53 protein-coding genes (2 of these 53 only partly in view) are annotated in these 55,948 nt (G+C 71.0%); 25 read left to right on the top strand and 28 right to left on the bottom strand.

Translation table 11 applies throughout. The features are described from left to right. On the bottom strand, window positions 1-267 hold the 5' portion of the coding sequence (locus BLU79_RS07195) for a VOC family protein (RefSeq protein ID WP_093904746.1). Its footprint begins 102 nt before the window's first position; the window shows 267 of its 369 coding nt (coding positions 1-267); it begins with the start codon at window positions 265-267; its stop codon lies beyond the left edge, outside the window. Then, complete coding sequence (locus BLU79_RS07190) at window positions 267-1,073, bottom strand: trans-aconitate 2-methyltransferase (protein WP_093904745.1); 807 nt, start codon at window positions 1,071-1,073, stop codon at window positions 267-269. The genes BLU79_RS07195 and BLU79_RS07190 overlap by 1 nt, the downstream gene beginning before the upstream one ends. Before the next feature lie 95 nt (window positions 1,074-1,168). Here BLU79_RS07190 and tamR point away from each other — a divergent pair, with 95 nt between their 5' ends. Next, complete coding sequence (gene tamR / locus BLU79_RS07185; RefSeq protein WP_093904744.1) at window positions 1,169-1,666, top strand: MarR family transcriptional regulator TamR; 498 nt, start codon at window positions 1,169-1,171, stop codon at window positions 1,664-1,666. A 124-nt stretch (window positions 1,667-1,790) separates the two neighbouring features. Here tamR and BLU79_RS07180 read toward each other — a convergent pair whose 3' ends face one another. Next, window positions 1,791-2,564 (bottom strand): LuxR C-terminal-related transcriptional regulator, encoded by a 774-nt coding sequence (locus BLU79_RS07180; protein WP_093904743.1) that lies wholly within the window; start codon window positions 2,562-2,564, stop codon window positions 1,791-1,793. A gap of 271 nt (window positions 2,565-2,835) precedes the next feature. Here BLU79_RS07180 and BLU79_RS07175 point away from each other — a divergent pair, with 271 nt between their 5' ends. Further along, complete coding sequence (locus BLU79_RS07175; RefSeq protein ID WP_093904742.1) at window positions 2,836-3,291, top strand: GNAT family N-acetyltransferase; 456 nt, start codon at window positions 2,836-2,838, stop codon at window positions 3,289-3,291. On the opposite strand, the gene BLU79_RS07170 is transcribed toward BLU79_RS07175, so the two are convergent. Continuing rightward, the gene (locus BLU79_RS07170; RefSeq protein ID WP_093904926.1) at window positions 3,272-4,441 is read right to left on the bottom strand and encodes an FAD-dependent monooxygenase; all 1,170 of its coding nucleotides are present in this window, start codon (window positions 4,439-4,441) and stop codon (window positions 3,272-3,274) included. The genes BLU79_RS07175 and BLU79_RS07170 overlap by 20 nt on opposite strands. A gap of 82 nt (window positions 4,442-4,523) precedes the next feature. Here BLU79_RS07170 and BLU79_RS07165 point away from each other — a divergent pair, with 82 nt between their 5' ends. After that, complete coding sequence (locus tag BLU79_RS07165; protein ID WP_093904741.1) at window positions 4,524-5,096, top strand: TetR/AcrR family transcriptional regulator; 573 nt, start codon at window positions 4,524-4,526, stop codon at window positions 5,094-5,096. 94 nt (window positions 5,097-5,190) lie between these two features. Then, window positions 5,191-7,320 (top strand): NACHT domain-containing protein, encoded by a 2,130-nt coding sequence (locus tag BLU79_RS07160; protein WP_177000902.1) that lies wholly within the window; start codon window positions 5,191-5,193, stop codon window positions 7,318-7,320. Here the strand turns inward: BLU79_RS07160 and BLU79_RS07155 are convergent. Then, complete coding sequence (locus BLU79_RS07155) at window positions 7,294-8,127, bottom strand: hypothetical protein (protein WP_143052465.1); 834 nt, start codon at window positions 8,125-8,127, stop codon at window positions 7,294-7,296. The genes BLU79_RS07160 and BLU79_RS07155 overlap by 27 nt on opposite strands. Before the next feature lie 148 nt (window positions 8,128-8,275). Between BLU79_RS07155 and BLU79_RS07150 the strand changes: the two genes are divergently transcribed. Beyond that, the gene (locus BLU79_RS07150; RefSeq protein WP_143052464.1) at window positions 8,276-9,307 is read left to right on the top strand and encodes a hypothetical protein; all 1,032 of its coding nucleotides are present in this window, start codon (window positions 8,276-8,278) and stop codon (window positions 9,305-9,307) included. On the opposite strand, the gene galK is transcribed toward BLU79_RS07150, so the two are convergent. The 3 genes from galK to galT are packed head-to-tail and all read right to left on the bottom strand — an operon-like array spanning window position 9,249 to window position 12,460. Beyond that, window positions 9,249-10,412: a galactokinase gene (gene galK, locus BLU79_RS07145; protein WP_093904737.1), complete on the bottom strand. Its 1,164-nt coding sequence runs from the start codon at window positions 10,410-10,412 to the stop codon at window positions 9,249-9,251. The two genes, BLU79_RS07150 and galK, sit on opposite strands and share 59 nt — an antisense overlap. A 27-nt stretch (window positions 10,413-10,439) precedes the next feature. Then, window positions 10,440-11,402 carry a UDP-glucose 4-epimerase GalE gene (gene galE, locus BLU79_RS07140; protein WP_093904736.1) on the bottom strand — a complete coding sequence of 321 codons (963 nt, stop codon included), beginning with the start codon at window positions 11,400-11,402 and terminating at the stop codon, window positions 10,440-10,442. Further along, a complete protein-coding gene (gene galT, locus BLU79_RS07135; protein ID WP_093904925.1) occupies window positions 11,399-12,460 on the bottom strand; it encodes a galactose-1-phosphate uridylyltransferase in 1,062 nt (353 codons plus the stop codon). The genes galE and galT overlap by 4 nt, the downstream gene beginning before the upstream one ends. A 191-nt stretch (window positions 12,461-12,651) precedes the next feature. On the opposite strand from galT, the gene BLU79_RS07130 reads away from it, so the two are divergent. From BLU79_RS07130 to BLU79_RS07120, 3 genes are all read left to right on the top strand, one after another. Next, entirely contained in the window at window positions 12,652-14,355 is a 1,704-nt protein-coding gene (locus BLU79_RS07130) for a sodium:solute symporter family protein (protein ID WP_093904735.1), read from the top strand. A 20-nt stretch (window positions 14,356-14,375) separates the two neighbouring features. Beyond that, window positions 14,376-14,744: a hypothetical protein gene (locus BLU79_RS07125; RefSeq protein ID WP_093904734.1), complete on the top strand. Its 369-nt coding sequence runs from the start codon at window positions 14,376-14,378 to the stop codon at window positions 14,742-14,744. Window positions 14,745-14,845: 101 nt separating this feature from the next. After that, on the top strand, window positions 14,846-16,315 hold the full coding sequence (locus tag BLU79_RS07120) for a hypothetical protein (protein ID WP_177000901.1): 1,470 nt from the start codon (window positions 14,846-14,848) through the stop codon (window positions 16,313-16,315). Between the two features lie 59 nt (window positions 16,316-16,374). On the opposite strand, the gene BLU79_RS07115 is transcribed toward BLU79_RS07120, so the two are convergent. From BLU79_RS07115 to BLU79_RS07105, 3 genes are all read right to left on the bottom strand, one after another. Beyond that, window positions 16,375-17,082, bottom strand: a complete 708-nt coding sequence (locus BLU79_RS07115; protein ID WP_093904733.1) for a helix-turn-helix transcriptional regulator — start codon at window positions 17,080-17,082, stop codon at window positions 16,375-16,377. Window positions 17,083-17,334: 252 nt separating this feature from the next. Beyond that, the gene (locus tag BLU79_RS07110) at window positions 17,335-18,966 is read right to left on the bottom strand and encodes an outer membrane protein assembly factor BamB family protein (RefSeq protein WP_093904732.1); all 1,632 of its coding nucleotides are present in this window, start codon (window positions 18,964-18,966) and stop codon (window positions 17,335-17,337) included. A gap of 136 nt (window positions 18,967-19,102) precedes the next feature. Then, window positions 19,103-20,911 carry an ABC-F family ATP-binding cassette domain-containing protein gene (locus tag BLU79_RS07105; protein WP_093904731.1) on the bottom strand — a complete coding sequence of 603 codons (1,809 nt, stop codon included), beginning with the start codon at window positions 20,909-20,911 and terminating at the stop codon, window positions 19,103-19,105. A 280-nt stretch (window positions 20,912-21,191) separates the two neighbouring features. Between BLU79_RS07105 and BLU79_RS07100 the strand changes: the two genes are divergently transcribed. Beyond that, window positions 21,192-22,790 (top strand): S8 family peptidase, encoded by a 1,599-nt coding sequence (locus BLU79_RS07100; protein ID WP_093904730.1) that lies wholly within the window; start codon window positions 21,192-21,194, stop codon window positions 22,788-22,790. A gap of 68 nt (window positions 22,791-22,858) precedes the next feature. On the opposite strand, the gene BLU79_RS07095 is transcribed toward BLU79_RS07100, so the two are convergent. The 9 genes from BLU79_RS07095 to rsmI form a co-directional block, all read right to left on the bottom strand. Continuing rightward, window positions 22,859-23,980 (bottom strand): peptidoglycan recognition protein family protein, encoded by a 1,122-nt coding sequence (locus BLU79_RS07095; RefSeq protein WP_371131828.1) that lies wholly within the window; start codon window positions 23,978-23,980, stop codon window positions 22,859-22,861. A gap of 166 nt (window positions 23,981-24,146) precedes the next feature. Then, a complete protein-coding gene (locus BLU79_RS07090) occupies window positions 24,147-26,141 on the bottom strand; it encodes a sensor histidine kinase (protein ID WP_093904729.1) in 1,995 nt (664 codons plus the stop codon). Window positions 26,142-26,322: 181 nt separating this feature from the next. Further along, complete coding sequence (locus BLU79_RS07085; RefSeq protein ID WP_093904728.1) at window positions 26,323-27,102, bottom strand: MHYT domain-containing protein; 780 nt, start codon at window positions 27,100-27,102, stop codon at window positions 26,323-26,325. Window positions 27,103-27,305: 203 nt separating this feature from the next. Further along, a complete protein-coding gene (locus BLU79_RS07080) occupies window positions 27,306-28,214 on the bottom strand; it encodes a 4-(cytidine 5'-diphospho)-2-C-methyl-D-erythritol kinase (protein WP_093904727.1) in 909 nt (302 codons plus the stop codon). Beyond that, window positions 28,215-29,102, bottom strand: coding sequence for a 16S rRNA (adenine(1518)-N(6)/adenine(1519)-N(6))-dimethyltransferase RsmA (gene rsmA / locus BLU79_RS07075; protein WP_093904726.1), 888 nt, complete (start codon window positions 29,100-29,102; stop codon window positions 28,215-28,217). 107 nt (window positions 29,103-29,209) lie between these two features. Then, window positions 29,210-30,643: a resuscitation-promoting factor gene (locus tag BLU79_RS07070; RefSeq protein ID WP_093904725.1), complete on the bottom strand. Its 1,434-nt coding sequence runs from the start codon at window positions 30,641-30,643 to the stop codon at window positions 29,210-29,212. A gap of 142 nt (window positions 30,644-30,785) precedes the next feature. Beyond that, window positions 30,786-31,667, bottom strand: coding sequence for a TatD family hydrolase (locus BLU79_RS07065; RefSeq protein ID WP_093904724.1), 882 nt, complete (start codon window positions 31,665-31,667; stop codon window positions 30,786-30,788). Between the two features lie 70 nt (window positions 31,668-31,737). Continuing rightward, a complete protein-coding gene (locus BLU79_RS07060; RefSeq protein ID WP_093904723.1) occupies window positions 31,738-32,145 on the bottom strand; it encodes a hypothetical protein in 408 nt (135 codons plus the stop codon). A gap of 191 nt (window positions 32,146-32,336) precedes the next feature. Continuing rightward, the gene (gene rsmI / locus BLU79_RS07055; RefSeq protein ID WP_177000900.1) at window positions 32,337-33,185 is read right to left on the bottom strand and encodes a 16S rRNA (cytidine(1402)-2'-O)-methyltransferase; all 849 of its coding nucleotides are present in this window, start codon (window positions 33,183-33,185) and stop codon (window positions 32,337-32,339) included. A gap of 62 nt (window positions 33,186-33,247) precedes the next feature. On the opposite strand from rsmI, the gene BLU79_RS07050 reads away from it, so the two are divergent. The 4 genes from BLU79_RS07050 to BLU79_RS07035 all read left to right on the top strand — a co-directional run bounded on the left by BLU79_RS07050 (window position 33,248) and on the right by BLU79_RS07035 (window position 39,487). Further along, window positions 33,248-34,999: a dolichyl-phosphate-mannose--protein mannosyltransferase gene (locus BLU79_RS07050; RefSeq protein ID WP_093904721.1), complete on the top strand. Its 1,752-nt coding sequence runs from the start codon at window positions 33,248-33,250 to the stop codon at window positions 34,997-34,999. 704 nt (window positions 35,000-35,703) lie between these two features. Then, on the top strand, window positions 35,704-35,922 hold the full coding sequence (locus tag BLU79_RS07045; RefSeq protein ID WP_143052463.1) for a hypothetical protein: 219 nt from the start codon (window positions 35,704-35,706) through the stop codon (window positions 35,920-35,922). A 140-nt stretch (window positions 35,923-36,062) separates the two neighbouring features. Further along, a complete protein-coding gene (locus tag BLU79_RS07040; protein WP_093904719.1) occupies window positions 36,063-37,703 on the top strand; it encodes a penicillin-binding transpeptidase domain-containing protein in 1,641 nt (546 codons plus the stop codon). A gap of 104 nt (window positions 37,704-37,807) precedes the next feature. Further along, window positions 37,808-39,487 carry a penicillin-binding transpeptidase domain-containing protein gene (locus tag BLU79_RS07035; protein ID WP_093904718.1) on the top strand — a complete coding sequence of 560 codons (1,680 nt, stop codon included), beginning with the start codon at window positions 37,808-37,810 and terminating at the stop codon, window positions 39,485-39,487. 43 nt (window positions 39,488-39,530) lie between these two features. On the opposite strand, the gene BLU79_RS07030 is transcribed toward BLU79_RS07035, so the two are convergent. Further along, window positions 39,531-39,914, bottom strand: a complete 384-nt coding sequence (locus tag BLU79_RS07030) for an SsgA family sporulation/cell division regulator (RefSeq protein ID WP_093904717.1) — start codon at window positions 39,912-39,914, stop codon at window positions 39,531-39,533. Window positions 39,915-40,082: 168 nt separating this feature from the next. Between BLU79_RS07030 and BLU79_RS07025 the strand changes: the two genes are divergently transcribed. From BLU79_RS07025 to BLU79_RS07000, 6 genes are all read left to right on the top strand, one after another. After that, window positions 40,083-41,138: an energy-coupling factor ABC transporter permease gene (locus BLU79_RS07025; protein ID WP_093904716.1), complete on the top strand. Its 1,056-nt coding sequence runs from the start codon at window positions 40,083-40,085 to the stop codon at window positions 41,136-41,138. Between the two features lies 1 nt (window position 41,139). After that, on the top strand, window positions 41,140-41,904 hold the full coding sequence (cbiQ, locus tag BLU79_RS07020) for a cobalt ECF transporter T component CbiQ (RefSeq protein ID WP_093904715.1): 765 nt from the start codon (window positions 41,140-41,142) through the stop codon (window positions 41,902-41,904). A gap of 5 nt (window positions 41,905-41,909) precedes the next feature. Beyond that, window positions 41,910-42,665, top strand: a complete 756-nt coding sequence (locus BLU79_RS07015) for an energy-coupling factor ABC transporter ATP-binding protein (protein ID WP_093904714.1) — start codon at window positions 41,910-41,912, stop codon at window positions 42,663-42,665. Further along, window positions 42,662-43,129, top strand: coding sequence for a MarR family winged helix-turn-helix transcriptional regulator (locus BLU79_RS07010; RefSeq protein WP_093904713.1), 468 nt, complete (start codon window positions 42,662-42,664; stop codon window positions 43,127-43,129). Before BLU79_RS07015 ends, BLU79_RS07010 begins: the two co-directional genes overlap by 4 nt. Window positions 43,130-43,263: 134 nt before the next feature. Beyond that, window positions 43,264-43,713, top strand: a complete 450-nt coding sequence (locus BLU79_RS07005; RefSeq protein WP_093904712.1) for an organic hydroperoxide resistance protein — start codon at window positions 43,264-43,266, stop codon at window positions 43,711-43,713. Between the two features lie 103 nt (window positions 43,714-43,816). After that, the gene (locus BLU79_RS07000) at window positions 43,817-44,974 is read left to right on the top strand and encodes a serine hydrolase domain-containing protein (RefSeq protein WP_093904711.1); all 1,158 of its coding nucleotides are present in this window, start codon (window positions 43,817-43,819) and stop codon (window positions 44,972-44,974) included. 452 nt (window positions 44,975-45,426) lie between these two features. Here the strand turns inward: BLU79_RS07000 and BLU79_RS06995 are convergent, their stop codons facing one another. Continuing rightward, on the bottom strand, window positions 45,427-45,702 hold the full coding sequence (locus BLU79_RS06995; protein WP_093904923.1) for a DUF1876 domain-containing protein: 276 nt from the start codon (window positions 45,700-45,702) through the stop codon (window positions 45,427-45,429). A 144-nt stretch (window positions 45,703-45,846) separates the two neighbouring features. Between BLU79_RS06995 and BLU79_RS06990 the strand changes: the two genes are divergently transcribed. Next, window positions 45,847-46,356, top strand: a complete 510-nt coding sequence (locus BLU79_RS06990) for an HIT family protein (protein WP_093904710.1) — start codon at window positions 45,847-45,849, stop codon at window positions 46,354-46,356. Here the strand turns inward: BLU79_RS06990 and BLU79_RS06985 are convergent. After that, window positions 46,305-46,766: a hypothetical protein gene (locus tag BLU79_RS06985; protein WP_093904709.1), complete on the bottom strand. Its 462-nt coding sequence runs from the start codon at window positions 46,764-46,766 to the stop codon at window positions 46,305-46,307. The genes BLU79_RS06990 and BLU79_RS06985 overlap by 52 nt on opposite strands. A 224-nt stretch (window positions 46,767-46,990) precedes the next feature. On the opposite strand from BLU79_RS06985, the gene BLU79_RS06980 reads away from it, so the two are divergent. The 3 genes from BLU79_RS06980 to BLU79_RS06970 all read left to right on the top strand — a co-directional run bounded on the left by BLU79_RS06980 (window position 46,991) and on the right by BLU79_RS06970 (window position 49,714). Next, window positions 46,991-48,490: a purple acid phosphatase family protein gene (locus tag BLU79_RS06980; protein WP_093904708.1), complete on the top strand. Its 1,500-nt coding sequence runs from the start codon at window positions 46,991-46,993 to the stop codon at window positions 48,488-48,490. 36 nt (window positions 48,491-48,526) lie between these two features. After that, window positions 48,527-49,270: a class I SAM-dependent methyltransferase gene (locus BLU79_RS06975; protein ID WP_093904707.1), complete on the top strand. Its 744-nt coding sequence runs from the start codon at window positions 48,527-48,529 to the stop codon at window positions 49,268-49,270. Between the two features lie 147 nt (window positions 49,271-49,417). Then, complete coding sequence (locus tag BLU79_RS06970; RefSeq protein WP_093904706.1) at window positions 49,418-49,714, top strand: hypothetical protein; 297 nt, start codon at window positions 49,418-49,420, stop codon at window positions 49,712-49,714. 44 nt (window positions 49,715-49,758) lie between these two features. Here the strand turns inward: BLU79_RS06970 and BLU79_RS06965 are convergent, their stop codons facing one another. Both BLU79_RS06965 and BLU79_RS06960 read right to left on the bottom strand, forming a co-directional pair. Beyond that, window positions 49,759-50,604, bottom strand: coding sequence for a DMT family transporter (locus BLU79_RS06965; RefSeq protein WP_093904705.1), 846 nt, complete (start codon window positions 50,602-50,604; stop codon window positions 49,759-49,761). Next, window positions 50,601-51,089, bottom strand: coding sequence for a YbaK/EbsC family protein (locus BLU79_RS06960; RefSeq protein ID WP_093904704.1), 489 nt, complete (start codon window positions 51,087-51,089; stop codon window positions 50,601-50,603). Before BLU79_RS06960 ends, BLU79_RS06965 begins: the two co-directional genes overlap by 4 nt. A 408-nt stretch (window positions 51,090-51,497) precedes the next feature. Here BLU79_RS06960 and BLU79_RS06950 point away from each other — a divergent pair, with 408 nt between their 5' ends. Then, window positions 51,498-52,292: a methyltransferase gene (locus tag BLU79_RS06950; RefSeq protein ID WP_093904702.1), complete on the top strand. Its 795-nt coding sequence runs from the start codon at window positions 51,498-51,500 to the stop codon at window positions 52,290-52,292. Here the strand turns inward: BLU79_RS06950 and BLU79_RS06945 are convergent. After that, window positions 52,261-52,449 (bottom strand): DUF397 domain-containing protein, encoded by a 189-nt coding sequence (locus tag BLU79_RS06945; RefSeq protein ID WP_093904701.1) that lies wholly within the window; start codon window positions 52,447-52,449, stop codon window positions 52,261-52,263. The two genes, BLU79_RS06950 and BLU79_RS06945, sit on opposite strands and share 32 nt — an antisense overlap. After that, window positions 52,446-53,291, bottom strand: coding sequence for a helix-turn-helix domain-containing protein (locus tag BLU79_RS06940; protein ID WP_371131827.1), 846 nt, complete (start codon window positions 53,289-53,291; stop codon window positions 52,446-52,448). The genes BLU79_RS06945 and BLU79_RS06940 overlap by 4 nt, the downstream gene beginning before the upstream one ends. A gap of 152 nt (window positions 53,292-53,443) precedes the next feature. Between BLU79_RS06940 and BLU79_RS06935 the strand changes: the two genes are divergently transcribed. Beyond that, entirely contained in the window at window positions 53,444-53,848 is a 405-nt protein-coding gene (locus BLU79_RS06935) for an ATP-binding protein (protein WP_371131826.1), read from the top strand. A 55-nt stretch (window positions 53,849-53,903) separates the two neighbouring features. On the opposite strand, the gene BLU79_RS06930 is transcribed toward BLU79_RS06935, so the two are convergent. After that, window positions 53,904-55,948, bottom strand: partial view of an MMPL family transporter gene (locus tag BLU79_RS06930; RefSeq protein ID WP_093904699.1) — the 3' portion only. The gene runs 184 nt beyond the window's last position; the window shows 2,045 of its 2,229 coding nt (coding positions 185-2,229); its start codon lies beyond the right edge, outside the window — the gene reads right to left on this strand; it ends in the stop codon at window positions 53,904-53,906.

Genomic DNA, 55,948 nt, shown 5'->3' with positions numbered 1-55,948 from the left:
TGCTCCCCGCGCCGCCAGCCGCGCGGCGTACCCCTCGATCCCGGTGACCCGCAGCCCGGGATGCGCCTTCGTCGCGGGCCGGAAGTCGCCCTCGACGCCGAGATGCAACTGCACGCTCCCCGCCTGGAACCAGCAGCCCCCGCGCGCCGCGAGCACGGGCGGCTTGGGGATCTCGGTCATGCCCAGGACACCCACGTAGTACGTCCGCAGCCGCTCCTCCGATCCCGGCGGGGCTGCGAGCTGGACATGGTCGACGGCAGTGATCATCACGCCTCCTTCCGGGCCACGGCGAAGATCCGGCGGAACGGGAAGGGTGTGCCGTGCGGGCCGGCCGGATAGGCCTCGCGCAGGGCGTTCCGGTAGTCGTGCAGGAAGGCCTCCCGCTGGTCCGGGGCGTCGGCGAGGGCTGTCAGGACCGGCCGCAGTCCCGTCCCCTTCACCCAGTCCAGCACCGGATCCTCGCCGGTCAGGAGATGGATGTACGTCGCCTCCCACACGTCCGCCGCGCAGTCCAGATCGGTGAGCTTCCCCAGATAGGCCTCCGGGGCGAGCACGGCGTCGTCGTGGCGCAGGGTGTCGGTGAGGTCGTGGCGGTGGGCGAGGTCGCGCATCAGGCGGTGGCTGGGGGCGTCGAAGTTGCCGGGGACCTGGAAGGCGAAGGTGCCGCCGGGGCGCAGGCCCCGTACCCAGTCCGCGAACAGGTCCGCGTGCCCGGGCAGCCACTGGAGCGTGGCATTGCTGATGATCAGGTCGTACGGCTCCTCGGGCGTCCATGTCCGTACGTCGGCGTGGGCGAAGTCGAGGCGCCCGCCGCCCGGCGTCGGCCCTTCGTGCTCGGCGTGGGCCTTGTCGAGCATCTCGGCGGAGTTGTCGTAGCCGGTGATGTGCGCGGTGGGCCAGCGTCCGGCGAGCAGGGCGGTGACGTTGCCGGGGCCGCAGCCGAGGTCGGCGATGCGGGGGCGGTCGCCCGGCAGGTCGGGGACGCGGGCGAGGAGGTCGGTGAAGGCGCGGGCGCGGTGGTCGGCGTGGCGCAGGTACTGGGCGGGGTCCCAGGTGGGGGCGGCAGCGGACATGGCAGAGGCCTCCTGTCTCTCGCTCTCCAGCCTGCCCCCAAAGATATCTTGACGTCAAGAGACTTCACGTCGACACAACCACTACACTGATCGTCATGGAGGACGAGGTCGATCGGCTGGTCGCAGCGTGGCGCCGGGAGCGCCCGGACCTCGACGTGGAACCGCTCGAGGTGCTCAGCCGGGTGAGCAGACTGGCCCGGCATCTGGATCGCGCACGCCGGCTGGCCTTCTCCGAGCACAGCCTGGAGCCCTGGGAGTTCGACGTGCTGACCGCGCTCAGGCGCGCGGGAACGCCGTACCAACTCTCCCCGGGCCAGCTGCTGACGCAGACTCTGGTGACCTCGGGCACGATGACCAACCGCATCGACCGGCTGGCCAAGAAGGGCCTGGTGGAGCGCCTCCCCGACCCCAGCGACCGGCGCGGAGTGCTGGTGCGCCTCACCGACGAGGGCCGCGACCGCGCGGACCAGGCGCTCGCCGGTCTGCTGGACCAGGAGCGCGCGATTCTCTCCGAGCTCTCCCGGGCGCAACGGGGCGAACTGGCAGGTCTGCTGCGCCAGTTGACGGCGCCGTTCGACAACATCCCTGGGTAGGCACTCCACTGAGGGGGCCGTCGATCGTCTGCGGCGCCGTCGTGGCTGGTCGCGCCCACGCGGCGGAGCCGCAAATCGATACAGCCCCGCGCCCCTAACGGGGCGCTGCCGCTCAGGGCGTTGATCAGGCGCTGCTGCTTTCCTCCGGCAAGATCCGTGCGGTCGGCCCCAGATCCACCGGCCCCACCCCGGCCCGCCTCGCAAGGGCGACCGCGGCCAGTGTCGAGTGGACTCCCAGCTTGCCCAGGACGTTCTGCATATGGGTGCGGACGGTGTGCGGGGAGAGATACAGGCGCTCGGCGACTGCCTTGCGCCCCAGTCCCGCCACCATGCACCGCAGGACCTCCCGCTCCCTCGGCGTCAGCGACTCCACCAGCCGTTCGCTCTCGGTGCGGTGCTTGCGCGCGGCCGTCAGCTCCCGCAGGACGCCCGTGAGCAGGGCCGGCGGCAGATGGGTCTCGTCGCGCAGGACGCCGCGGATGACGGTGAGCAGCCGGGACAGCGAGCAGTCCTTGGCCACCCAGCCGGACGCCCCGGCCTGCAGGGCGAGCGCGGCCCGGCGCGGATCGTCCTTCTCGGCGAGGACGACGATCCGTACGGCGGGCTGCCCGGAACGGACCCCGGCGACCAGCGAGATGCCGTCGACGAGCCCGTCCTCGCCCACCTCCTGAACGGGTACGGCCGGCCGGACGCCCGGCACACTGCCGCCCAGGTCGGCGTCGACGAGCAGCACGTCGTACCGGCGCCCCTCCGCCGCCGCGCGCTCCAGACTGCGCAGCGCGGCCGGACCGCTGCCCGCGGCGGAGACGTCGACATCGGGCTCGGCCGCCAGGGCGGCGGCGAGCGACTCGGCGAAGATGCGATGGTCGTCGACGACCAGGACTCGGATGCGAAGCACGAAACCCCCTTCCCCAAGCTCTCGAAGAGCAGGGGATACCCCATCGTCAAAGGACGACACCGGGAGACGAACACCTTCGCGGGCACGATGCCCGAAGCGCGGATGGCCGCACGGCCGCCGCCGTGCAAGAACTGCTACCCCCACTTCGGGCGTCGTACCCGACCTGTCTCGCCCCCTGATCAGCACCGGCCCCCACCGGTGCTGCTCATCAGAGTACGGGCGGGGGGCAGGAGCGGAAGGTAATTTGCAGAACTGGTTGGCCGACGCGTTTATGGTGAGCCGCATGTTTCGTCTGGAGACAGAAGTCGACAAGTCCCGGCAGGATCTGCTCCGGCGGCGGCTGCGGGACACCAATACCGCGGCCTCCCCGATCCTGCGCGCCCTGCGCGGAACCCCAGGTGAACGTGAACTTCCGCTCCAGGTATGGGCATTGGACGACTCCGGCGACGTGGCCGGCGGGCTGGTCGGTCACACCTGGACCACCTGGCTCCATGTGACGTACCTCTGGGTCGACGAACGCCATCGCGGCGCCCGTCTCGGTTCGCATTTGCTCGCACGCGCGGAGCGCATGGCCCGCCTGGAACGGGGCTGCACCTCCGCACGCGTGGAGACGTGGGACTTCCAGGCGCCGGAGTTCTACAAGAAGCGCGGGTACGACGTGGTGTGCGTGATCCCGGACTATCCCCCCGGGATCACGGAGTACACGCTCACCAAGCGGCTGGGGTGAGCCGCGGCGGCGTCCAGGCGTGGTGCCGTAGGACGCCGTGTCTGGCGAGGCGGAACGGGGTCAGGCGGACGGCCGTGTTGCGTACGGCGACGGCGAGCGGGTTGGTGAGCTGGTGCCCCATGCGCCCGGCCTGGCGGGCGGCGCGTGCGACCGCCTGGCTGCGCGGGCGGCGCTCGGCGTCGTAGCGGGCGAGGGCCGCCTCGGGCGTGGACTCGGCCGCGAGCGCGGCGGCCAGGACGACCGCGTCCTCAAGGGCCTGGCAGGCGCCCTGCCCGAGGTTCGGGGTCATGGCATGGGCGGCGTCACCGAGCAGGGCGACGCGTCCGGCCGTGTACGACGGCAGGGGGACGGCGAGTTCGTGGACGTCGTGGTGGAGGACGTCGGCGGGGCGGGTGGCCGCGAGCAGGGCGGGAACCGGGTCGTGCCAGTCGCCGAAGCGGCGGCGTACGGCGCCGAGTGGATCGGAATGCCGTACACCCGCCGCCGTTTTGACGACCGCGTGCCACTCGGCCCGTCCGTCGGCGAAGGCGATGTGCCCGAACTCGACGCCTCTTCCCCAGCTCAGCTCGAAGTCGGTGCGCAGTTCGACGGGGTGCTCGGTGATGGCGCGCAGCACCGTGGAGCCGGAGTAGGCGGGGCCGGGGTGGTGGGGGAAGAGGGCGGTGCGCAGACGGCTGTCGACTCCGTCGGCGGCGATCACGAGGTCGGCGTCGCGCGGTGCTCCCTCGCAGGTGACGCGGGGTCGGGTGGGGTCGGAGAGGTCGAGGCCGGTCGCCTCGGTGCCGATCACGAGGGACTCGGGCGGGAGAGCCGAGCGCAGCGCCCGGTGCAGGGCCGCCCGCGGAATGCCGACGATGGGCGTCCCCACGACGCGCTCGACGGCGGCCCCGTCCATCCGCGCGAGCCAGTGCCCGCCCGGGGTGCGGGTACCGCCGGTGTACTGCCCCCGGCCCGCGGCCCGCACGGCGTCGCCCACGCCGAGAGCGTCCAGGGCGTGGATGCCGTTGGCAGCGAGGGAGATCCCGGCGCCGACGTCGGCGAGGGCGGGCGCCTGCTCGACGACGGTCACGTCCCAGCCGACCAGCCGCAGTCCGAGGGCCGCGGCGAGCCCTCCGATGCCTCCGCCTACGACTACAGCACTGCGCCCCATGACCATCCCCCTTCATCCACCATTTCTACATCTGTAGAAATTCGAGCATAGGCCAGGCCTTCTACTGCTGTAGAAAGGGGGCGTGGCAACCGAACGACGCACCGCCCTCGCCGACGCCGCCGTCACCGTGCTCGCCGAGGAGGGGATGCGGGGCCTGACCCACCGAGCCGTGGACCGCGCGGCGGGCCTGCCGCCGGGGACGACATCGGCGTACCACCGCACCCGCCAGGCCCTGCTCACAGCCCTGGTCCGCCGCCTGGTCGAACTGGACCAGGCCGAACTCCAGGCGGCCGGCGAGGCCCTGCCGATGCCCCGCACCCCCGGCGAACTCACCGACGCGCTGACCGATTTCATCGCCCAGCGCCTGACCGGCCCCGCCCGCACCCGCACCCTGGCCCGCTACATCTGCACGGTGGAGAGCGTCCGCCACCCCGAACTCCGCGCGATCCTCACCCCGCACGACAACGCGGCCCACACCGCCGTCCGCACCTTCCTGTCCGACCACGGCGTCCCGGACCCGGCGGGCCGCACTCTCACGCTGCTGTACTGCGTCGACGGGTTGGTCTTCAGCGGGCTGGCGACGGGGCGGAGGGTGGCGCGGGAGGAGGTCGAAGGGCTGGTGGTGGCGGCGCTGCGGGGGGCCGACCCGGTCTGATCCGGACCGTCCTCGCCCATGCCCTCGCCGGAATCGCAAGGCGATGATCCGTCACCCTATGGACGGCCATGTCGAGTTGGGATTTCATGACTGCATGACGAGCAGAGAGCGGTGGACCCTGGCTCTCTGGTTGGCCGGGATCGCAGTGGCCGTCTGGGCGGTGATCCGGTTCGGGCTGGAGCCGGTGACGGCGGCGCTGGGGATCGGTGGGACGCTGCTCATCGCCTCGCCCGCCAGGTCTCTCTTCCAGCGCACCTGGGCGTGGAGCGCCGAGCGCAGCGAGGGGGCGCAACTCGACGCCGCCGCAGCCGCGTTGAACCACGCGATCGAGCGGCACTGGACCACCGAGGCGGGCCGTCGCAAGCAGCATCTCGCGGTGGACCGGATCCCCGTCCTGTGGGACACCGTCCGCGAACCGCCCTCCCGTACGACGCCCGCCGGGGACGCCGGCCCGCTGACCCGGCACGGCACCCTCGACGCGCTGATCGACGACTACCTCGCCCACCCCTCCCGGCTGGTCATCGTCGGCGACGCGGGATCCGGCAAGACGGGCCTGTGCGTCGATCTGACCCTCGCCCTGTGCCGCCGGGGCGACCTGGGCCGCATCCCCGTACTGCTCCAGCTGTCCGCCTGGGACCCGGAGACGAGCTTCCAGGACTGGATCGTCCGGCGTCTCACCGAGGACTACCGGTTTCTCGGCGACACCGTGAAGTACGGCTCCGGTGCGGCCAGGGAGCTGCTGGTCCACCGCAGGCTGCTCCCGGTCCTCGACGGGCTCGACGAACTGCCTCCCGAGGCGCGGGGGCAGGTGCTGCGTGCCCTGCGGGAGAACACGCACCTGCCGACGGACACCGTGCTGACCTGCCGCACCGAGGAGTTCCACGCGACGACGGCCGAGGAGCCGCTGCCGGACAGCCGCACCGTGCGTCTGCTGCCCGTCGCCATCGAGGACTCCCTCACCTATCTGGAGTCCCACTTCCCCGACGACCTGGACCGCTGGGCACCCGTCCTGCACAGTCTGCGGACCGACCCGACGGGACCGTTGGCCGCCGCCCTGTCCCGGCCGCTGCTGCTCTTCCTGACCCGTGCCACCTACCAGCCCCGGGGCAGCTCACCGCGTGACCTCCTCGACGACGGCCGGTTCCCCACCAGCGAGGCGATCGAGGCCTATCTGCTCGACATGTTCGTCCCCGTCGTCTTCGACTCGCCGCCCGTGGGCGCCGACGACGGCAATCCGGGCCGCCCCGCACGCCACTGGCCGGCGCCCGCGGCACTGCGGTATCTGCGGTTCCTCGCCTCCCGGCTGGACTCCCGCCGCCGCGCCGGGGAACACGGCACCACCGATCTGCGCTGGTGGGAGCTGCGCGAGCTGGCAGGTGTGCCGGGTTACGCCTTCGTCGTGATACCCGGCGTGATCGGGACGGTCGCCTGCTGTCTGCTCGGTCTGCTCCTGTTCGGCCTCTTCGGGCGGCCCGCGTTCGGCGCCCTCTTCGGCGGCTCGGTCGGCCTGGTCTTCAGCCCGCTCCTCGGGCTCGTACGCACGGAGCCGCCGCGGCGATTCGCGCCACGCCGCTCCGCACAGCACCGGCGTCTGGTCCTGCGGCCCCTGCTCCTCGACCTCGGGTTCGGCCTGATCGGGGCGGTCACCGGAGGGCTCATCGCGGGGCTGCTGTACTCCGTGACATACGGGATCGCGGCCGGTCTGGCCTACGGTGTGGTCTTTTCCACCGCTCGCCGGTTCACCCGCCCCACCGAGCCGAAGCAGGCGATCACACCGCTGAGGTCACTGCGGGACGACCGTGACGCGGTGCTGTACGCCTGGCTGTTCGGCTCCGCGGCGGGCGCGGGCGTGGGCGGCCTGCTGGCCACCGCCGGCATCCACAAGGCGCGCTACGACCTGGTCTTCTCGGCGTCCCCCACGCTGACGGGCATCGCCGGCGCCCTGGTCGGCGCGCTGCTCGCCGGAGCCGGACTCGGCATGGTCGTCCTGTCGACGAGCGCCTGGGGTCACTTCAACACGACCCGGTGGTGGCTGGCCTGGCACGGCCGTACCCCCTGGCACCTGGTCACCTTCCTCGACGACGCCTACCGGCTGGGCGTGCTGCGCTCCACGGGGGCGCAGTACCAGTTCCGGCACGCGAGCCTCCAGCACCACTTGGCTTCGGTGGGCCCGGCCGTCTCCCCCGCGCCGACGGGCTCAGCCGATCAGACGGCCGCCGGCTGACGAGTCGGCCGGTGCGGCGGGGAACCCGTCGGGTGACGCCGTGAAGAGCAGGGGTGTGCCCAGGGCCCAGAACGTGGTGCGGCTCGGCCAGTACCTCCCCTGCCGGGTCCGGGACGTCTCGGCGTGGTAGGCGGCCTCGGGGAAACGGACGCGCCCGGAGCGCAGCCGCCCCGCGGTGACGACCGTCTGGATGTCCGTGAGGTCCGCGTAGACCGCGCCGAGGGCCGCGTACTGCCGGCCGGCCAGCGGAAACGTGAACTCGACGGTGATCCTTGAGATCGGCCCGGACTCCCGCTCCGACGCCTGTCTGTCCAGCAGGTCCCGCACCTCGTCGGAGCGTGCCAGTTCGTAGCTCGCCTCGTCCCGGCGATCGAGCCCGGGCCCCTGGCGCCCCTGAACCGTGCAGCGCACGACCTCGAACCAGGTGTCGCGCAGGGCCGCACTCTGCGCCGCCAGCCACCGCTGCTCGTAGTGGCGCTGCCGCCTCTCCGTCCTGCCCAGCGCGAACACCCGGGCCAGCAGCCACAGCGCCAGTGCCGCGACGACCCACCTCAGATACGGCCGCGCCTCGGGGGTCACCGCGAACTGCACGGCGACCAGAAGCACCACGATCAGCGCGAAGCCCCGACGATTCGCCCGCTGCGCCTCGGCGAAGCGGGGAGCGTTCAGCCGTACGAGAAGAACCCTGGCCAGGGCCGCGGGTCGCGAATCCGGCGGATACAGCGGCACTTGCAGATCGGGCCGCAGCATGACGCCCCGTCGGCCCGGCTGGCCCGACGACTCGACTGCTCCTGGTGAAGTGTCCACATCGACCGTCCATTCCGGACCGGTTGTACCCCCGTTTAGACCGTACCCGAACGCCGCGCCGCGTCACCCCCTCTTGGGTGCGCGAGGGGCGCACGGGCGGTGCGACGGTATGGACTACGCGCGACGGCCCACGGTAAGGCTTCACCGCATGGGGGAGGCCAGGAGCGACAGACGACGTGATGCGGCGGCGGTCTTACGGTGTGCGGTCTCGGCGCGGGGATGGGGGTCGCTCGCCCGGTTCCTGTGCGCCGACTCCCGGCAGGTGGTCCGTGCCTTCGACCGGACCGTGCTCCCCCTGGTCGAGCGCACGGTGCCCGACCCCGCCCAGCGCCGCACGATCCACGCGACGTTGCTCGGCACCGGCATGAAGGTGGGGTTCGCCCTGTGGGGGTACGCGTCCATGGCGCGCGTACCCTTCGACGCCGAACTGACCGTCCTGGGCAGCTCGTTCACCCGCCTCTACGACGATCTCGTCGACCACGGCGACCGGGAGGGCCTGGACACCGACCTGGCGTCCCTGTTCGCCGACGAACCCCGTGAGCCCTTCCACCCCCGCAGTCACCTGGAGGAACTGCTGCTCCTGCTGTACGACGCCCTGGCCGTACGGCTGCCCCACCCGCCCGACGACCCGATCCATCCCCTCCTGCGCGAACTCCACGCGTTCCAACTGCGTTCCCGCGCCCAGCGGGACCCCCGGATCGCCCTGCCGGAAGTCCTGGAGATCACGCGCGGAAAGGGCGGGCTGGGCATGGTCGCCCTGCTCTCCCTGCTCCGCCCCGGGATGTCCGAGCCGGAGCAGGAGCTGCTCGGCGAGCTGGGGTACGTCTTCCAACTCCTCGACGACCTGCACGATCTCACCCTCGACCGGGCCGACGGCCTCACGACCAGCGCGACGCTGAACGCCTTCTCCCTGGCCGAACTGGCCGCCCGCGTCGAGGGCCTGCGCTCCCGCTTCACCGCCCACTACGGGAGCGCCCGCCCCTTGACCGTCCACCTCGCCCTGACCCTCATCGGGGTCCCGCTGGCGACTCGTCGACGAGCCGGGCACCACGCTCGGCCGCGGCTGAGGACCGGCTCGTGGGCTCTGTTGTTCTCCCGAGCCGGAAACATCAGGCTTGAGGTCAGCCCACCCGCCGAGCCCCCGCCGCCGGCACCGCCTCGAACACCCGGGGCGCGGTGAACCCGGCGGCGCCGAAGGCCTCTTCGACCGCCTTGGTGATGGTCGCGACGTCGGCCTCCTCCGCCAGCACGATCGCCGAGCCGCCGAAGCCGCCGCCCGTCATGCGGGCGCCCAGGGCGCCGCCGGCCAGGGCGGTGTCCACGACCAGGTCCAGCTCGGGGCAGGAGATGCGGAAGTCGTCCCGCAGCGAGGCGTGCCCCTCCGTCAGGACCGGGCCGATGGCGCGGGTCTCGCCCGACTCCAGCAGGGCGACGACGCGCTCGACGCGCTGGTCCTCGGTAACGACGTGGCGCACCAGGCGCCGTACCTCCTCGTCGTCGCCGAGCCGGTCGAGCGCCGCGGACAGGTCGTCGTAGGCGACATCCCGGAGCGCGTCGACGCCCAGCAGTGCGGCACCCTTCTCGCAGCCCGCGCGGCGCTTGCCGTACTCGCCCTCGCTGTGGGAGTGCTTGACCTGGGTGTCGACGACCAGCAGGCGCATGCCCTCGGCGGCCAGGTCGAAGGGGATCTGCTTCTGGGAGAGGTCGCGGGTGTCGAGGAACAGGGCGTGGCCGGACTCGCAGCAGGCGGACGCCGTCTGGTCCATGATCCCGACCGGGGCGCCGACGTACACGTTCTCCGCGCGCTGGCAGAGGCGGGCCAGCTGCCAGCCCTTCTGACCCAGGCTGTAGAGGTCGTTCAGGGCGAGTGCGACCACGACCTCCAGTGCCGCCGACGACGACAGGCCCGCGCCCGCCGGGACCGTCGAGGCCAGGTGGATGTCGGCGCCGGTCACCGGGTGGCCGGCCTCACGCAGGGCCCAGAGCACGCCCGACGGGTACGCCGTCCAGTTCCGGTCCGACTCGGGGGCCAGATCGTCGAGCCGCAGCTCCACCACACCGCCCTCGACGTCCGCCGAGTGCAGCCGCAGGACGCCGTCCGCACGCCGTGAGACCGCCGCGATCGCGGTGTGCGGCAGCGCGAACGGCATGACGAAGCCGTCGTTGTAGTCGGTGTGCTCGCCGATCAGGTTGACCCGGCCCGGCGCGGCCCACACCCCTTCCGGCTCGGCCCCGTACAGCTCCTTGAACCGCTGGGCGACCCCGGCTGCCGTGTCGACGCTCATCCCCTGCCCCTGACCTTTCCGTACGTTCTACTTGCCGCGCTGCTGCGCGAACTCCCACGCGTCCGCGACGATCCCGGCGAGGTCCGCGCGGGACGGGTTCCAGCCGAGCCGCTCGCGGGCGGCGTCGGCGGAGGCGACCAGGACCGCCGGGTCGCCGCCCCGGCGCGGGGCCACGACCTCGGGGATCGGGTGCCCGGTGACCTGGCGGACGGTCTCGATGACCTCGCGGACGGAGAAGCCGTTGCCGTTGCCGAGGTTGCAGATGAGGTGCTCGCCCGGCCGGGCGGCCTCGAGCGCGAGCAGGTGGGCGTCGGCCAGGTCGGCGACGTGGATGTAGTCGCGCACGCAGGTGCCGTCCGGCGTCGGGTAGTCGTCACCGAAGACGGAGATCGCGTCGCGCCTGCCCTGGGCGACCTGGAGGACGAGCGGGATGAGGTGCGACTCGGGGTCGTGGCGCTCGCCGCAGTCGCCGTAGGCGCCCGCGACGTTGAAGTAGCGGAGGCTGACCGCGCCCAGCCCGTGGGCCGCCGCCTCGCCGGTGATCATGTGGTCGACGGCGAGCTTGGAGGCGCCGTACGGGTTGGTGGGCTGCGTCGGCGCCGACTCGACGATCGGCACCTCCTTCGGCTCGCCGTACGTGGCCGCCGTGGAGGAGAAGACGAGCTTGCGCACACCGGCCTCGCGCATGGCGCCGAGCAGGGCCATGGTGCCGCCGACGTTGTTGTCCCAGTACTTCTCGGGCTTCACGACCGACTCGCCGACCTGCGAGAACGCGGCGAAGTGGAGCACCGCGTCGAAGGAGGAGTCCAGCCACTTGGCGGCGTCGCGGATGTCGCCCTCGACGAAGGACGCCCCGGACGGCACACCCTCACGGAAGCCGGTGGAGAGGTTGTCGAGTACGACGACCTCCTCGCCCGCCTCGATCAGGTGCTGCGCGACCACGCTGCCCACGTAGCCCGCGCCACCGGTGACCAGAAACTTCCCGCTCATGTACTCGCTACCTCTCGCAGTCGCTCGGCCGCGCGCTCCGGCGGCACGTCGTTGATGAACACGCTCATGCCGGATTCGGAACCCGCGAGAAACTTCAGCTTGCCGGAAGTGCGGCGGATGGTGAAAAGCTCGAGGTGAAGCGCGAAGTCCTCACGGACGACGCCCTCGAAATCCTCCAGCATGCCGAACGGCGCCTGGTGCCAGGCGGCGATGTACGGCGTCGGAGGCTCCCCTTCCCCGAAGATCCGGTCGAAGCGCCTCAAGAGTTCCAGATAAACCTGGGGAAACTCTGAGCGTGCCTCCTCGTCGAGGGCGAGCAGATCGGGCACCCGGCGCTTCGGGTACAGGTGGACCTCGTACGGCCAGTGCGCGGCGTACGGCACGAAGGCCACCCAGTGTTCACTCTCCAGGACGACCCGCTCGTCGGCGAGTTCACGCTCCAGGACGGCGTCGAAGAGGTTCTCCCCGCCGGTCGCGTCCTTGTGCGCCGCGACCGAGCGCAGCATCAGGGCGGTGCGCGGGGTGGTGAAGGGGTAGGCGTAGATCTGCCCGTGCGGGTGGCCGAGGGTGACACCGATCTCGGCGCCGCGGTTCTCGAAGCAGAAGACCTGCTCGACGGAGGGCAGCGAGGACAGCTCCGAGGTGCGGTCGGTCCATGCGTCGAGCACGAGCCGCGCCTGCTCCTCGGTCAGGTCGGCGAAGGACGCGTTGTGGTCGGAGGTGAAGCAGACGACCTCGCAGCGGCCGGAGTCCCCGGCGAGCGAGGGAAAGCGGTTCTCGAACACGGCGGCGTCGTACGACGAGTCCGGGATCTCGCTCAGGCGGTCGCCCTCGGAGGGGCACAGCGGGCACTCGTCGGCCGGCGGGTGGTACGTCCGCCCCTGCCGGTGCGAGGCGATGGCGACCGCGTCACCGAGCAGCACGTCGTGACGGACCTCGGACGTGGTGACGGTCCGGTCCAGGGGACGGCGGTCGACCGCGTCCCGCACCGTGTCGTCACGCAGGTCGTAGTAGATGAGCTCACGACCGTCGGCCAGTCGGGTCGAGGTCTTCTTCACGCCGGACTCCATTTCGAGCCACTCAGGTCTTCCGAGACTCTCCATCAAACAGAACTAAACACAGAGAAACACAACTCACCAGGGCAGTCAACATCACAATCAAACAAAGAGCGTCACGGGGCGTGTTCAATTACTGAACGCAGGGGCGTAGGTTCCGCGCTGTATCGGTTCGCCAAACGAAGCGAGTACATATGCACACCCCCACACAAACCCCCACATACTCCCCCACCCCTCTCGCCGCCGAGCTACGGCTCCCCACGAACTGGCTCGACTACACGCTGCTCGGCATCTACTTCGTCGTCGTGCTGGGCATCGGCTTCGCGGCCCGCCGCTCGGTGAAGACCACCCTCGACTTCTTCCTCTCGGGCCGCTCCCTGCCCGCCTGGGTCACGGGCCTCGCCTTCATCTCCGCCAACCTGGCCGCCACCGAGATCCTCGGGATGGCCGCCAACAGCGCGCAGTACGGTGCGTACACCGTCCACTGGTACTGGATCGGCGCCATCCCGGCCATGGTCTTCCTCGGCCTGGTGATGATGCCCTTCTACTACGGCAGCAAGGTCCGCTCGGTCCCCGAGTTCCTGCTGCTGCGCTTCGACAAGTGGGCGCACCTGCTCAGCTCGATCCTGTTCGCCTGCGCCGCGATCCTGATCGCCGGTGTGAACCTCTACGCCCTGGCGATCGTGGTGGAGGCCCTGCTCGGCTGGCCCCAGTGGGTCGCGATCGTCGTAGCGGGCTTCTTCGTGCTCGCGTACATCACCCTCGGCGGGCTGTCCTCCGCGATCTACAACGAGGTCCTGCAGTTCTTCGTGATCCTGGCGGCCCTCATCCCCATCACGGTGCTGTCCCTGAAGAAGGTGGGCGGCTGGGACGGCCTGAGCGACAAACTGACCCAGACCCACGGCGACGACTTCGTCACCGCCTGGGGCGGCACCGGCATCGGCGACGCGAACCCGCTGGGCGCGAACTGGCTGACGATCGTGCTCGGCCTCGGCTTCGTACTGTCCTTCGGCTACTGGACGACGAACTTCGCCGAGGTCCAGCGCGCGCTCTCCGCGAAGAACCTCTCCGCGGCCCAGCGCACCCCGCTGATCGCGGCGTTCCCGAAGATCTTCATCGTGTTCCTGGTGATGATCCCGGGACTGGCCGCCGCCGCCCTGATCCCCGGCTTCGGCACCGAGGAGTCGGGCTACCAGTACAACGACGCCATCCCGTACCTGATGGAGGGCCTGCTGCCGAACGGCGTGCTGGGCATCGCGGTGACCGGCCTGCTGGCCGCCTTCATGGCGGGCATGGCGGCGAACGTGTCGTCCTTCAACACGGTGTTCACCACGGACATCTGGGCCAAGTACGTGGTGACGGACCGCGAGGACTCCTACTACGTCCGCTTCGGCCGCCTGATCACGGCGATCGGTGTGCTGGCGTCGATCGGCACGGCGTTCCTCGCCTCCTCCTTCTCCAACATCATGAGCTACCTCCAGGCCCTGTTCTCCTTCTTCAACGTGCCGATGTTCGTGGTCTTCATCATCGGCATGTTCTGGAAGCGGGCGTCGATGAAGTCGGGCTTCTGGGGTCTGCTGGCCGGCACGACGGCGGCGATGGTGAACTACTTCGTCCTCTACAAGCAGGACATCATCTCCATCCCCTCCGACCAGGGCGCCAACTTCGTCTCCGCGATCGCGGGCTTCGTGGCCGGCGGGGTCGTCATGGTGGCCGTCTCCCTCTTCACGGCACCGAAACCGACGGAGGAACTCCAAGGGCTGGTCTACGGCACCCGCTCCCCCGGCATGGCCGAGCCGCCGGCACCGGGCGACGAGGCCTGGTACCGGAAGCCTGCGCTGCTGGGGTGGGGAGCGATCGTGCTGGCGGCCGCCTGCTACATCCCGTTCTCCTTCTGACGACCGGAGGTTGAGAGACCATGACCGAGAACTCCGACCACTCCGAGCACCCGGACCACCTCGACCACTCCGCGCGCCACGGGTACTCCGAGCAGGACCTCCAGCGGGAATTCGCCGAGCTGGAGGGGAAGTCCGAGACAGCCGCCCGCCTCTTCGACATCCGGCGCATCATCGGCGGCCTCTTCGTGCTCTACGGCGTCATCGTCACGATCGTCGGCCTCACCGACGACGACGCCGCGATCGAGAAGGCCGAGGGCATCAACATCAATCTCTGGACCGGCCTGGGGATGCTGCTCCTCGGCCTGTTCTTCCTGGGGTGGCTGAAGTTGAGGCCTACGGCTCCGCCGCCGCCGGACGTGCAGGAGCCGTCGGACGTGCAGAAACAGTGAGGGAGATCCAGCTCGACGTCTGCCGCGACGCCACCGACAGTAAAGTTTTGGGCAAGCGCGGCTGATCTGCGCGCGGCCAAGAGTTTCTGTGGAGCGTTCGGGTGAGCAGTGGGTGGACCGTGGACGAGGCCCGGAACGGCACCGGCGAGATGACCGGTGCCCAACTCCTCTTCCTCAGCGGGAGATTCGTCGCCGCGGCCACCCCGCTCGCCCTCGTGGCGCTGACCGCCGCGTGGCTCCTGCTGGGGGCCACGCCGGTGCGCGACGCGATCATGTGTGGCTCCCTGGCGCTGCTCACCGCATGCCTGGTGATCCTGGCCGTGGCGGTGGTACGCGGAGGCGGCCGGTCCCGTGGGGACACCTACCGGCTGGCCGCACGGGCTGCGTCGGCGACCCCCGGCCACGGCGAAGGCACCGTGCCGCTTCGGCTGGGCGGTGCGCGCGGGCAGTCGATCCGCATGGTGTGCGTGCTGGTCGCCGTTCCCACGCTGCTGGCGCTCTGGGGAACGCTGGGCGCCGCCGACACGCGGGGTACGGGCACGAGTGCCGCGCTGGCCGAGGCGGATGCGGTGATCGAGCCGCTGCCGATCGTGAAGATCGAGAACGAGGTGGCGGAGGGCAGCAGCCGCCGCGCCGATGCCACCGCCGACTTCACCGTCCTGCTTCCTTCGACGGCCGGGCGGGACGGTGTGCGCGCGACCTTCGAGGCGACCACCAATCAGCGCCGGGCCGTCGGCAGCGATCTGTATGTGGCGTACGTTCCGGACCGGCCCGAGCTGGGTGCCATCGGTGACGACCAACGCGAGGACGTGGAGCGCCAGCTCGCCGGGCGGGCCGTGGAGGTCGGCACCGCCTGGCTGATCGCCGGGCTGTGGGTCCTGGTGACCCTCGCCCTGGCCGTCGGCTGGTGGGTGACGGACAGCACGCGGCGCCGCGCGCGCACCGTCGGCTCCGACTGGCAGGCCCTGCGGGTCACCGTCACCGGGGCCGGCGAGCACGTCGACGCGCCGCCGCCCGGCGGTACTTCGCCGGCCGACGAGCGCAAGCAGCGGGAGAACACCCGCCGCCTGAAGGGCCTGGTCCTCCAGGGCAGCGGCGGGGACATCCCCTTCCACTCCCAGATGTCCAGCGAGGCCGCCGGTCACGCGCTGTCCGGTACACACGGCTGGCTGCTGTGGAATCCGCGACGCCGCCGGGGCCGGGACGTCCTGGCCGACCTGGTGGGTGACGACGGCTGGCAGCTGCCCGGCGCGGTGCCGGTCCCGGTGGCCGAGCAGACCACGAAGGCAGGCCACACCGTCCCCACCCCTCCCGACCCGCAGCGGCACGTCCGGCCCCTGGACCTCGGCGCGGGCTGGCTCGCGACGGCCTCCGTACCGGTGCTCGCGGGCTGGGCGGTGGCATACGGCTGCCTGGCCGCCCTGCTGCTGATCCCGGACGACGGCACGTGGCGGCCGTGGACCGCCGCGGCGGGAGTGCTGATCCCGGCCCTCGGTTTCGCCTGGCAGGGCACGGCAGACGAAGAGGGCCACGCGGATCGGGCCCCGCACACGAGCGAGCGGGATGGCTGACCAGCCAGCTGACCGGCTGGCCGAGCAAGGCCCAACAGCCCCTGAGTGAACCGGAGTTCTCAGGACTCCGGCCCCACCGCCGTCTCCGGGGACGAGTGCGGCACGGGCCCCGCCCGGTCCAGCAACCCCGTCCGCGCCGCCAACGCCGCCGCCTCCAGCCTCGAACCGACCCCCAGCTTCATCAGCACCCGCTGGACATGGGTCCGAGCGGTGGACGGCGCGATGCCCATGCCGGCCGCGATCAGCCGGGTGTCCTCGCCGTCGGCGACCCTGACCAGGACCTCGACCTCCCTGGGGGTGAGCATCTGCAGCAGCCTCTGCCCCTCGTCGTCCGGTTGGGCGGCCGGGTTGAGGAGCTCACTGAACGCGCCCTGGAGCAACTGCGGTGCCACCGCCGCCTCTCCCGAGCGCGCTTTCATGATCGCCCGCTCGACACCCTCTATGCGCTCGTCGTGCCGTACATAACCGGAGGCGCCCGCCGCGAAGGCCGCCGCTATGCCGCGCGGGCTCGGTACCGGGCCCAGCACGAGAACCGCCACCTGCGGGCGCTCCCGCTTGATCTTCACCACCGGGTCGAATATGCCCGGTTCCGCCGGTGTCGCCGTCCCCAGCAGGCACACCTCCGGCGCCCGTGTGATCACCAGCTCCGCCGCCCCCGCGGCGGGCGCCGCGGCGGCCAGCACACGGTGTCCTCGCAGTTTCAGTGCCGAGGCCAGCGCCTCGGCGAGCAATCGGTGGTCGTCGACCACCATGAGCCGCACTCCCATCGAGCAACCCCCCAGTCCCCCCAATGGATCTCCATCAATACCCAGGACGGGCCAGGCCAGTCCGGATACCCCACTCTGGATGCCCACTGGTCCGCGCGGGCAGAAGCCCCCTCCCGGCTCCCCCGCCTTTCATGCCCCCGGAAGCTACACGCTTGTTCGACGTTGCGCTCCCCCTACCGGTGAGAAGTGCCCCGGAACGGCGGAATTTCTGGCTTTCCGCGCATTCGAGGACGACGGGCAGCACGCCCCTCATCAGTCACCCGCGCCGAACGCGATCACCAGGTACCTCCGCTCGCCCGGGCGGGCCGACCCGGCCGCGGACGTCGCCGAGATGTACAGATGCCCCTGCGTGTAGAGGTACTCGGCGCTCTCCGGAAGCAGGCCGGCCTCGGCGTCCCGCACGGCCTGCGTGGCCGGGTTCTGGAGCAGCAGGGTCTGCTCGAACGTGCGGCCGTCGATGCTGACGACCTGCCCGCCCCGGGCGGCGTCCGTCGACCGCTTGTAGGCGAGGAGATTGCAGTCGTCCATCCGCAGCGGCGCGATCACATGGCCGTCCCCCGCGACCGCACGCTGCCCGGTCCGCCTGCCGGTGGTCAGGTCGAAGGCGACGATCTCGTTGGTCTGGCCGGAATCGGCGCTGCCCGCCCGCGCCTTCGTCGGCAGGTACAGCCGGTCCTTGCCGACCGCCACCTGTGAGCACTGCTCGATCCTGCTGATGACGTCGCACACCGCCGCGTACTGCTCGCTCGGCGCCGAGATCCGCGTACGCAGCCTGCCGGTCCTGTTGTCGAGGGAGAAGTAGTCCGAAACGCCGCTGCCGTCACCCCCGCCCGCGCTGACGTCCGCCGCGACGACCAGCGGGTCGGTCGACACGATGCCGACGTGTTCGATGCCGTCGGCCATCCGGTACGCCGAGATCACCTGCCCGGACTGCGGGTCGATGGTCTGGATGTGTAGTTGGAGCCCACCCTGCGAACGGCACTTGCGCAGCGCCACCAGCTTGGGACCGCCGCCGTATCCGGCGTCGTGGCAGGTGTCGTTGGCCTTCGGTGTCCAGAGCGAAGCGCCGGAGGTGACGTCGAACGCGGCGCCACCGCCGGCACCCCCGACGGCGACCGTGCGCCCGCTGATGGTGATGTTGTCGAACCGGATCAGTGCTTTGCCGCGCGGGACGGAGCCGGTCCACAGCTTCCGGCCGGCGTCGAGGTCGATGGCCGAGACCTGGGTGCAGCCGTGCGTCGGCTTCGCCTTGGTCGGCATCGCGGGCTCGTGGACGATCGCCGTCAGGTCGTCCTTGGTGGTGTGGCCGGTGACCGTGCACACCGGGCCGGGCAGCGGGATCGTCCACAGCTTGGTGCCCTTGTCCGGGTCGTAGCCGACGATCTCGGCGACGCCGGTCTTGACGTACGCCTTCCCGGTCAGCCATGAGCCGGGCACGGCGCCGCTGCCGGCGTCCACGGCCTTGGGCGACGGGATCTGGAAGAGGACCTTGGAGGCGGTCCGGGCGGGCACCTTCTCGCTGCCCTGGGACGTCGTACCGTCGCCTCCCTCGACCTGGCCGCCGGTGCCGCCGTCGGCACCGGCCGTGGCGTCCTTGGCGCCCCCGTCACCGGAGTTGGCGTACAGGACACCGCCGCCGATGATCAGCGCGATCGCCACGACCGCCGCGACGACGACGGCCGACCAGCCCTTGGCCCTGCGCCCGCCGCCACCGGGCCCGGCGGGCGGGGTGGGCGGGGGCGGGGCGCCGTAGCCGGCGTTCCAGTCGTACGGATCCTGCAGCAGGCCGTACGGGCCGGGGGGCTGAGGCGGTACGGGCGGCCGGGGAGGCCGTGGCGGCGTGGGGGGCGCGCCGTAGCCACCCGGTTGCGGTGGCTGGGTCATACACGGCTCTCCCCTCGCGCACTGATGTGGTGCCGCCGCTGCGCGGTCGCGTTCTCGCCACACCCGCAGCTTTCAGGCTGTTCTCCGGCGGACCTTTTTATCACCCGTCACCGGCGGCGCACCGGGCCCGGAGGGACTACGCGTCCTCGGCGAGCTCCAGCCAGCGCAGCTCCAGTTCGTCCCGCTGACCGGCCAGGTCGCGCAGTTCGGCGTCGAGTTCGGCGACCTTCCCGAAGTCGGTGGCGTGCTCGGCGATCTGGGCGTGCAGCTTGGTCTCCCGCTCGGAGAGCTTGTCGAGCTGCCGCTCGATCTTCTGCAGCTCCTTCTTGGCGGCGCGCAGATCGGCGGCGCTCTTCTCCGGTACGGCCTTGCCGGCGGCCGGGGCGGGGGCCGCGGCGGCGACCTGGGCCTCCATGCGGTGGCGGCGCTCCAGGTACTCGTCGATGCCGCGCGGGAGCATCCGCAGGGTGGCGTCGCCGAGCAGGGCGAAGACGCGGTCCGTGGTCCGCTCGACGAAGAACCGGTCGTGGGAGATGACGATCATCGAGCCGGGCCAGCCGTCGAGGAGGTCCTCCAGCTGGGTGAGGGTCTCGATGTCGAGGTCGTTGGTGGGCTCGTCGAGGAAGAGGACGTTGGGCTCGTCCATGAGCAATCGCAGCAGCTGGAGGCGGCGGCGCTCACCACCCGACAGGTCCCCGACGGGCGTCCACTGCTTCTCCTTGCTGAAGCCGAACGTCTCGCACAGCTGCCCGGCGGTCATCTCGCGCCCCTTGCCGAGGTCGACGCGCTCGCGGACCTGCTGTACGGCTTCCAGGACCCGCGTGGCCGGGTTCAGCTCGGCGACCTCCTGGGACAGATAAGCGAGCTTGACGGTCTTGCCGACGGCGATCCGCCCGCCGGCCGGCTGCGTCTCGCCCTCGGTGCGCGCCGCCTGTTCCATGGCGCGCAGCAGCGACGTCTTCCCGGCGCCGTTGACCCCGACGAGGCCGATGCGGTCGCCGGGCCCGAGCTGCCAGGTCACGTGCTTGAGCAGCAGCTTGGGACCGGCCTGGACGGTCACGTCCTCCAGGTCGAAGACCGTCTTGCCGAGCCGGGACGAGGCGAACTTCATCAGCTCGCTGGTGTCCCGGGGCGGCGGTACGTCCTTGATGAGCTCGTTGGCCGCCTCGACCCGGAAGCGCGGCTTGGACGTGCGCGCGGGGGCACCGCGGCGCAGCCAGGCCAGCTCCTTGCGGACGAGGTTCTGCCGCTTGACCTCCTCGGTCGCGGCGATGCGCTCGCGCTCGGCGCGGGCGAAGACGTAGTCGGAGTAGCCGCCCTCGTACTCGAAGACGTCGCCCTTCTGCACGTCCCACATGCGCGTGCAGACCTGGTCGAGGAACCAGCGGTCGTGGGTGACGCACACGAGCGCCGAGCGGCGTTCGCGCAGGTGCTGGGCCAGCCAGGAGATGCCCTCGACGTCGAGGTGGTTGGTGGGCTCGTCGAGGACGATCAGGTCCTGGTCCTCGATGAGCAGCTTGGCGAGCGCGATCCGCCGCCGCTCACCGCCGGAGAGCGGGGCGATGACGGTGTCGAGGCCCTGCGGGAAGCCGGGCAGGTCGAGCCCGCCGAACAGTCCGGTGAGCACATCGCGGATCTTGGCGTTGCCGGCCCATTCGTGGTCGGCCATGTCCCGGATGACCTCGTGCCGGACGGTCGCCTCGGGGTCGAGCGAGTCGTGCTGGGTGAGCACGCCGAGGCGCAGCCCGCCGGAGTGGGTGACCCGGCCGGTGTCGGCCTCCTCCACCTTGGCCAGCATGCGGATCAAGGTCGTCTTGCCGTCGCCGTTGCGGCCCACGACGCCGATGCGATCGCCCTCGGAGACGCCGAGCGAGACACCGTCGAGCAGGGCACGGGTGCCGTACACCTTGCTGACGTTCTCGACATTGACCAGATTGACGGCCATTTATCTCCTGCCCAGGGGCTGTGGCTACATGCGGCTCCGCCGCGTGGGATCAGCCTCCCAGCGTAGTCGTGCGCACCGACAGCTCCTCGCCCCGCGTCCGCCCGGCCCCTGCACCCGCTCCGAGCTCGCACCGAACACGCCCCGTACCCGCCCCCTTACCCGGACGTAGGGATTCCCCTAATTGACGTGGCCACCTCAAGAACGTCACCGTATCCGCACAGGACAGGCCACCCCCCACCGCCCCGTCCGCGCACGTCTCCCGAGAAGGGGTTCCACCCCCATGTCGTTCGTGCAGCACGCCCCCATGTCCCGCCGCAGACGCGCCGGCCTCGCCGCGCTCGTCTCGGCAGCGGCCCTGTTCGCCGTGGGCGCCGCCACCACCGCCCCCGCCTCGGCCGCCCCCGCCGAGGGCGTCGTCCAGGGCGCCGACGCCCCCGGCGTCATCAAGGACAGCTACATCGTCACCCTCAAGGACAACGCCGGCTTCCCCGCCGCCTCCGCCAAGGGCAAGGCGCTCGCGAACCGGTACGGCGCCGAGGTCGAGCGCACGTACAAGAGCGCGCTCAACGGCTACGCGACCGAGATGAGCGAGGCCGAGGCCAAGCGGCTGGCCGCCGACCCGGCCGTCGAGCGGGTCGTCCAGAACAAGACGGTCCACATCAACGGCACCCAGACCAACCCGACCTGGGGCCTGGACCGCATCGACCAGGCCGACCTGCCGCTGTCCTCGTCGTACACCTACCCGGACAGCGCGGGCAGCGGTGTGACGGCGTACATCATCGACACCGGCGTCCGCATCACCCACAGCGACTTCGGCGGCCGGGCCTCCTACGGCTACGACGCCGTGGACGGCGACTCCACCGCCCAGGACGGCAACGGGCACGGCACGCACGTGGCGGGCACCGTCGCGGGATCGACGTACGGCGTCGCCAAGGACGCGGACATCGTCGCCGTGCGGGTCCTCGACGACGACGGTTCCGGCACGACCGACGGCGTGGTCGCGGGCATCGACTGGGTGACCGAGAACGCACAGTTCCCGGCCGTCGCCAACATGTCGCTGGGCGGCGACGCCGACTCGGTGCTCGACGAGGCGGTCGAGAACTCCATCGCGGCCGGCATCACCTACGCGGTCGCGGCGGGCAACGACAACACCAACGCCTCCTCCAACTCCCCGGCCCGCGTCTCGGCCGCGCTCACCGTGGGCGCCTCGACCAGCGCCGACGCACGGTCGTCGTTCTCCAACTACGGCTCCGTACTGGACCTGTTCGCGCCCGGATCGAGCATCACGTCGGCGTCCAACGCCTCCGACTCCGGCACCGCGACCTACTCGGGTACGTCGATGGCGTCCCCGCACGTCGCCGGCGCCGCGGCCGTCTACCTCGGCGAGAACCCGAGCGCCTCGCCCTCAGCGGTCGCCTCGGCGCTGACCTCGGCGGCGTCGTCCGGCACGCTGACCAGCGTCGGCACCGGCAGCCCCAACCTGCTGCTCCAGGTCACCCCGGCCGGGGACGACGACGGCGGCGACACGGGCAGCAGCTTCGAGTCGGCCACCGACGTCTCCATCCCGGACGCGGGCTCGGCCGTCTACTCGCCGGTCACCGTCAGCGGCCTCACCGGCAGCGCGCCCAGCGACCTCTCGGTGTACGTCAACATCGTCCACACCTACCGCGGCGACCTGGTGATCGACCTGGTCGCGCCGGACGGCTCGACCTACCGCCTGAAGAGCAGCAGCTCCTCCGACTCGACGGACAACGTCGACGCCACGTACACGGTGGACGCGTCCAGCGAGACGACCGTCAACGGCACCTGGCAGCTGAAGGTCCAGGACGTCTACAGCGCGGACACGGGCTACATCAACAGCTGGAAGCTGACCTTCTGACCAAGGGTCCGCAGAGCACTGCGCCCCGGGGAGCGGATCCCCGGGGCGCATCGCCGTGTTCGCTCGGGTCAGCGGCGGGCGGCCGCCGCGCGGACCTCGGCGAGGAGGTCGTACATGACCTGGCCGGGGCACTCGGTGGCGAAGTAGTCGCGGTGACCGCCGACCACGTTCGTGTCCTTCTTCGTGCCGTTGACGGGGTTGGTGTACGTGACCTTCGCCTGCGGGTCCAGGCCCTTGAACCGGGAGATCACCTTGATCAGCCGGATCAGGGAGGCCTTGGCGGCCTCGGTGGGGCCCTGCGCGTCGAGGTTGCCGATCAGGGCTATGCCGAGGGCGCCGGAGTTGTAGCCCACGGAGTGGAAGCCGGTGACGAGGTCGCCGTCCGGGTTGAAGGCGGGGATGCCGTCGTCGCCGGAGTAGCGGCCCTCGTAGACGTTGCCGGCCTCGTCGATGAGGAAGTGGTAGCCGATGTCGCCCCAGTCGTTGGTGATCGCGTGGTACTCGTAGATCGCGCGCACCGTCGCGGCCGGGTCGGGGTCGGCGTTCGGCGTCGCCGTGTGGTGGACCGTGATGATCTGCAGCGGGTAGTACGTCTCGGGCGAGTTGACCGAGCCGTCCGCCTTGAACCGCTTGGACTCGTCGGCGCCCCAGGCCGGCCGCGAGAGGTAACGCACGCCACGCACGCGCGTGGGCTCGCTCGGCACCTTGAAGGTGCGGTCGGGGCCGTCGGTGGTGTCGATCGCCAGCGAGTGCACGCCGTCGAGGTCGGTCGGGGCCTTCACCTCGTACGCGGTGGCGTTCTGGGCGGCGACCAGGGCCGTGCCGCCGTCCTCGACGGTCGCGCAGCCGCTCGCGAGGGTCTGCCAGTTGCCGTCCGCGAGGCGGATGGCGGCGCCCTCCTTCGCACCGGACCAGCGCACACCGACGTAGGAGGCGGCGAAGGCGGTGGTGGCCTCGCCGGTGCCGGTGGCGGCCTCGGTGCGGGTGGCGGGGAACTTCTCCGCCGTCGTACCGGAATCGCCGGAGCCGGCGGCCGAGTTGTCCGTTTCGCCGGAGTCGGTCGCCGCGAACACCATCGGCGTCACCGCGGCACCGGCGGCCACCGCACCACCGGCGGCGATCACGCCGCGCCGGGAGAGCGAGCGCTTTCTACGGTGGGACGGCTGGGCGGGGGTGGGGGTTTCGGACACGGGGAAGTACGCCTTCCAGAAGTGCAGATGACAGCGTCGAGCGGGGGGGGAGCCCGACGCTTGAAACGTCAAGCGACCCTAGCCTCCCCACCCGCCCCACGCGTACTCCGATCGCAGTACATTCGTGTGAAGATCGGGCAAAGAAGCCCTACTTGTGAGTACGGCGTCAGGCTCCGGCCCCGTCCACCCGCTGCTGCGGGATCAGCGCCGACGCCGGGGCCAGACCGCGCCCGTGCACCGCTTCCTCGCCCACCGGCATGTCGTCACGCAGCAGGCCCTCGGGGACCAGGAGGGCGGCCGTGACCCCGCCGTTCGGCGACGCCCGCAGCTCGACGCGCAGCCCCTGCCGCTCGCGCAGCCGGTTCACCACGAACAGGCCGATCTGCTTGGCGTCGAGGAGGTCGACCTTCTCGGACTGGATCTTGCGGTTGGCCTCGGCGAGGGCCTCCTCGTTCATGCCGAAACCGCTGTCCTCGACCTCGACGAGGAGCCCCTCCCGCATCCGGGCCGCGCGCAGCTGCACCTGGGTGCTCGGCGGGGAGAACGCCGTGGCGTTCTCGACCAGTTCGGCGAGGAGATGGATGACGTCGGCGACCGAGCCGCCCACCAGCGACACCCTCGGCACCGCCCAGATCTGCACCCGCTGCCCGCTCTCGATCTCGGCGACGGCCGCACGCAGCACGTCCGCCAGCGGAATCGGGTCGCGCCAGCCACGGCCCGGCGCGATGCCGGACAGGATCAGCAGGCTCTCGGAGTGCCGGCGCATCCGGGTCGCCAGGTAGTCGACGCGGTACAGGTCCTGCAGCTCCGCCGGGTCCTGCCGGCGCCGCTGCATCCCCTCCAGCAGGTCCAGCTGACGGTGCAGCAGCACCTGGCTGCGGCGCGCCAGGCTGACGTACACCCCGGAGATCCCGCTCAGCAGCTCGGCCCGCTCGCTCGCGGCCTTCAGCGCCGCGCGCTGCACCGCGGTGAGCGCCGTGCCGACCTGGGCCAGTTCGTCGCCGACCAGGCGTCGCATGGGCGCCTCGGCGTCGATGTCGACGCCCTGACCGGCATGCAGCTTGCGCATGGCCTGCGGGAGGCGGCGGCCGGCCACCTCCAGGGCGTCGTTGCGCAGGTCGAGCAGCTCGACGATGAGCCCGCGCCCGACCAGCACGGAGACCAGCAGCGACAGCAGCACACCGACCAGGCCGAGCACCACCGCCACGCCCGAGGCGCCGAGGGTGTCCCAGCCGAACGGGTCGGCCTGCGCGGTGGCCCCCGTACCGGCCCCCGTCTCGGCCTCGGTCAGCCCCGCCAGCACACCGGACGCCGCCGTGTCCCAGCCCCCGAGCGCCGTGCCCGTCACGGCCGCCGCACCGGGACCGGCAGCGCGCACCCGGTTCTCAACGGCCTGCACGCGCGCGTACTCGTCGCCGTTCAGGACCTCCTCGTACGCCGTCCGGTGCCCGGCCTTCAGGTCGGCGACCGCGGACTTCAGCAGCTCGCGCCGGGTGGCGACGGCGCCCACGAACAGCGCGTACTCACCCCGGCTCAGCGTCCCGCGCGCGTCGGCGGCGCCCAGGAGCGCCTGCTCGCGGGCCAGCGCCTCCCGCGCGCGGGCGAGTTCGAGCACCACGCGCGCCTCCGAGGCGGCGTCGGTGCCACGGTCGTCGGTGAGCGCGCCGGTGACGGCGAAGGCGTGCTCGACGATCGCCGAGTAGGCGGTGTACGCGGCCGAGGGCGCCGCCGCCTTCTTCGCGGTGGCCTCGGTACGCAGCCGCGCCAGGCTTCCGGCGTCGCTCTCCAGCCGCTCGATGCGCCCGGGCAGGCTCGCGTCGAGGAGGGCGGCGTCCGAGCTGGAGGCGTTGATGCCGTTCAGCAGGGCGGTGGCGGCCTTGTCCGTGGCCTTCCGGGCCTCGGTGAAGTCCTCGGGGGCGGTCGCGTACCGCATAGCGGCGGCCCGCTCGGCCTGCAGCGCGGTGACGAAGTCGCCGACGGGGGCGAGGAGTTCGGAGTTGACGTCCTTGGCACGCTCGGAGTCGCCGATACCGGCCACGGTCGTCACAGCGGCGAAGCCCCACAGCGCCATGAGGGACACGATGGGCAGCATCAGCAGGGAGACGATCTTCGCCCGGACGGATCTGGGGCGCAGTCGGGCGGAGGTGCGGGGAAGGCGCATGGGAGGGAGACCTCGTTCAGGGGGGAACGTATCTGCGGCGGGCTTAGGCCGATCGGTGTTCCGAAGGGGCAAGCGAGTCGAGCCAATCCACTGCGGTTCGACAACGCCGTAAGGGGCGCGGGGAACTGCGCGACCAGCCACGACGGGTCCGCAGACGGGCGACAACCGACAGCGGCAGGACCTACGCCGTCGTCAGCTCAACCTCGCGGAGCAACTCCGCCGCAGCGGCGGACTCGTGCCGCTTACCCGTCGGCGACAGCGCAACGTACGCCGCGGCCAGGAACAGGAACGACCCGAGCAGCACCGCCAACGGAAAGATGAACTCCGTGGCGGTGGCCCCCGGCAACTCCGCGCTGCTGGGCGCGAGGGAGATGCTCACGGCGTACATCGCGGTGTAGTGCATGCTGCTCACCGCGAGCCCCATGACCAGCGCGGCGACGGCGGCCAGCACGGATCCGCGCACCACCAGCGTGAGCGTCAGCGCGGCGGTGGCGGCGACGACGGCGATCGCGACGGAGGCGATGACGAGCATCGGGTCGTAGTCGACCTCGCCGTGCAGGTTGAGCGCGGCCATGCCGGTGTAGTGCATGGCGGCGACGCCGAGGCCGGTGCCGAGTCCGCCGAGCACGACCGACATCACGCGCGAGCGGCCGTATCCGGCGGTGAAGACGCCGGCCGCGACCACGGCGACGGCCATCAGCAGGCTCAGGACGGTGATCGGGACGTCGAAGCGGATCGGGGTGCCGTCGACGCTGAAGCCCATCATGGCGACGAAGTGCATGGTCCAGATGCCGGAGCCGATGGCGAGGGAGGCGAGCAGCAGCCAGTTCCGCTTGGAGGCGCCGTCCGCCTCAAGTGCCCTGACGGTGCAGCGCAGTCCGAGGGCCGAGCCGACGCAGGCCATCGCGTAGGAGAGGACGGGAGTGACCCATCCGGCGCTGAAGTGGTCCATGTGCCCCATGGGGACTCCTCAGAGGTACCACCGGTAACGGAGGACCGGGGAGGGCCGATCATGCCAGCCGATTCCATGACGCAGAGTGGCGTGAAAGGGACCATGAAGGGTGATGTCGAACAATCAACTACCGTGAACTAGCTAACACTTGCCCCGCATATCTATGCAGATCTGGGAGTTGCATTGCCCCTGGTGGAGATACTGTGGGGGTTTTATGCAGACAGTACGGTGGCACCCGGAACGGGCCCCGACGCCGTACGCACCGCCCGACAAGTGCCCGACAACCGTAGGGTTTCGGCCACCTTCTCCGCGGACTCGGGATCACGGGCGAGGAACGCCGTGGTCGGTCCCGAGCCGGAGACGAGTGCCGCGAGCGCGCCCGCGCCACGGCCTGCGGCGAGCGTGTCGGCGAGCTCCGGGAAGAGGGAGAGCGCGGCGGGCTGGAGGTCGTTGGAGACGGCCGCGGCGAGCGCGTCGGGGTCGCCCTTCGCGAGGGCGTCCAGCAGCGGCCGGGAGGCGACGGGCTCGGGGATGTCCGTGCCCTCGGCGAGCCGGTCGAACTCCCGGAAGACGGCGGGCGTGGACAGCCCCCGGCCGGCCATCGCGAACACCCAGTGGAAGGCACCGCCCACGTCGAGCGTACGGAGCTGCTCGCCCCGCCCAGTGCCGAGCGCGGCGCCCCCGACCAGGCTGAACGGCACGTCACTGCCCAACTCGGCGCAGATGTCGAGGAGTTCCGCACGGGAGGCCCGGGTGCCCCACAGCGCGTCGCACGCGAGCAGCGCCCCCGCACCGTCCGCACTGCCGCCCGCCATGCCGCCGGCGACCGGGATGTCCTTGGCGATGTGCAGATGCACGTCGGGCGTACGCCCGTAGTGCGCGGCGAGCGCCTCGGCCGCGCGGGCGGCGAGGTTCGTACGGTCGAGGGGCACCTGATCGGCGTCCGGGCCGTCACAGGTGACGCGCAGGCCGTCGGGCGAGGGGGTCACGGTGACCTCGTCGTACAGGCCGACGGCGAGGAAGACGTTGGCCAGGTCGTGAAAGCCGTCGGGGCGGGCGGCGCCGACCGCGAGCTGGACGTTGACCTTGGCGGGGACCCGGACGGTGACGCTCGCGCTCACTTACTCGGACTCCTTGTGCTGGGCGGCGGCTGCCTTGTGCTCCGCGATGCGGGCGAACTCCTCGACCGTCAGCGCCTCTCCGCGGGCCTGCGGGGAGACGCCCGCCGCGACGAGGGCCGTCTCGGCGGCAGCCGCCGAACCCGCCCAGCCGGCGAGTGCGGCGCGCAGTGTCTTGCGGCGCTGGGCGAAGGCGGCGTCGATGACGGCGAAGACCTCGCGCCTGGAGGCGGTGGTCTTGAGCGGCTCGGTGCGGCGGGTCAGGGCGACCAGGCCGCTGTCGACGTTCGGGGCGGGCCAGAAGACGTTGCGCCCGATGGCGCCGGCCCGCTTGACCTCGGCGTACCAGTTGGCCTTCACGGACGGCACGCCGTACACCTTGGAACCGGGCGCGGCGGCCAGGCGGTCCGCGACCTCCGACTGCACCATGACGAGGGTGCGTTCGATGCTCGGGAAGGCTTCGAGCATGTGGAGGAGGACCGGGACGGCCACGTTGTAGGGGAGGTTGGCGACCAGCGCGGTGGGCGGCGGGCCCGGCAGCTCCGCGACATGCATCGCGTCGGAGTGCACCAGCGCGAAACGGTCGGCGCGCTCCGGCATGCGGGCCGCGATGGTGGCGGGAAGCGCGCCGGCCAGTACGTCGTCGATCTCCACGGCGGTGACGCGGTCGGCCACCTCCAGCAGGGCGAGCGTGAGGGAGCCGAGCCCCGGTCCCACCTCGACCACCACGTCGTCGGGGCGGACATCCGCAGTGCGGACGATACGGCGGACCGTGTTCGCGTCGATCACGAAGTTCTGGCCGCGCTGCTTGGTGGGGCGCACACCGAGGGCTGCCGCCAGCTCACGGATGTCGGCGGGGCCAAGGAGGGCGTCGGGGGTGGGGCTACTCACCCGACAAGGGTACGGGGGTCAGGGACGGGGCCTGTCCAGCCGGGCTCGGGCGGGCGTCGCCCGACCGGACCGGCGGCACGAAGGGCACGCAGGCCCGCGGCCGGACCTCACCCCTGCAACCGTCCCCCGCAATGCGGCCAGGGACTCGCCCCCTGCCGCACATACAGCTTCTTCGCCCGAGCCGTCTGCTCCGCCGCCGGTGCGTCCTGCGGCCGTCCCGTCCCTCCGAGGCTCCGCCAGGTCTCGGTGTCGAACTGGTACAGCCCGCCGTACGTCCCCGACGAGTCCACCGCGTCCGGCCGCCCGCCGGATTCGCACGCCGCGAGCCCCTGCCAGTTCAGCCGGTCCGCACCGCGCACGGACGTCGGCAGCGGCTTCGTCCCCACCTTCACGATCTGCGTCTGAGGCTCCCGCACCACCTCGGACCGGATCCGCCGTGGCTTCTGCCGGACGCCGTTGACCATCCGGAGCGAGTACGTGATCCGCCTCAGCCCCGGCACCCCCGCCCGCTCGACGACCTCCGTGCCCTTGAAGACCGCGGGATCCTCGACCCGCTCCACGGCGAAGTCGATCGCCTCGTCGCGGATCTCCTTCCTGCCGGTGATCCTGAGGACCGTGACCGCCTGCCCGTCGCGCGGGAAGGTGTCGAGCGGGACGGACGTGGTGTCCTGCCCGCGCAGCGTGATGCCGGCCTGCTCCACGACCTCGCCGACGGTCGCCGCGTTGGTGCGGATGGTGCGCGCCAGCCCGTCCGCCATGATCGTCACCGTGCGCTCGGTACGGACGTCCAGCGCGAGCCCCTCGCGCCCGATGCGCCGGGAGCGCGACGTCGACAGATACGCCCCCTCCGCACGCACCCCCAGCTGCCTGAGCGCCGCCTCCACCGTGTGCGCCGTCGTCCACACCTGGCGCCGCTGACCGTCGAGCGTGAGCCGCACGGGCCGCCCGTAGCGCACCGCGACCTCGTCACCGCTGGCGAGCGGCTCGTCGGGAGCGGGCGCCACCACATCGTGCGCGCCCACGTCCACGCCCTCCTCGCTGAGCAGTTCGGTGACGTCGTCCGCGAAGGTGTGCAGGGTGCGCGGCTTGCCGTCGACCCTCAGCTCGATCGCCTTGTCCTTGGCGACGAAGGCCGACGTCCCGCCCGCGAGGAACGCGACGACCAGCGCCTGCGGTACGAGCCGGCGCATGGACCCGTCCCCCCGCTCTGCGGTCCGCGCCCGGCGCCGATGCGCGGCCCGCCGACCACGCCCCGGGCGCACAACCGGCTCGGGCTCCGGCTCGGGGGCCTCATAGGCGGGTTCGTACGTGTCCTCGTTCGCCTCGTACGCGTCGTACGCCTCGTACGCCCCGTGCATCCCGTGCATCTCGTACGCGGGACGGTAACTGTCCGTACGCATCCCGTACGGACCATGGGCCCCCTGCACCCCCTGGACCCCGTACGCCAGCGTCTGGGCGCTGTACGGGTCGAAGCCGCCGTACGCCCGCGGCTCATGGCCGGCCGGGCTCGGGCCATACGTCTCGAACTGCGCGTTGCTCACGAGGACACGCTCCAGCGGAGGACTCCGGATCGGGCCACCAGAACCTAGCGGAGGGGTGGTGACTCTCCAAAGCGACTCGACTACGCACAGTCGCGAGGGGACCCGGCGTAAATCCGTACGAGCGTTGCCCGGCCGTGATCGGTCAGTAACCGAAGGCGCGTGCCGTGTTCGAGCCGAGGGCCGCCGCCAGCGCGTCCTCCTCGATGCCCCGAACGGCGGCCATGGCACGCACCGTGATCGGAATGAGATACGGCGCGTTGGGCCGTCCGCGGTACGGGGCCGGGGTGAGGAAGGGCGCGTCGGTCTCCACGAGGAGCAGCTCCAGCGGGGCCACGGCCACCGCGTCCCGCAGGTTCTGGGCGTTCTTGAAGGTGACGTTGCCGGCGAAGGACATGAAGTAGCCGGCGCCGGCGCACACCTCCGCCATCTCGGCGTCCCCGGAGTAGCAGTGGAAGACGGTGCGCTCGGGCGCGCCCTCCTCCTTGAGCACCCGCAGCACGTCCGCGTGCGCCTCGCGGTCATGGATGACCAGGGCCTTGCCGTGCCGCTTGGCGATCTCGATGTGGGCGCGGAAGGACGCCTCCTGCGCCTCCTTGCCCTCGGGCCCGGTGCGGAAGTAGTCGAGGCCGGTCTCGCCGACGCCCTTCACCTGAGGGAGTGCGGCGAGGCGGTCGATCTCCGCGAGCGCCTCGTCGAGCGCCGGCGCACCTCCGGGCTCGCGCGCCCCCTGCCGTGACCAGCCGTCGGGGTCCCCGTGCACGATGCGCGGAGCCTCGTTCGGGTGCAGGGCCACGGTGGCGTGCACGGCGTCGTACCGCGCCGCCGTCTCGGCCGCCCACTGCGAGCCGCGTACGTCACAGCCCACCTGCACGACCGTCGTCACCCCGACCGACGCCGCCTTCGCCAGGCCCTCCTCCACCGTGCCGGACTGCATGTCGAGGTGGGTGTGGGAGTCGGCGACCGGCACCCGGAGCGGTTCCGGGAGGGGCGGGGCGGCGTGCTTGTCGGCGGCGTTCGAAGGCATGCCCCGATCCTACGAAAGGGACATGCCCTCGCCGTCGGCGCGGCCTCCCGGCCGGCGCCCGCCTCTCGCCTCAGCTCGCCTTGCGGTGGAAGACGTGCAGGAGATCGGACAGATGCCAGTGGTGCTCCGCCTTCGCCGCGTCCGCCGAGGGGTCCGCCGTGGCGGAGTCCGACTGCCGGGGTACCGCGCGGGGGCGGTGCAGGGAGTTCTGCACGGAGGACACCTGGCCGGGCCGCATGATGCGCACGACGTGGCCGTCGCAGTTCTGGCACGTGGGCCGGCTCAGCGGCGACGGCACGACCTGGCCGTTCGCGACGTACATCACGAACTCGCGGCCGTCACCGTCTATGTGGTGCTCTATCTCGTACGACTGCTCCCAGCCGTGCCCGCAGCGCATGCAGGCGAACGAATACGACTCGTGGACGACGGCGGTCGCGGCGCTGCGAAGGCCCGTGGTCTGCTGTGCGATCTCACTCATGCCAGCTCCTGTGGTCCGCTGGGTGGGACGGGTCGCGTCCCACAACCCAGTGGACTCCCCCGCATGAGCGAACGCACGCCATCTGTCCAGTGTTGGCGTCGACTTGGAGGTTCCTTGCCGAAAGGCCCGGGTCCCTTTACCCCCGCATGGGGCGCACGCTCAGCCGAGATACGCCCTGCTCACACGGCGTTTCACGCCCCCGCGTTCTTGGCGGCCACCACAGCGTCGAAAACCTCCCGCTTCGGCACTCCGGCCTCCGTGGCCACCGCCGCGATGGCCTCCTTGCGCCGCTCCCCCGCCTCTTCACGGACGCGAACACGCCGCACGAGCTCCGCGGCGTCGACCTCCTCGGCGCCCTTCTCCGGAGCCCCCTCGACCACGACGGTGATCTCGCCGCGCACGCCCTCGGCGGCCCACGCCGCCAGCTCCCCCAGCCCGCCGCGCTTGACCTCCTCGTACGTCTTGGTCAGCTCCCGGCACACGGCGGCCCGCCGCTCGGCGCCGAACACCTCGGCCATCGCGGCGAGCGTGTCGTCGAGCCGGTGCGGTGCCTCGAAGTAGACGAGCGTGCGCCGCTCCTCGGCCACCTCCCGCAGCCGCCCCAGCCGCTCCCCCGCCTTGCGCGGCAGGAACCCCTCGAAGCAGAACCGGTCGACGGGCAGCCCGGACAGGGCGAGCGCGGTGAGCACGGCGGACGGCCCCGGTACGGCGGTGACGCGGATGTCCTTCTCCACGGCCGCCGCGACCAGCCGGTACCCGGGGTCGGACACGGACGGCATCCCCGCGTCGGTCACCAGCAGCACCCGCGAGCCCTCCAAGAGGGCCTCGACCAGCTCGGGCGTCCGGGCCGACTCGTTGCCCTCGAAGTACGACACGACCCGCCCGGCCGGCTGCACGCCCAGCGCCTGGGTGAGGCGCCGCAGCCGCCGGGTGTCCTCGGCGGCGACCACGTCCGCGCCGGCCAGCTCCTCGGCGAGCCGGGGCGGGGCGTCCTTGACGTCGCCGATGGGAGTGCCTGCCAAAACAAGGGTTCCTGTCACGTTTCCATCCTCCCAGGGCGCATCCACGGGACTCCCACAGACCTGTTCCCTACGATGGCGCGGTGACCAGTACAGCGTCGTCCATGGACTCCACGGACACCCGGCAGGCCCAGGAACCGCACGAGCAGCGACCGTCGTGGCGGCAGCGGCTGCGCCGATTCGGCTACACGGCGGCGGCCGGAGGCGACGTACGCGACCGGCTGGTGCCGCCGTATGTGCAGCCCAGCCCGCGGATGTGGGAGTTCCTCGGCGTCTCGCGCCCGCTCGCCGAGCGGATGGTGCGCTGGTCGGCCTGGGGCGGTCCGCTGCTGGTCGCGCTGCTGGCCGGGGTGCTGCGGTTCTGGAACCTGGGCAGCCCCAGGAAGGTGATATTCGACGAGACGTACTACGCCAAGGACGCGTGGGCGATCGTCCACCGCGGCTTCGAGGTCGGCTGGGACAAGAACGCCAACGACCTGATCCTGTCGACCAACGGCGCCGTGCCCATCCCCACGGACGCGGCCTACGTCGTACATCCGCCGGTCGGCAAGTACGTCATCGGGCTCGGCGAGCTGATGTTCGGGTTCAACCCGTTCGGCTGGCGCTTCATGACGGCGCTGCTGGGCACGCTCGCCGTGCTGATGCTGTGCCGCATCGGCCGCCGTATCTTCCGCTCCACGTTCCTCGGCTGCCTCGCGGGCACGCTGATGGCGGTGGACGGACTGGCCTTCGTGATGGCGCGCACCTCGCTGCTCGACGGCGTGCTGATGTTCTTCGTGCTGGCGGCGTTCGGCTGCCTGGTCATCGACCGCGACCGGGCACGCGCGAGACTCGCCGCCGCGCTACCGGTCGACGCGGACGGCCGGGTCCGCCCCGACGCCCACCTCGCCCAGACCCTGAGCCTCGGCTGGCGCCCGTACCGCTGGCTGGCCGGCCTGATGCTGGGCCTGGCCATCGGCACCAAGTGGAACGGCCTGTACTTCCTGGTCGCGTTCGGCCTGATGACGGTCCTCTGGGACGTCGGCGCCCGCAAGGTCGCCGGTGCTCATGCCCCGTACACGGCGGTCGTCAAGCACGACCTGGGCCTGGCCTTCCTGGCGACGGTCCCGGTGGCGATCGTCACGTACATCGTGTCGTGGACGGGCTGGATCCTCTCCCCGACCGACGGCAGCGGCGGCTACTACCGCGACTGGGCGACCGCGAACGGCCGCAGCAGCGACTGGTCCTGGCTGTTCCCCGACTGGTGGCTCAGCCTGTGGCACTACGAGCACCAGGTGTACGAGTTCCACGTCGGCCTGTCGTCCCCGCACACCTACCAGTCCAACCCGTGGAGCTGGATCGTCGACGGCCGCCCCGTGTCGTACTTCTACGAGTCCCCGCTCCCCGGCAAGGACGGCTGCCCCGTCGACGCGGGCGAGAAGTGCGCCCGCGAGGTCCTGGCCATCGGCACCCCCCTCCTGTGGTGGGTGGCCGCCTTCGCGATCCTGTACATCCTGTGGCGCTGGGCCTTCCGCCGCGACTGGCGGGCCGGCGCGATCGCCTGCGGCGTGGTGGCGGGCTACCTCCCCTGGTTCCTCTACCAGGAACGCACGATCTTCTTCTTCTACGCCATCGTCTTCCTCCCCTTCCTCTGCCTGGCCGTAGCCATGCTCCTCGGCGCGATCATCGGCCCACCGGGCTCCAGCGACACCCGGCGGGTGGCGGGAGCGACGGGCGCCGGTGTGCTGGTGCTGCTGATCGCGTGGAACTTCATCTATTTCTGGCCGATCCACACGGGCACGGCGATCCCGGTGGACGACTGGCGGTCGCGGATGTGGCTGGATACGTGGGTCTAGCTGTTGGCCGTCAGTGGCTGTCGGACAACGCCGCTCGCATCGTCGTTCGGCTATCGCCTGGAGCCGCAAGATCGATGGGGGTGACGCTGCTCCCGGGGCTGCCCTCCGTACCCGGAGCACACAACCTGCTCTCGCCTGCGCGCAGTCTGTTTCGTGGTGATCACTGCCGCGACGCCGCTGAGGAGGCCGCCGACACCTGACACACCGGAGATCACAACAGGCCAGACATTGAACGGGGGCAGTGCGCTCTCATCCTGGGGCGACGCACCCGAATCAACGTCCCCGCCCCTACCCGCATCCGGGCCCCCGTCCGCGCCCCCACCAGTGCCCTCGTCGGGCTCGCCCTGATCCTCTGATGGTGCGCTCTCATCAGTGGCGCTGGTGGGAGTGGTGATGGCGGTGCGACCGTCGGAAACCCAGACGCAGAGGGAGGCCACGCAGATCGCGAACGAAACGATGGCAATGATCAGCCACGGCTTTGAGGCACGAACGACAATTGGTTCAGGACGGCTCAGCATCTGGCGTACTCCGAATCTCAGTGGGTGCCACACCACAAACGTGTGAACGCATGCCTCAATTGCGCCTCAGCGGTCGATGCACGTCACGGCACTGAAATTCGGGGCTTGACAAAGGAGGCAGCCGGCTCGGCGGGCGACTGGGTCCAGCCTGCGTAACAGGAGGCGGCGATGATCGTTCACCTGGGCATGAACGTAACCAAACGGACAATTGCCGTCATCGCCCTCGCCGGTGCGGCCGTCATGTCGGCCGCCGCCCTCGCCGGCGCCGACACCCCCAGCACGCAGCCCGCGAGCACGAACCTGGTGTACCCGTACTCGGCCACCTACCCGCCGGGCGTCCTCCCCCTGGCGGCCGCTGTTCCCGCGGTCGCCCTCCTCGGCATCAATCCCCTGGGCGCCCTCTGAGGATCGCCTCCCGCTCTGAGCGCTGCAGTCGGCCGGTCGGTCCGACTGCAGCGCTCAGCCATATCCGCCAACAAAGGAAAACACCGCCACAGGTTTCCCTCACACCACTTACAGTTCGGGTGACTAACGGGGAGGGGACCATGTCCAAGGGGGTCAAAGTCGCCGTAATAGGCGGCGTGTTCGCCGTGATGGTGGGCGGTGCCGGGTACGGCGCGTACAACATCATGTCCGCGTTGAACGGGGGTGGGGCGACGGGGGCCGCGGGGCCGGCGCCCGTGCAGTCCGGGCCGCCCAGTGCGGACGAGGTCGAGGAGACCACGAAGAAGTTCTTCGCGGCCTGGGAGAAGGGGCAGGCGGCGCAGGCGGCGGCGTTCACGAACAATGACACCGCTGCCGAGCGGGTGCTGACGTCGTACGGCGAGGGCGCCCACATCACCGGCGTGAAGATCACGCCGGGGAGCGCGAGCGGCGCCACCGTGCCGTTCAGCGTGAAGGCGAAGGTGTCCTACGGCGGGAAGTCCAAGGCGCTCGACTACCGGAGCGAGCTCACCGTCGTCCGCGGGCTCACCACCGGCAAGGCCCTGGTCGACTGGGAACCCACCGTGATCCACCCGGAGTTGAAGCGGGACGACACCCTGGTCACCGGCGAGGCGGCGAGCCCGCCCATCGAGGCCGTCGACCGCAACGGCACCGTGCTGACGAAGGAGAAGTACCCCTCCCTCGGCCCGATCCTGGACTCCCTGCGCGACAAGTACGGCGACAAGGCCGGCGGCGAGGCCGGTGTCGAGCTGGCGATACGGCACGCCGACGAGTCGCCGGACACCTCGCTGCTGACTCTCGCCAAGGGCAAGCCCGGCAAGCTGGAGACGACGCTCAGCGCGAGCGTGCAGGCGGCCGCCGAGAAGGCCGTGAAGCAGTACGCCCAGTCCTCGGTGGTGGCCCTCAAGCCGAGCACCGGCGAGGTGCTGGCGGTGGCGAACCATCGCGACGACGCCTGGAACGCGGCCTTCGAGGGCAAGGTCGCCCCGGGCTCCACCATGAAGATCATCACCGCGGCGATGCTCATCGACAACGGCGTGACCTCGATGAACGGCCCGGCCCCCTGCCCGCCGACGGCCATGTGGCAGAGCCAGACCTTCAAGAACCTCACGGGCCTGGAGCCCGACGAGAGCGCGAACGCCACGCTGGCCAACGGCTTCATGCGCTCCTGTAACACCGCCTTCATCAAGCTCGTCGACGAGGACCCGCTCACGGACGCCTCGCTGACGGCGGAGGCCGAGGAGCGGTTCGGGCTCGGCCGCGACTGGAAGACCGGTATCACCTCCTTCGACGGCAGTGTCCCCGCCTCCACCGGCCCGGACCGTGCGGCCAACGCCATCGGCCAGGGCCAGGTCCAGATGAACCCGCTGAACATGGCGTCGGTGACGGCGACCGCGATCACGGGCCGGTTCCGGCAGCCGTATCTGGTCGCGCGCGACCTCGACGACCGGCCGTTCGCCACCGCCGACGGGCTGCGGGCGAGCACCGCCGCCCAGCTGAAGCAGATGATGCGGCTGACCGCGACCGCGTCCCAGGGCACCGCCGTCCAGGCCATGTCCGGGCTCGGCGGCGACATCGGTGCCAAGACCGGTTCCGCCGAGGTCGACGGAAAGGCCACCTCTGACAGCTGGTTCACCGGTTTCCGTGATGATGTGGCGGCTGCGGCCATGTCCCAGCAGGGCGGCCACGGCGGCGACGCGGCGGGGCCGATTGTCGCAGCCGTGCTACGAGCGTCCGGCTGAACTTATCCGTCGCGGCACGGGACTCTAGTGTGGTCGTCGTCGTTGGTATGCGTGAGGTCGGCGGGGCGGCGGGGGCCCCTGAATACGCGAGGGAACTGAAGGCAGTGGGTAACAGAAGGCGCGTCGCCGAGCGACGGAAGACCAACCCCGCGGTGCTCGGCGGGATGATCGCCGTGGTCATCGGCGGCGCCGGGTTCGGCGTCTACGCCTTGTACGGCGGTGGAGCGGTGGCCGACAGCCGTACGCCGACGGCGTCCGCCGGCGACGAGAAGGCGAAGAAGGTCAAGACCGGCCCGCTGTCGGCCAAGGAGGTCAGCGGCGCGGCCGAGACCTTCCTCACCGCCTGGCAGCAGGGCAAGGTGCCCCAGGCCGCCGCCGCCACCGACGACACCACGGCCGCCCGGACCCTGCTGGCGGGCTACACCAAGGACGCGCACATCTCGGACGTCACCCTCACCGAGGGCACCCGCACCGGCGCCAAGGTCCCCTTCTCCGTGAAGGCGACGGTGACGTACAAGGGCACCAGCAAGCCGCTGGCGTACGACAGTTCGCTGACCGTCGTCCGCCGCGCCGAGGACGGAAAGCCGCTGGTCGAGTGGCACTCCGCGATCGTCCACCCCGACCTGAAGGACGGGGACACCCTCGTCACCGGCGAGTCCGGCACCCCGCCGGTCAAGGCGCTCGACCGGGACGGCGGCGAGCTGACGGAGGACGAGTACCCGTCGCTGGGCTCGGTCCTGGACGGGCTGCGCGAGAAGTACGGCGAGAAGGCCGGCGGCAAGGCGGGCGTCGAGCTCCAGGTGGTCCGGGGCGCGGACTCCAAGAAGGCCGAACTGTCCGACAAGACCCTGCTGGAGCTGAGCAAGGGCACGCCGGGCACGGTGAAGACGACGCTGAACCCGGCGCTGCAGGCCGCCGCGGAGAAGCAGGTGGCCGCCAAGTCGAAGGCGTCGGTGGTCGTCCTGCGCCCGTCGACCGGCGAGATCCTGGCGGTCGCGAACTCCTCGAAGGGCTTCAACACCGCCTTCCAGGGCTCCCTCGCCCCCGGCTCCACGATGAAGGTCATCACCTCCTCGCTGCTGATCGAGAAGGGCCTCGCGTCGGCGGACAAGCAGCACCCCTGCCCGAAGTACTTCACGTACGGCCACTGGAAGTTCCAGAACGACGACAAATTCGAGATCAAGGGCGGCACCTTCAAGGCGAGCTTCGCCCGCTCCTGCAACACCGCCTTCATCAGCCAGGCCGGCGAGCTGGACAACGACAGCCTGACCAAGCAGGCCCAGCAGGTCTTCGGGCTGTCGATGAACAACTGGTCCGTCGGCGTCCCGACCTTCGACGGCGCCGTCCCGGTCCAGTCCCAGGCCCAGATGGCGGCCTCGCTGATCGGCCAGGGCGGGGTGCGGATGAACCCGCTGAACATGGCGTCGGTCTCGGCGACGGTCAAGACGGGCACCTTCAAGCAGCCCTACCTGGTGGCCCCGACGGTCGACAACCGCACCCTCGCCACCGCCTCCCGCAGCATGTCGGCGGGCACGCTGTCGCAGTTGCGCGAGCTGATGGCCTACACGGCGGCGTACGGGACGGCGGCCGAGGCGATGTCCGGGGTCACCGGTGACGTCGGCGCGAAGACGGGCTCGGCGGAGGTCGACGGCCAGAAGAAGCCGAACGGCTGGTTCACCGCGTACCGGGGCGACCTGGCCGCGGCGGGCGTGGTCCAGTCGGGCGGCCACGGCGGCGAGACGGCGGGGCCGATCGTGGCGGCTCTGCTGAAGATGGGCGGCTGAGCCTCAGCGGCGCAAGCCGGGACCCGACACCGCGAGCCGGAACTCAACGCCGGAGCTGGGTCTCCGGCTGTCGCGCGGGCGCCGCCGCGGCCAGATAGGTCCGCCGCAGAAACCTCATCAACGCCTTCGACTCGAACTGCACCACGGACACACCCTGGGCCGAGTGGAACTCCACCACGGCCTGCACCCGCCCGCACGGCCACACCCGTATCTCGCCGCTCTCGGCCGGCGCACGCAGCCCCTGCTCCAGCAGGGAACGCGAGAACGTCCACTCATGTGCCTCGCGCCCGGGCAAACGAATGCGCACCGCGCGCGGATCGGTCTCGGGGTCGTACTTCAGGACGACCGGTACGGCGTCCTGTTCTTCCGCCAGGATGTCCGCGTCCGTGACGATGTGAACTCGTGCGTACTGCTCGACTACCGACATCGGACGGCCCCTTACCCTGGGTGACCTGTGCGAAAGCTGTGCATTCACTCCCCCTCCAATGTCGCATATCTTCCGGAATGCGCCCCTTGAGGCAGGCATATATCACGTGTGCGATACACAAGCCGCTCGCTCTTGCAAGTGGTTCGCATTTGGCCACATCATCGAACAGTGCATGTACCTGATGGATTCATAGACGCCCCCACCTCGGTCGCGACCGGCGTGGTCGCCGCTGCCGCCGTCGCCGTGAGCCTGCGCGGCGCACGCCGTGAGCTCGACGAGCGGACCGCCCCGCTGGCCGGCCTGGTGGCCGCGTTCGTCTTCGCGGTGCAGATGCTGAACTTCCCGGTGGCGGCCGGGACCAGCGGACATCTGCTCGGCGGCGCCCTGGCCGCGATACTCGTCGGCCCCTACACCGGCGTGCTGTGCATCTCCGTGGTCCTGCTCATGCAGGGCATCCTCTTCGCGGACGGCGGCCTGACCGCGCTCGGCGTGAACATCACGTGCATGGGCATCGTCACGGTGGTCGTGGCGTACGGCCTCTTCCGCGGCCTGGTCAAGATCCTGCCGCGCACCCGCCGCTCCGTGACCGCCGCCTCCTTCGTCGCCGCGCTCGTCTCGGTCCCGGCCTCGGCACTCGTCTTCACGGCGCTGTACGCCGTCGGCGGCACCACCGACGTCTCCATCGCCAAGGTCGCCACCGCCATGGTCGGCGTGCACATCCTGATCGGCATCGGCGAGGCCGCGATCACCGCGCTGACGGTGGGTGCCGTGCTGGCCGTACGGCCGGATCTCGTCTACGGCGCCCGCGACCTGCGCCAGCGCCTCCAGCTGCGGGTGAACGGCGAGCTTGTCGACGCCCCCGCCGCCGAGCCGGCCGCCCCGGTCGCCGCCCGCTCCCCGCGCAAGGTGTGGGCCGTGGGTCTGGTCACCTCCCTGGTCCTCGCCGGGTTCGTCAGCTTCTACGCCTCCGCCAACCCGGACGGGCTGGAGAAGGTCGCCGCCGACAAGGGCATCGACGAGAAGGTCGAGGAGCACGCCGCCGCCGACTCGCCGCTCGCCGACTACGGCGTCAAGGACATCGACAACGTCCGCCTGTCCGGAGGGCTCGCGGGCGTCATCGGCGTCGGCGTGACCGTCCTCGCGGGCACCGGCGTCTTCTGGGCGGTGCGCACGCGTCGTACGGCCGACGCGTCCGACGCCTCGCCGACGACCACGAGCGTCTGACATGGGCAGCGGGCACGCCGCCCACCAGCTCTACCGGCCCGGGCACTCGCCCGTGCACGCCCTGCCTCCGCACGCCAAGCTGGTCGCCACGTTCGCCTTCGTGCTGGTCGTGGTGTCGACGCCGCGGGAGGCGATGTGGGCGTTCGGCCTGTACGCCGTGCTGCTCGGGCTCGTCGCGTACGTCGCGCGCGTGCCCGCCGGCTACCTGCTCAAGCGGCTGCTGATCGAGGTGCCGTTCGTCGCGTTCGCCGTGCTGATGCCGTTCGTGGCGGAGGGCGAACGGGTCGAGGTGCTGGGCCTGTCGCTGAGCGTCAACGGACTGTGGGGCGCGTGGAACGTGCTGGCCAAGGGCACCCTCGGCGTCGCCGCCTCCGTCCTGCTCGCCTCCACGACCGAGCTGCGCGCACTGCTCCTCGGCCTGCAGCGGCTGAAGCTGCCGCCGCTGCTCGTACAGATCGCGTCCTTCATGATCCGGTACGGCGACCTCATCACGGACGAGATGCGGCGGATGCGCATCGCACGCGAGTCGCGCGGCTTCGAGGCGCGGGGCATCCGGCACTGGGGCGTGCTCGGGAAGTCGGCGGGCGCGCTGTTCATCCGGTCCTACGAGCGCGGCGAGCGGGTCCATCTGGCCATGCTCAGCCGCGGGTACGCCGGTTCGATGCCGGTGATCGACGAGGTGACCGCATCCCGGGCGCAGTGGTCGTACGCCCTCGCTCTTCCGTTCGCGGCCCTCGCGGTCTGCTTGTTGGGATGGACCCTGTGACTGACATGACCCCCGCACCTTCGCTGGACGTCTCCGGCCTCGCCTTCGCCTACCCCGACGGCCACCAGGCCCTGTTCGGCGTGGACTTCTCCCTCGCGCGCGGCGAGCGGGTCGCGCTGCTCGGGCCGAACGGCGCCGGCAAGACGACCCTCGTCCTGCACCTCAACGGCATCCTGACCGGCGGCGCGGGCACGGTGAAGGTCGCCGGGCTGCCCGTCGGCAAGCAGCATATGGCCGAGATCCGGCGCCGGGTCGGGATCGTGTTCCAGGACCCGGACGACCAGCTCTTCATGCCGACGGTCCGTGAGGACGTCGCCTTCGGGCCGGCGGCGGCCGGGATCAAGGGGCCCGAGCTGGAGGAGCGCGTCGACCGGGCGCTCGCCCAGGTCGGCATGGCGGAGTTCAAGGACCGGCCCCCGCACCACCTCTCCTTCGGTCAGCGGCGCCGGGTCGCGGTGGCGACGGTGCTCGTGATGGAACCGGAGATCCTCGTCCTCGACGAGCCGTCCTCCAACCTCGACCCCGCCTCCCGCCGCGAACTGGCCGACATCCTGCGCTCGTTGGACGTCACGGTCCTGATGGTCACGCACGACCTGCCGTACGCGCTGGAGCTGTGCCCGCGCTCGCTCGTCCTCAGCGAGGGCGTGATCGCGGCGGACGGAAAGACCGGCGAACTCCTCGCGGACGAGGATCTGATGAGCGCCCACCGGCTGGAGCTGCCGTTCGGCTTCGACCCGCGCTCCGTGACAATGGGCGCGTGACGAACGAGGAACCGACGGACGAGGGCTCGCTGGCGCTCGACGAGCAGCTGTGCTTCGCGCTGTACGCCGCCCAGCGCGCGGTGACGGCCGCGTACCGCCCGCTGCTCGACGAACTCGGCCTCACCTACCCCCAGTACCTCGTCCTGCTGGTCCTCTGGGAGCGCGGCGAGACGACGGTCAAGGAGCTGGCGACCGCCCTGCGGCTCGACTACGGCACCGTCTCCCCGCTGCTGAAGCGGCTGGAGGCGGCGGGGCTGGTGCGCCGTGAGCGCTCGGCGCGGGACGAGCGGTCGGTGCTGGTCGCGGTGACCGGGGAGGGGGAACGGCTGCGGGAGCGTGCGGAGTGCGTACCGGGCACGCTGCTCACGGAGACCGGGCTCGGCGGCCCCGAGGTCGCCCGGCTGCGGGAGGAGTTGTGGCAGCTGGCGGCGAAGGCGACGGCGGCGGCCGAGCGCAACCGCTGATACCGCTACCACTGATCCCTCCACCCCTGATCTCGGGTTACCGACAGTTGCCCACCCCACGTACCGATGGGATTGCTACCGACCAGTACCTTGTGCACGATGTACTTGTGCATGCTGTATCTGGGGGAGGGCCAATGACCGCCGAGGGCACCGCCGTCGACACCCGTCCGACGAAGATCACGTACGTCGCCGAGGCCACCGCACACGGCGGCCGGGACGGGTTTGTCAGCAGCCAGGACGGCCAGATCGACCTCAAGGTCGCGATGCCCCCGGAACTGGGCGGCGACGGCAACGGCACCAACCCCGAGCAGCTCTTCGCCGCCGGGTACAGCTCCTGCTTCCACAACGCGCTGATCCTCGTCGGCAACCGCGAGGGCTACGACCTCACCGGATCCACGGTCGCCGCGAAGGTCGGCATCGGCCCCAACAAGCACCGCGGCTACGGCCTCGCGGTCGCCCTCAGCGTCTCTCTGCCGGTGCTGGACCCGGACATCGCGGCCAAGCTGGTGGACGCGGCGCACGACGTCTGCCCGTACTCCAACGCGACCCGCGGCAACATCGACGTCACGATCCTGCTCGGGTAGCGAGACGTCGGCCACAGATCGGAATCCAAGGCCACGGACCCGTGTTGGACTGACTGTCGAAGGCGCACAAGACGTGCGGGACGGACGCAGAGGGAGCACGGGCGTGGACGTGAACGGCACAGTGGCCGAGGGCTTCGAGCCGGTCAGGGAGGCGTTCGCCCGGAACTTCGACACGCTCGGGGAGCGGGGCGCGGCGGTGGCCGTGTACCGGGACGGTCGCAAGGTCGTGGACCTGTGGGCCGGGACGAAGGACGTCGACGGTACGCAGCCGTGGGATCACGGCACCGCGCAGGTCGTGCGCTCGGCGACAAAGGGCGTAGCCGCCGCCGTACCCCTCCTCCTGCACCAGCGTGGGGAACTGGACCTGAACGCACCGTTGTCCGAGTACTGGCCGGAGTTCAAGGCACATGGCAAGGAGCGACTCCTTGTCCGGCACGTTCTGAACCACCGCGCGGGGCTCCCTGCCCTCGACCGCCCGCTCACCCCCGAGGAGGCCCTCGACCCGCACCGCGGCCCCGAGGCGGTGGCGGCGCAGGCGCCCGCGTGGGAGCCGGGCACCGATCACGGCTATCACGCGCTGACGTACGGCTGGATGCTCGACGAACTGGTCCGGCGCGTGACGGGACAGTGGACCGGCGAGTGGCTGGCAACAGAGGTCACCGACCCGTTGAACGCCGACCTGTGGCTGGGCCTGCCACAGTCGGAGGAGTCCCGAGTAGGCCGTACCGGCCGCGTGGACGGTCCCGAACCGTCAGGCGCACTGCGCTCCCGCCCGAAGCGCTCGGTCACCGAGGCCTACGACGACCCGAACTCCCTCACCCGCCGCGCCTTCGCCGCCATCACCCCGTTCCCCGACCAGAACGACCCCGCCTACCGCGCCGCCGCCCTCCCCGCGACGAACGGCATCGCGACGGCCGACGGTCTGGCCCGCGTCTACGCGGCCCTGATCGGCGAGGTCGACGGCATCCGCCTCTTCGACCCGCCCACGGTGGATCTGGCCCGCACCGAAGAGTCCTCGGGCCCCGACCGCGTCCTGATCGTGAACACCCGCTTCGGCCTCGGCTACATGCTCCACGGCACAGCGTCCCCCCTCCTGTCCCCCGCCTCCTTCGGCCACCCCGGCCGAGGCGGCGCCCTCGGCTTCGCCGACCCGCACACAGGCATCGCCTTCGGCTACGTGACCAACGGCTTCCGCAAGACGGTGACGGCGGACCCGAGGGCACAGGCGTTGGTACGGGCGGTGCGGACGGTGGTGGGGTAGCCGGCGGGGCGGGTGTGGAGGAGCGCCGACGGACACGCGGGCTTCACCGACCGCGCGGGGGCGTCATCGGCCACGCGGGCCCGGATCGGCGTTCGGGCATGGATCGGCCACCCGGGCCGATGAAGGCCGATCCGAGAGCACAGGCCTTGGCACAGGCAACGCCGACGACACCGACGTAACCGCCACGTCGGCCGCCGGGACGAGTAACGGGGCGGCAGCACCAACGAACGCGCAGGCCTCACCGACCGCGCGCAGGCGTCACCGGCCACGCGGGCGCGGGCCCAGCCGCTCAGGCCAATGACGCCGCCCGGGCCGGCCGCGGCGCCCGAGCCGGTCGCGGCACCCGAGCCAGTCACCGCGCCCGAGCCAGTCACCGCGCCCGAGCCAATGACGCCGCTCGACGGGTCTCCAACCGCTCGGCGGCGATGGTGGGGCAGGACGGTCAGGGTTGGTCAGACGTGGATTGGGTGGGACGTGCGGCCCGAGGCCTGGTCGATTTCGCCGTGGGCCTTGGTGAGTAGTTGCATCGCCAGTTCGTTCAGGGCACGGGCCGCGGCGATCTCCTCGCCGACCCGTGGCTGATTGGAGTCGGTGTGGTGCCGTGTGGCGTGTCCGTGGGCGCGTACCTCGGAGCCGTCGGGGAGACGCACCAGCGCGACCGCCCGGGTGTGCTGGTCGTCCTCCAGGAACTCCATCTCGACATGCCATCCCACTGTGGTGTGCATCATGACGATCACCTCCGGAAGACCTGCTTCCAGGGTGCGCCCGAGAGGGCACCGGCGACCAGTCGGGCTCGGCATACTCTTGCGGACAATTCAGCTTGCGGACACTTCAGAGCGACGGGGAACGTCAGGGAGCGACAGGGATGGTCCATGGGCGTCCGTGAACAGGACTGCGTCTTCTGCGAGATCGTCGCCGGCACCGGCGAGGCGCGGGTGGTGCACGAGGACGAGCACACCCTCGCCTTCTTCCCGCTGGCGCCCGCCACCCGGGGGCACACCCTGGTCGTGCCGAAGGCGCACGCGGCGGACCTGTGGGCGATGGACGAGGCGGCGGCCCAGCGGCTCTTCCACACCGTCATGGTGGTGGGCCGGGCGCTCCGCGAGGTTCTCCGGCCCGCCGGCATGAACGTCGTCAACTCCGCGGGCGCGGTGGCCACCCAGACCGTGTTCCACACCCATGTGCACCTCGTGCCGCGCAGCCCCGGCGACACGATGGGGTCCATCTGGCCGCCGAAGGGCGCGGGCTTCCGGTACGAGGACGAGGCCGCGACCGACGCGCTCGCCGCCCGCCTCTCCGCGGCCATCGGCCCACCGGAACCCACGCCCACTCACAGAGCGAACACGACCAGCGCCAGGTCGGCCAGCAGCAACGGCGCGTAGAACAGCAGCAGTGTCGGCGTCAGCCACACCTCCGGCCACGGCATCCGGGCCAGATACGGCGCCACGTTCATGGAGAGCATCTCGACCGAGCTGTCGGGGCTCCGCGCATCGTCGTAGAGCCGGCGGAAGGCCCGCTCCTGGCGTAGGAAGTAGCAGTCCAGGTACCAGAAGCAGAGCAGCGGCACGATGCCGACGCCCGCGATCTGCCAGCTCAACCGGCTCGCGGACAGCGCGAACAGGCCCGCGGCCAGGGTCAGCGCCCAGCCCTTCACCAGGAACGAGTTGGTCCCCAATCGCGTGATCGTCGCCTGGATGAACTCAAGGTGCTTGATCCGGTCCGCGCCCAACGGCTCGCGGCCACCGATCTCCGCCCCCTCCGCGCCCTCCGAACCCTCACTCAGCGCAGTCACTGCCCGCCCCCTCGGTGAGCCCTCACCCGGCCCGACCGATCGTAGTACCGGATCAAAGACCACAACTCGGGATCAGTGAGACTCGGCACACTCCTTACGATGACCGCCTTCGCCCTGCTTCCATGGAGATGTCGCGTTCCGTTCCATGGAGATGTCTCGCGCCGGACCTGGCCCCGCCGCCACCGCCACCTCCCCCGTTAACCGCTCTGGGCCATATCGAGGACATGCGCTGCTGTTTCTCCGCCCACCTCCCCGCACTCGCGGCCCTGTCGGCCTTCCCCGGCCCCTGCGAGGTGCTGCGCTCCGGCGCCCGCCTCGCCCCTGCCCTGATGCGCTCGGCCTCCGCCGCCGTGCAGCGGGCGCGCTCCTCTCACCCCGATGACCTGACCGCCGTCAACCTCGAACTGGTCACTCTCACCGAGGACCGCGCGGTCATCACCTGGTACACCGGCATCCCCGGCACCAACGACGGCCTGGGCCACCCCCTCCCCGCGATCACCGAGGGCGAGATCGTCTACGGCACCCACCCCTCCCGCCTCAACCGCACCGCGTCCGAGGGCCGCCCGACCGCCCACCACCAGGTCGAGCTCACGGACCTGGAGCCGGGGCAGACGTACTACTACCAGGCCCGCTCACGCGGAGTAGCCGCCACTCCCACCCCGCTCCACCTGGTGCGCGGCAACGCGGTGGGCACCTCGACGTTCGGCTTCGGCCACAGCGGCGGCCCGTACTCCTTCACCACCCCGCAGCCCCCGCCCGGCCGCCACCTGCTCTCGGTCGCGCTCTGCAACGACCTGCACCTCGGCGAGACCACCGCAGGCCTGGTCGGCGGCATTCCCCTGCTGCGCGGGGTGGGGCAGCAGCCGGGGCGCGCACCGTATCCGGAGCTGATGAGCCGCGCGCTGGTCGAGGAGGCCCGGCGGCGCGGGGCGGACGTACTGCTGGCCGGGGGCGACATCTCGGCGGGCGGGGCGGCTGACGACCTCGGCGAGGCCCGGCGGATCCTGGACGGCTTCGGCACGCACGGGCGGGACTACTTCGTCGTACGGGGCAACCACGACCGTTCCCGGGACGACGACAACGTGTTCGGCAGGACGTTCCCGGGCGGCGGCGACGACGGGCCCGGGTTTTTCGCCCACGACCTCGGCGGGCTGCGGATCATCGGCCTCGACACCTACGCCAAGACCGGCAACGGCGCCGACGCGGGCGGGCTCGGCACCGACCAACTGGCTTGGTTCCAGGAGCGGTTGAGGGAGCAGCCGGACCAGCCGACGCTGGTGTTCGGGCACCATCCGCTGACCGTGCGGGACTCCGTCTTCCCGGTGACCCGCGGCCAGTGCCTGGAGCGCCGCCAGGCCCGCGCGATCGTCGACGCCTACGCGCAGGCCCCCGGCGTCTTCCTCCACCACGCGGGCCACACCCACCGCAACAAGCGCACCGTGCTGGTGCGGGCCCCGCACGTCACCCAGCAGGAGGTCGCCGCCGCCAAGGAGTACCCGGGCGGTTTCACCCTCCTGCGCATCCACTCCGGCGGTTACGCCCTCAACCACTACAAGGCCGACGCCCCGGCGGCCCGCCAGTGGAACGAGCGCAGCCGCCGGGTCGCCGCGGGCCTGTGGCCGCACCACGCCCTGGGCCGCTCGGTCGCCGACCGCAACAGCATCACGGCGCACGACCTGTCCGGCGTCGCCACGCACGGTCTACGCACAGACAGCGCACTGTAAATAGCAGCCGGCAGGGAGTGTCCGTAGCGTCGGAGCATGGCGACCCTCTGGGATCTCATGCGCGACTGCATCCCCGACGACCACGCCCGTCAGGTCACCTCGCGGTACTACGTCGACGAGGTGATGGGCGCCTCCGGCGCACCCGGGCTGGTCGTCGACCTGGGGTGCGGCCGCGGCACGTCCGCCGGGCTCTTCCGCCGGCACGACCCTCAGGTGCGCTGGATCGGGGTCGACATCGGTGACTCGCCCGAGGCCGGCCAACACACCCCGGGCGGCGACCCGGTGGTGCACTACGACGGCGTCCACCTCCCCCTCGGCACGGACTCGCTGCCCCTCATCTACTCCCACCAGGTCTTCGAACACGTCGCCCGCCCACGCGAACTGCTCGCGGAGATCGCCCGGGTGCTGGAGCCGGGCGGTGTGTTCATCGGATCGACGTCCCAGTTCGAGCCGTACCACTCCTTCAGCCTGTGGAACTACACCCCGTACGGCTTCCGGGTCCTGGTCGAGGAGGCGGGGCTCGCGCTGCAGGAGATCCGGCCCTCGCTCGACGGGGTGGCGCTGATCATGCGCAGCTATCTCGGCCGACCGCCCGAGTACAGCCGGTACTGGGACGAGCAGTCCCCGCTCAACTCGGAGATCGACGAGTGGGCGGCGCAGAACGGCCGCCGCCGCAGGACGGCCCTGGTGAACCTGCGGAAGCTGACGTACTGCGGACAGTTCGCGTTCCGTGTGGCCAAGCCGGTGCAAGATCGCGAAACTCGGCGCGCCGCAGGATGATTTGGGGCATTTCTTACTTAATCTCCCTTAATCGTAAGGGATCGCCCCTGCACAAACCCCGTACGCGCCCTGTGCGCACCCGGTGCGAAGAGTCGTCCCTTCACGCAGTGCATCCACTTGCATCCACCTCACTCCACCGGAGATGACATGCAGAAGCTTCGCAAGGCCGCCGTCCTGATCGCCGCCCTCAGCAGCGTGGCGCTCGTCGGCGCCGGCACCGCCCACGCCGACGGCCACGGCCACGGCCACCGAGGCGGCACCGACGTCAAGGTCCAGCAGAGCAGCTCGTGTAAGTCCCACGACCTGAACATCGACATCCTCGGCACGGTCGGGCTGCTCAACGGCCTGCTGGGCGGCGCCCTCAACGGCGAGGGCTCCGAGGGCAGCCAGAGCACCCACCTCGGCTCGACGATGGGCTGCAACAACGCCGCGTTCAGCAAGTGACCGTCTGACGGCGGGAAGCCCCGGCCGACGGCCGGGGCTTCGGCCTAACTCGCGTGCAACATCATCCCGATGCCCACCACCAGCAGCGCCGCCGCCGCGATCCGGGCCCGCCCGAACCGCTCCTTGAAGAACACGGCCCCGATGGCGGCGCCCACGATGATCGAGGACTCCCGCAGCGCGGCGATGGGCGCCAGTTCCGCCTTCGTCTGCGCCCACAGGACCAGCGCGTACGCGGTCACGGACAGCGCGGCACCGAGCAGCCCCAGCGCGGCGAACGGCCGTAGCACGGCGACGGTCCGCCCGCGCCAGCGCCACACGGCGTACGCGGGGATGGCGAGCCCCTCGACGGCCATCAGCCAGGCGATATAGCCGAGCGAGGACCCGGAGGCGCGTACGCCCAGCCCGTCGATCACGGTGTACGCCGCGATGCTCAGCCCGGTCGTCAACGCGGCGCCTATCGCGGCCCAGTTGGGCCGGTGCCCGCGCAGGCCCCACAGGGCGACGCCGACGAGTCCCGCACAGGAGACGACAATCCCGGCCGCCGCCCAGCCGTCCGGCACCTCGTGCGCGAACACGGCGGCGAACAGGGCGACCACGAGCGGGGCGGTGCCGCGCGCGATCGGATAGGCCTGCCCGAAGTCGCCCAGCCGGAAGGACTTCATCAGCAGCGCGAAGTACACGATGTGCACGACGGCCGAGGCGAGCAGATACGGCCAGGCCCCGGCCGCCGGGAACGCCCCGAAGGGCATCAGCGCCAGCCCGATCAGCACCCCGCCGCCCGAGATGAGCGTGAACCCCACCAGCTTGTCGGTGATCTTGTGCGCGATGGCGTTCCAACTGGCGTGCGTGACGGCCGCCAACAGGACAGCGGCGGTGACCAGCGGAGTCACGAAGTCTGCTCGCGCACGTCCACCAGGGTGGCACCGGCATGGGCGACAAGGTCCTTGGGCCCCATCGGGAAGACCGCGTGCGGGTTCCCGGCGGCGGCCCACACGACCTCGTGCTCCAGCAGCGACCGATCGGCGAGCACGCGCGTCTTCGTCCGGTGCCCGAAGGGCGGGACGCCGCCGATGGCGTACCCCGTCGTCTCCCGCACGACGTCCGCCTTGGCCCGCGTGACCTTCTCCACGCCGAGCTCCTTCCGCACCAGCTCGACGTCGACCCGCGACGCCCCGTCCATCAGGACCAGCACCGGCACCCCGTCCGCCGCGAAGATCAGCGACTTGCAGATCTGGCTGAGTTCGCACCCGATGGCCGCTGCGGCCTCGGCGGCGGTACGGGTGGCGTCCGGGAAGCGGACGATCCGGGCGTGGAGGTCGGCCAGCCCGAGCTCACTCAGGGCTTCGGCGAAAAGGGGGTGGGCGGCTGTCGTCATGGGGGCACGCTAGCGGTGCGTGCATGGGCCATGCGACCGATTACCCGGGGACAGCCATCGGTGTTCGGGCCAGGAACTCTGCTCAGGGAATTGCCAGGCCGACCAACCAGGCGAGGGGCAGAAAGATCAAGGGAACCGACATCAGCCAGCCCATCCCCGAAGACGTTCGCGAGCCGATGAGGACGCAGAACGGCCCCATGACGAGCACGTACAAGAAGAACACCGCCAGGACGATGACGCCCGCACCCGACCCCAAGACTTCCTCCCCGCGGCACCTGCCGCGAGAAGACGGCAGCCTCTGCACGGTCCTCCGTGCGCCACAATTTGAACACGTTCAAACGCGCCTCGTCCACAACACCCCGGGGCTTCCTGCTCGCGCGCCTCCCACACTCCCCCGAAGATGGCGATATGCCCCGATATCTCTTCGACAACACAGACGCCCGCACGCCGGACCGCTTCGCCGTCCTGGAGTCCTGCTACGACCACGTCTCCCGCCGCCAGCTCGAACTGACCGGCCTGGCGCCCGGCTGGCGCTGTCTCGAAGTCGGCGGTGGGGGCGGCTCGTTGGGCGACTGGCTGGCCGACAGAACCGGCCCCGACGGCGAGGTCACCGTCACCGACATCGACCCCCGCTGGGCCGAGTCCCGCCCGCACTCGCCCCAGGTCCGCCTTCTCCACCACGACATCGTCAACGACCCGCTCCCAGGCGACGGCTACGACCTGATCCACGCCCGGCTGGTCCTGATCCACCTGCCGGAACGGCTCGAGGTCCTCGACCGGCTCGTCACGGCGCTGCGCCCAGGCGGCACCCTGGTCCTGGAGGAGTTCGACTGCCACTGGTCGCCTGTGCTCGCGACCCCGGACGAGGCGTCCGAGTCCCTCTTCGACCACGTCCAGGCGGCCCTGCTCACACAACTGGAGAAGGCCGGTGCGGACACCCTCTGGGGCCGGCGGGTGCTGGGCGCCATGCGGCGGGCGGGCCTGGAGGACGTCACGGCGACGACATACGCCGAGTCCTGGCAGGGCGGCACCCCGGGGATCGACCTGCACCGCGTCAACGCGCAGCAGACGGAGGCGGGGCTACGGGCGGACGGCGTGACGGAGGCCGAACTGCAGCGGTTCTACGCGCTGCTGAGGGACCCGGGGTTCGTGGTCAACTCCCCTCCCTTGATCAGCGCGCGGGGAACGCGCCGAGGAAGGTAGTCCAGGTGGACGGGGCGACCGTGAGGTGGGGGGCCTCGGGGGTCTTGGAGTCGCGGATGTGGATGGTGGCGGGGGTGGTGGCGACCTCTACGCAGTCGCCGGGTTCCGGACCGCTGCTGTAGCTGCTCTTGAACCAGTGGAGTTCCGTGGCGCTCATAGTCTCCCCAGCGCTTGCTCGATGAAGGCCTGTGACTCCCTCGGCGCGAGAGCCTGCGCCCGGATCATGCCATAGCGCAGCTCAAGGATCCGAAGATCGCGAGGGCTTGAGACTGGGCGGCCATTGAACGCCCCATCGGAACGCCCGATCGCCGTGCCGTCAGGAAACTTCAGCACTTCGATCAGACCGTGCATTCCCGCGTGCTCCTCTCGGTCGGTCGGCATGACCTGGAGCGCGACGTTCCGCAACTGCCCTACTTCCAGGAGGTGTTCGAGCTGCCGACGCAACACCATCTTGCCCCCGAGAGGCCGCTCTAGCGTTACCTGCTCCTGGATAAAACAGAGCGCTGGGGCAGGCTCCTGCTCGAAGACGGACTTACGACCCATGCGCGCGGCGACCTCCCGTTCCACCACGTCCTGGGCAAGCGCAGGTTGCCGGTTCTCGAACATCGCCGTCGCGTACTCGGGTGTCTGCAACAGGCCGTGGATGTGGTGGTTGCCGTAGAGCAGCATCTCAATCGCCCGGCCCTCCATCTCCTTGAGCCTCCGCACCTTCTTCGGGTACCGAGCCAGCTCCATGTCTCGCTTGAACGCCTTGAGATGCCCTTGCGCCCTCAGGACATCGTCCGCCTTGTCCAGGAACTCCGGTCGAGGAATCCGCTGCCCCCGCTCAATCTTGCGGATCATGTCCTCGCCGTAGCCCATGACCTCCGCGAAGTCGGCCGCCCGCATCCCCGCCGCCTCCCGGCACACCTTCAGCAGCCGCCCCACCGCCTGGACCAACGGCTCGATCTCGTCCCCCGGCTCGACATCCCAACCGGCCTCATCCACCTGGTCGTTCACAGTCACCCACCTCCGACGCGCACTCGTACCCGTACAACCCCCGAGACAGCCGAGACAGCACGAGACAAACCCGGGACAGTCTCGCTACGCACGGCTGCGATCACTCACCCAGGGAAACCGATCACGCCACTCTGAGTGACATGAACCGCGAGATGACTGCCCCTGAAAACGAACTCACCCACACCATCCGCAACTTCAGCGTGCTGCTCTCCCCCACGCCCCGCGGCGCCCGCCTCGCCCGCCTCCTCGCCACGGAACAACTCCGCAGCTGGGGGCTCCCGTTGCACCCCGCGGAGCACATCGTCGCCGAGCTGGCCATCAACGCCTCCACCCACGGCCGCGTCCCCGGACGCGACTTCCGCGTGACCCTCTACGTCGTCGCCGACACCCTCCGCATCGAGGTCACGGACACCCGCGCCGACCGTCTGCCCTGCGTCGTCCCGTCCGGCCGGGGCCTGCTGCTCGTGGACGCGCTCGCGGACCGGTGGGGCGCGGCACCGGGGCCGTATCCACGCAAGACGGTCTGGGCCGAGCTTCAGCACCAACGTGGCCGGTGAAGGCAACCCGTCCCCACGGAGCCCTCACCGGCCGGTCTGTCTCAGAAGCGGCTCGTCAGACGCGCGCCAGCTCCCGCTCCCCGTCCGTGTCGGCCTCCGTCTCCGTGCGCAGGGCCTCGCCCTCCACGTCGACGTTCGGCAGAGCCCGGTCCAGCCACTTCGGCAGCCACCAGGCCTTCTTGCCGAGGAGGGCCAGGACGGCCGGGACGATGGCCATGCGGACGACGAACGCGTCGAAGAGGACCGCGATCGCGAGGCCGAAGCCGATCATCTTGACCATCGACTCGCTGGCGCCGATGAAGCCGGAGAACACCGCGATCATGATGATCGCCGCCGCCGTGACGACCCGCGCGCTGTGCCGGAAGCCGGTCACCACGGCCTGGGTCGGCCGCTCTCCGTGGACGTACGCCTCACGCATCCGCGTCACGAGGAACACCTCGTAGTCCATGGCAAGACCGAAGACCACGCCGACCATGAAGATCGGCATCATCGACATGACCGGGCCGGTCTCCTGGACGCCGAAGAGGTCGGCGAGCCAGCCCCACTGGAAGACCGCGACCACCGCACCCAGCGCCGCCAGCACGCTCAGCAGGAAGCCGAGGGCCGCCTTCAGCGGGACGAGGATCGAGCGGAAGACGAGGATCAGGAGGAGGAAGGCGAGGCCCACCACCAGGATCAGGTACGGGACGAGCGCGTCGTTCAGCTTCTGCGAGAAGTCGATGTTCATCGCGGTCGTGCCGGTGACCAGCACCTTCGCGTCCGTGTCGGCCGTGATCCCGGTGCCCGCGTCACGGATGGAGTGCACCAGGTCCTCGGTCGAGACCGACGACGGCTTGGAGTCGGGGATCACGGTGATCGTCGCCGTGTCGCCGGACTTGTTGTACGTCGCCGGGGTCACCGTGACGACGTCCTTGAGGCCCTTGATCTCGTCGGAGACCTGGGTGACCGCGCCCTTCGGGGCGTCGCTCGACTTCGCGTCGACGACCACGACGAGCGGGCCGTTGAAACCGGGGCCGAAGCCCTCGGAGAGCGTGTCGTACGCCCGGCGCTGGGTCGTCGACGTCGGCTGCGAACCGTCATCGGGGAGACCCAGTTCGAGGGAGGTCGCCGGGAGGGCCGCGGCACCGAGGCCGAGGACGCCGAGCAGGAGGACGGCCACGGGGCGGCGTACGACGAAGCTCGCCCAGCGCGTGCCCATGTTCGGCTTGTCGGAAGCCGCCTCATTGGCTCCGGCGGCCTTCTTCCTGCGCCCCCCGAAGCGCTTGCCCTTCTCGCCCGCCGGCCTGACCTTCCGGCCCGCGTAACCGAGCAGTGCCGGGACCATGGTCAGCGCGATCAGCACCGCGATGACGACCGTGCCCGCCGCGGCGACACCCATCTTCGTCAGCATCGGGACGTTCACGACCGCGAGTCCGACCAGCGCGATCACCACCGTGAGGCCGGCGAAGACCACCGCGGAGCCCGCGGTGCCGGCGGCCCGGCCCGCCGCTTCCTCGCGGTCGCGGCCCTCGGCGAGTTCGGCGCGGTAGCGGGAGACGATGAACAGGGCGTAGTCGATGCCGACCGCGAGGCCGATCATCATGGCCAGGGTGGAGGTGGTCGAGCCGAGGTCGAGGGCGTTGGCCAGCGCGGTGATCACCGAGACGCCGATGCCGACGCCGATCAGCGCCGTGAGCAGCGGCAGACCGGCCGCGATCAGCGAGCCGAAGGTGATGACGAGGACCACCGCGGCGACCGCGAGGCCGATGATCTCGGAGGAGGCCGCCTCGGGTGTCGTCTGGAGCGCGTCACCGCCGATCTCCACGGTCAGCCCGGCGTCGCGCGCCTGCTGCCCGGCATCCTCCAGGGCATCCCTGCTGGCGTCCTTCAACTCCATGCCGGGGACCTCGTAGCGCACGGAGGCGTAGGCGATGGTGCCGTCCTTGCTGACGGCGTGCGCCTTGTAGGGGTCGGCGACGGAGACGACCTCGGAGCCGTCGGACAGCTCCTTGACGGTCTTCTCGACGGTCGCCTTGTTGGCGGCGTCCGTCATCTTCTCCCCGTCCGGCGCCTTGAAGACGACCCGGGCGGTCCCGCCGTCCGCGCTGCCGCCCGGGAAGC

Origin of the sequence: Streptomyces sp. cf386 (genome assembly GCF_900103585.1) — a bacterium.
Lineage (GTDB): Bacteria > Actinomycetota > Actinomycetes > Streptomycetales > Streptomycetaceae > Streptomyces.
Note: the sequence above shows the minus strand (reverse complement) of the source record. Positions and strands in the feature narration are given on the sequence as shown.

Coding starts and splice junctions, on each gene's coding strand:
- cbiQ (WP_093904715.1), top strand. CDS start 41,140: ATGGGCAGCGGGCACGCCGCCCACCAGCTCTACCGGCCCGGGCACTCG.
- BLU79_RS07160 (WP_177000902.1), top strand. CDS start 5,191: ATGACGAGCAGAGAGCGGTGGACCCTGGCTCTCTGGTTGGCCGGGATC.
- BLU79_RS06995 (WP_093904923.1), bottom strand. CDS start 45,702: ATGATGCACACCACAGTGGGATGGCATGTCGAGATGGAGTTCCTGGAG.
- BLU79_RS06970 (WP_093904706.1), top strand. CDS start 49,418: ATGCAGAAGCTTCGCAAGGCCGCCGTCCTGATCGCCGCCCTCAGCAGC.
- tamR (WP_093904744.1), top strand. CDS start 1,169: ATGGAGGACGAGGTCGATCGGCTGGTCGCAGCGTGGCGCCGGGAGCGC.
- BLU79_RS07190 (WP_093904745.1), bottom strand. CDS start 1,073: ATGTCCGCTGCCGCCCCCACCTGGGACCCCGCCCAGTACCTGCGCCAC.
- BLU79_RS07170 (WP_093904926.1), bottom strand. CDS start 4,441: ATGGGGCGCAGTGCTGTAGTCGTAGGCGGAGGCATCGGAGGGCTCGCC.
- BLU79_RS06950 (WP_093904702.1), top strand. CDS start 51,498: ATGCCCCGATATCTCTTCGACAACACAGACGCCCGCACGCCGGACCGC.
- BLU79_RS06935 (WP_371131826.1), top strand. CDS start 53,444: ATGACTGCCCCTGAAAACGAACTCACCCACACCATCCGCAACTTCAGC.
- BLU79_RS07130 (WP_093904735.1), top strand. CDS start 12,652: ATGCACACCCCCACACAAACCCCCACATACTCCCCCACCCCTCTCGCC.
- BLU79_RS06945 (WP_093904701.1), bottom strand. CDS start 52,449: ATGAGCGCCACGGAACTCCACTGGTTCAAGAGCAGCTACAGCAGCGGT.
- BLU79_RS07005 (WP_093904712.1), top strand. CDS start 43,264: ATGACCGCCGAGGGCACCGCCGTCGACACCCGTCCGACGAAGATCACG.
- BLU79_RS07110 (WP_093904732.1), bottom strand. CDS start 18,966: ATGACCCAGCCACCGCAACCGGGTGGCTACGGCGCGCCCCCCACGCCG.
- BLU79_RS07060 (WP_093904723.1), bottom strand. CDS start 32,145: ATGAGTGAGATCGCACAGCAGACCACGGGCCTTCGCAGCGCCGCGACC.
- BLU79_RS07085 (WP_093904728.1), bottom strand. CDS start 27,102: ATGGGGCACATGGACCACTTCAGCGCCGGATGGGTCACTCCCGTCCTC.
- BLU79_RS07100 (WP_093904730.1), top strand. CDS start 21,192: ATGTCGTTCGTGCAGCACGCCCCCATGTCCCGCCGCAGACGCGCCGGC.
- BLU79_RS07040 (WP_093904719.1), top strand. CDS start 36,063: ATGTCCAAGGGGGTCAAAGTCGCCGTAATAGGCGGCGTGTTCGCCGTG.
- BLU79_RS07115 (WP_093904733.1), bottom strand. CDS start 17,082: ATGGGAGTGCGGCTCATGGTGGTCGACGACCACCGATTGCTCGCCGAG.
- BLU79_RS07090 (WP_093904729.1), bottom strand. CDS start 26,141: ATGCGCCTTCCCCGCACCTCCGCCCGACTGCGCCCCAGATCCGTCCGG.
- BLU79_RS07030 (WP_093904717.1), bottom strand. CDS start 39,914: ATGTCGGTAGTCGAGCAGTACGCACGAGTTCACATCGTCACGGACGCG.
- galE (WP_093904736.1), bottom strand. CDS start 11,402: ATGAGCGGGAAGTTTCTGGTCACCGGTGGCGCGGGCTACGTGGGCAGC.
- BLU79_RS06980 (WP_093904708.1), top strand. CDS start 46,991: ATGCGCTGCTGTTTCTCCGCCCACCTCCCCGCACTCGCGGCCCTGTCG.
- BLU79_RS07125 (WP_093904734.1), top strand. CDS start 14,376: ATGACCGAGAACTCCGACCACTCCGAGCACCCGGACCACCTCGACCAC.
- BLU79_RS06990 (WP_093904710.1), top strand. CDS start 45,847: ATGGGCGTCCGTGAACAGGACTGCGTCTTCTGCGAGATCGTCGCCGGC.
- BLU79_RS07105 (WP_093904731.1), bottom strand. CDS start 20,911: ATGGCCGTCAATCTGGTCAATGTCGAGAACGTCAGCAAGGTGTACGGC.
- BLU79_RS07045 (WP_143052463.1), top strand. CDS start 35,704: ATGAACGTAACCAAACGGACAATTGCCGTCATCGCCCTCGCCGGTGCG.
- BLU79_RS07175 (WP_093904742.1), top strand. CDS start 2,836: ATGGTGAGCCGCATGTTTCGTCTGGAGACAGAAGTCGACAAGTCCCGG.
- BLU79_RS07065 (WP_093904724.1), bottom strand. CDS start 31,667: ATGCCTTCGAACGCCGCCGACAAGCACGCCGCCCCGCCCCTCCCGGAA.
- BLU79_RS07150 (WP_143052464.1), top strand. CDS start 8,276: ATGGGGGAGGCCAGGAGCGACAGACGACGTGATGCGGCGGCGGTCTTA.
- galK (WP_093904737.1), bottom strand. CDS start 10,412: ATGAGCGTCGACACGGCAGCCGGGGTCGCCCAGCGGTTCAAGGAGCTG.
- BLU79_RS07015 (WP_093904714.1), top strand. CDS start 41,910: ATGACCCCCGCACCTTCGCTGGACGTCTCCGGCCTCGCCTTCGCCTAC.
- BLU79_RS06975 (WP_093904707.1), top strand. CDS start 48,527: ATGGCGACCCTCTGGGATCTCATGCGCGACTGCATCCCCGACGACCAC.
- BLU79_RS06960 (WP_093904704.1), bottom strand. CDS start 51,089: ATGACGACAGCCGCCCACCCCCTTTTCGCCGAAGCCCTGAGTGAGCTC.